Origin of the sequence: Pseudomonas sp. URMO17WK12:I6 (assembly GCF_003253625.1) — a bacterium.
GTDB lineage: Bacteria > Pseudomonadota > Gammaproteobacteria > Pseudomonadales > Pseudomonadaceae > Aquipseudomonas.
In genome coordinates this window covers 57,519-115,189 of sequence record NZ_QKYZ01000004.1, presented here as the reverse complement: position 1 = coordinate 115,189, position 57,671 = coordinate 57,519, and the positions used below count along the sequence as shown (strand labels likewise).

Genomic DNA, 57,671 nt, shown 5'->3' with positions numbered 1-57,671 from the left:
CACGCCGTTGATGGCTTGGAAGGTCAACGCGCATGCACCTTCGACGTAATGCGCCTGAGTGCCATCCAGTTTGGCGACGCCATCCAGGTCGCCAGAGTTGGCGCCGCTCGCGGCAGAAACTTCGAAGACGAGATGAGTCGAATCCCGACGCTTTGTCTTCAACTCAGCTCCCGTCGAAACGCCCCAGGGAATGCGCTGCCAAGTCGCGTCCCAGGTAAACGGAATGGCCGCGTGTTCGAGTTCAGTGATGCGCATCAAGTACTGTTGGCGCAGGCAATCGATTTGGTCTGCGCAGCGGTTACGTTGTTTCAACCACTGACGCTGGTCTGCTTTTAACGCTTTAGGGGCGGTGACTTTTTCCAGCGTCGAGCGCCAGACCGCTCCCAGTTTTTGGTCCAGCTTCGACGTGTAAGCGTCGGCGCAAATGGCTTTTTCACTGGAGCTGGCGGCGCTGGTGCAATCGAAGCTACTGGCATGGGCTGCGGCAGAGAATGCGAGAAACCCCAGCAGTAAAGCGCGGCGAGCGTTAGAGCAGAACAAGGTCGGGGGCATGGGCAGATTCCATTCTTTGAGCGCGCCAGTATGCCGAGACAAACGTGAAAAGGCGCTTGTTTTGGTATGGCTCGCTCGCCACAAATCCAGCAGGAAGCGTAAAGGAGCACGCGGATCCGGACTGGATTGCGTCGGAGCGTTTTCAGGCGGTGGTGCGGCGGCTACAGACGGATTGAACAAAAAACGGGCGCCATGATCGGCGCCCGTTTCATTTGAAGCGAGAGGGAAATACATCCAGGAACCACCGATGCTTTCAGATATTGATTTCGCTGGCCGGCACGACATCGATCCGCGCCACGGAACCGGTCAGGTGCGCCAGATCCTTGTTGTGTTCGGTGATGATGTCTTCGGCGCTCATCGTGCCATTGTCGATTGTGGAATGAGCATCGGACGCCAGCACCACGTCGTAGCCTCGCGATAATGCCTCACGGACCGTGGCGTTGACGCAGTAGTCGGTTTGCAGGCCGCAGATAATCAGGCGTTCGACGTCCAGCTCTTGTAGATGTTCATGCAGGTGGGTCTGGTAGAACGAGTCCGGAGTGGTTTTGCGCACGCGCAGGTCGTGGGGTGACGTCTTCAGGCCGTCGGCCAGTTGCCAGCCTTCGGCGCCGTATTGCAGCAGGTCGCCCTCTTCTTCGTGCTGGATCAGGATGACCGGAATATTGGCGACTCGGGCTTTGGTGCTGAGGCCGTTGATGGTGTCGATGACGCGCTGGATGTCGAAGCATTCATACTCGCCGGTGCACAGCGCGCGTTGGACATCGATGATCAGGAGTGCGGTGCTCATGGCTTCCTTCCTTAGACAGGTCGCTGGAACGATGGAATTCAACTCCCTTCTAGCCTGTAGCAACTTGCGAGGCTAAGTTTTGCGAGGATACGTTCAAGGGTCGGGGATCGAGGCCACCCAGGGAGTCGGGGTGGCCGATGATCGCCTGTTTCAGTAACCGAGTGACAACCCGGTATTACGCCGTGGGTCGTTCGCCCCATAGAACCGGTTCTTGCCCACAGGTTTGCCTTCCAGCGAAGGCGCACCTACCAGAATAGCCGCAATATGGTTGGGGTCCTGCGGGCCGGCAAACTTGTGCCCCCAACTTTCGAGCATCCTCTTGGTGTCCGGACTGGTGGCGAAGTTCTCCAGGTTGGTTTCTTCCGGCAGCCATTGCTGATGGAAACGCGGCGCATCCACCGCTTCCTGGATGTTCATGCCGTAGTCGATCACGTTGAGGATGGTCAGCAAGGTTGCGGTGATGATGCGACTGCCACCGGGGGTGCCGACGACCATGACGACTTTGCCATCCTTGGTGACGATGGTCGGGCTCATGGACGACAGCGGTGCCTTGCCAGGGGCGATGGCATTCGCTTCGCCCTGCACCAGGCCGTACATGTTCGGCACACCGATTTTCGAGGTGAAGTCATCCATTTCATCGTTGAGGATGACCCCGGTTTTGCTCGCCATCACGCCGGCGCCGAACCAGTCGTTGAGGGTGTAGGTCACCGACACCGCGTTGCCCCATTTGTCGACTATCGAGTAATGGGTGGTGTTGCTGCCTTCGTGGGGCGCTACACCGGGTTTGAGTTCGCGGGACACGCCGGCCTTTTGCGGATCGATGGCGGCGCGGATTTTGGTCGCGTAGTTTTTATCCAGCAAATGGGCGATGGGGTTTTTCACGAAGTCCGGGTCGCCGAGGTAGCTGTTGCGGTCCACATACGCGTGGCGCATCGCTTCGATCTGGTAGTGCATGGCCTGCGCCGAGCGGTAGCCGAGGTCTTTCATCGGGTAGCCGTCGAGGATGTTCATGATCTCGCAGATCACCACACCGCCGGAGCTTGGCGGCGGCGCCGAGACCACGTGGTAGCCGCGGTAGTCGCACTCGATGGGTGCCAGTTCGCGGGTCTGGTATTTGTCGAGGTCGGCCTGGGTGATGATGCCCTTGTTGGCCTGGCTGGAGGTGACAATGGCGTCGGCCACCCAGCCTTTATAGAAGCCGTCGGCGCCCTTCTCGGAAATTTCCCGCAGGGTTTTGCTCAAGTCTTTTTGCACGAGTTTCTGCCCGACCTGCATCGGCTCGCCATTGCTCAGGAAGATCGAGCCCGAGTCGCGCATGTCTTTCTTGAAGACGTCTGTGGCGTACTCCAGCAAATCGACATCGCCCTGCTCCAGCACAAAACCGTCTTCGGCAAGCTTGATCGCCGGGGCGATCACTTCCTTGCGGGGTTTGGTGCCGAATTTCTTCAGCGCCAGCTCCATGCCAGACACAGTGCCCGGCACGCCGACGGCCAAGTGGCCGCGGGTGCTGAGATCAGGGATGACGTTGCCCTGCTTGTCGAGGTACATGTCGGCCGTGGCGGCCAGCGGCGCTTTTTCACGGAAGTCGAGGAAGGTCTTGCGCCCGTCCGCCAATTGAATCGTCATGAAACCGCCGCCGCCCAGGTTGCCTGCAGCGGGGTACACCACCGCCAGCGCATAACCCACCGCAACCGCCGCATCGACGGCGTTGCCGCCATTCTTGAGGACATCGACGCCGACGTGGCTGGCCAGATGTTGGGCGGTGACGACCATGCCATTTTCGGCCGCGACCGGGGCAACGGAGGCCGCTTGAGCCGTCAGGCAGCTCAGCGCCAATGAGGTCGCCACGAGCGCTTTGGCAAAAGGTTCTAACTTCATGGGTCGGTCTCTTTTTTGTTTTTAGGCTCTGTGGAAAAACAGAGGGAACGGTTCAAAAGCAGTTGGCAAGTATGGCTGCTATTGCGTATTGCGCCTCCCCGGCGAGGCAGTATGCTGGGCCCCTGTTCAGCACGTGTGCGGAGTCCGCCGGCATGACCTACACATTTACCACCCTGGCGTCGCCGGTCGGCGAGTTGAAGCTGGTCGCGAAAGGCACGCGTCTGGCGGCCATCCTCTGGGAAAACGACAAACCCGGTCGGGTAAGACTGGGGCCGATGAGTGAAGCGGCGGACAACCCGATCCTGATACGCGCCGCACAGCAGTTGCGGGAATACTTTTCCGGCACGCGTAATCATTTCGAGCTGGAACTGGACTTTGCCGGGACGGACTTTCAGAAGCAGGTGTGGCAGGCATTGCTGACGATTCCGTTTGGCGAGACGCGCAGCTACAGCGAGATAGCCCGGCAGATCGGCAATCCCAGCGCGGTTCGGGCGGTGGGTGCGGCCAACGGCAAAAATCCGATATCGATCGTCGCGCCGTGTCATCGGGTGATTGGGGCGTCGGGGAAATTGACGGGGTTTGCCGGGGGGCTTGAGGCCAAAGAACGGTTGCTGACGCTGGAAGGCTGTGAATGGTCGGGGGCCGGCAGGATGGGTGATTTGTTTTGACTGAATGGGCACCGACACGAGCAGCCTGACTTATTCATTCTCCAGTGCAAACGCCTCGACAATCTGCTCAATCACCGCCCGCACCCGCGCGGTGTGGCGCAGGTCCGCATGGGTCACCAGCCACACTTCATACGGCAGCGGGCGCGTGCGTTCCGGCCAGAGCCTGACCAGCCCATCGCGCTCGCCCATGTACACCGGGATCTCCCCCACCCCGAGACCTGCGGCAATCGAACGACGCACCAGCAGGCTGGAACTCAGGCTGGCGACAATCCGCCCACGGCTCAGGGGTTCCGAGACCAGGGTCATGTTCTTGTTGCCCTGCAAGTACGGCTGATACACCACCAGATCATGCCCCTCGAAGGCCGAGCCCGGTTGCGGCATGCCGTTGGCCTCGACATAACTTCGCGAGGCGAACAGCCCCACCGGCCAGCGCGCGATGCGCCGGGCGATCAGGTCGGGGTTGTCCGGCCGGGTGTTGCGCACGGCGATGTCGGCTTCACGCTTGGCCAGGCTGAGGATTTGCGTGGAGGCGTCTAACTGCACCCGCACGTCGGGGTGCACCGCATGCAAACGAGCGATGGCCGGGATCAGAAAATCGATGGCCAGAGAATCGGTAGTGCTGACGCGCACATTGCCGATCAATCGTTCGTCGAGACCCTGAATCTGTCGCTCCAGCTCAAATGCCGAGAGCTCCATCCTTTCCACGGATTGCAACGCCGCTTCTCCGACCGCTGTCAGCGCATAGCCCTCGGAGGTGCGCAGAAACAGGGTCGCGCTCAACGATTTTTCCAGCGCGGCGATTCGCCGGCCGACGGTTGCCTGATCGACCTTCAGCACCCGCGCTGCACCGCGTAATGTCGATTCGCGACAAACCGCCAAAAACACTCGCGCATCATCCCAATTCATGGCGTTTCCTGTAGCGATGCATATACGCATCATCGTAGCGCGAAATCGCAGCAATATTGCATCAGCGTTCCTCGATATGCTTGAGGCCAAGCACAAATTCACAGGACCGCTCCCATGCACAGCACCTCCCTCGACACTGGGCGCAGCGCGATCTGGCTGCCGATCTTCGCCGGCCTCTGCGCCAGCCTGGTCAGTATTGGTCTGGCGCGTTTTGCCTACACGCCGTTGATACCGTCGTTGATTCAGGCCCAGTGGTTTTCCGCCAGCGACGTGGTGTACCTCGGCGCCGCCAATCTGGTGGGCTACTTGATCGGCGCACTGATCGGCCATCCGCTGGCCCGTCGCACATCCAACAAAGCCGCTTTGCGGCTGATGATGCTGGCGGTGACACTGGCATTTTTTGCCTGTGCCTTTCCGTTATCGGTGAGTTGGTTCTTCGGTTGGCGATTGCTGTCGGGGATTGCCGGTGGCGCGATCATGGTACTGGTGGCGGCGACCGTGTTGCCCCATGTGCCCGCCTCGCGCCGAGGCCTGGCCAGCGGTGCGATTTTCCTGGGCATCGGCTTGGGCATCGCCGGCTCAGGCACCCTCGTTCCGCCACTGCTGAGCCTTGGCTTACAGAACACTTGGCTTGGGCTCGGCGCCTTGGCCTTGATTCTGACCGCCGCCAGCTGGTTTGGCTGGCCGTCATCCGTTGCCAATGAAACGGCTGCACCGCACGCTCAGTACACCAAATCGCCGTTTGATCCCAACCTTTATCTGCTGTTTGCACAGTACGCGTTCATGGCTGCCGGGCTGGTGCCAGCCATGGTGTTTCTGGTGGATTACGTGGCACGCGGCCTCGGTGCCGGGCCCCATGTCGGTGCACTGATCTGGGTGATGTACGGCCTCGGCGCGATAGTCGGGCCGGTGAGTTATGGCTTTCTGGCCGATCAACTGGGGGCGAAGCTGAGCATCCGCGTGGTCCTGGTGGTGCAGGCGATTGCCGTCGGCCTGCTGGCGATATCGAGTTCGTTCACCGCCCTGGCCCTGCTGGCAGTCATCCTCGGTTCGTTCCCGCCGGGCATCGTGCCGCTGGCGCTGGCCCGGGTGCATGAGCTGGTGCCACAACACCATCAGCAGCAAGTGGCCTGGAGCCGCGCCACGGTTTCATTTGCAACCTTTCAGGCCATCGCCGGGTTTGCCTACTCGGCGCTGTTCAACGCCAGCGGCGGTCATCACGGGTTACTGTTCGTCATCGCGGCCGGTGCCATCGTCGTCGCACTCTTGCTGGAACAGGCCTTGCGCTTGCTGAACCTGCGCGACCGGATGATGCCGGTGGGTTGTTCATGATCGCGCAACCCAAGTTTGCGGCTATCGATAACCACGCGCCTGCACGTTGAACAACTGCGCATAGCGCCCACCCGCCGCGACCAGGCTGTCGTGATCGCCTCGCTCAAGGATCGACCCCTGGTCCAGCACGATGATGTGGTCGGCATTGCGCACGCTGGAGAAGCGGTGAGAAATCAGCAACGTCATGCGCCCTTCGGTGTGTTGGCTGAAATGCTCGAACACCGCCGCTTCCGCCGCCGGATCCAGGGCCGAGGTCGGTTCGTCCAGGATCAGGATATCGGCGTCGCGGCGCATGTAGGCGCGAGACAAGGCGATCTTCTGCCATTGCCCACCGGACAGTTCCTGCCCACCGGCAAACCACCGTCCCAATTGCGTGGCGTAACCACGATCCAGACGCTCGATGAAAGGCGCGGCCATGCCTTCGGCGGCCGCTTGCTGCCAACGGGTTTCATCGTTGAACGCCAGGGTGTCGCCCACACCAATGTTCTCGCCGACGGAGAACTGGTAGCGAATGTAGTCCTGGAAGATCACGCCGATGCGCCGTCTCAGCGCCTCTTCTTCCCAGGCCTGCAAATCACTGCCATCCAACAGAATGCGGCCCTGATCAGGGCGATACAACCGCGTCAGCAACTTGATCAGCGTGGTTTTACCCGAGCCGTTTTCCCCCACCAGCGCGACACTGTGTCCGGGCAACAGATGCAGATCGATGCCCTGCAAAGCAGCGCGGCTCGCCCCCGGATAACGGAAACCGACACTCTCGAAACGCAACCCATCGCCGGGCACCGCACCCACTGTAAGGCTTCCGGCATCGGCCACCACCGGTTCGGCCAGATACTCATAGAGGCTCGACAGGTAAAGACCATCCTCATAGAGACCGCTGATCGCGCTCAAGCTGCTGCTTACCGCCGTCTGCCCCTGCTTGAACAGCACCAGGTACATGGTCATTTGCCCGAGGCTGATGCTGCCGTGAACGGTATCGACCACAACCCACGCATAGGCCAGATAAAACGCCGCGGTGCCCAGCAGTCCCAGCACAAATCCCCAGCCATCGCGACGCAACGTCAGGCGCCGGTCTTCGGCGTAGAGACGAGCAAACGTGTCCCGATAACGCTGCAACAACAGCGGCGCGAAGCCGAACAGCTTCACCTCTTTGATGTAGCCCTCATGGGAGAGCAGTGTCTCGATGTAGTTTTGCTGCCGACTCTCCGGCGCCCGGCGCGTGAATAGCCGAAAGGCATCCCCGGAAAAGTGCGCTTCGGCAAAGAACACCGGCAACGCCCCGACCACCAGCAGTACCAGCGCCCAGGGCGAAAAATGCACCAGCAACACGCCAAAGCTGATCAACACGATCAGGTTCTGGATCAGCCCCAGCGACTTCATCACCAGCGCCAATGGCCGGGTCGATGCCTCGCGCCGCACCCGAACCAGCTTATCGTAGAACTCGGAGTTCTCGAACTGCACCAACGATAACGTCTGGGCCTTCTCCAGAATCATCGTGTTGACCTTCTGCCCCAACTGCACCCGCAACAGCGACTGCTGCACCGACAGTGCACGCTGCGTCCCGGACAGCAACGCAAGCACGCCCGCTTCAAACAGCACATAACGCACGACCGGCCACAACGGTGCGCTGCCCTGTTGCGCGTGCAACTGCATCGCGGTAACTACCGCGTCGACAATCCGCTGCCCCAACCAGGCTGCCAGTGCCGGCAGCACACCAGCGATCAGCGTCGCCAGCACCAACCCCAGAAACAGCCCGCGGGACGTACCCCAGACCAGCAACAAGGCACGCCTCGCCTGGTCGAGCAAAGAGGCGAAACGGGTAAGGACTGGCATGGGCGATGGACTCGGTGGCGGATGTAAAGGGGCGCTGCAGGTCATACTGTATGGGGAATGAGCGACGCCCGCTTTACGTGGATATGAGGCGATAAGCCTCGCCTCGCCCATAGGAAAAACATCTAAAAAAGTATCGTCGCTCACCACGTTTTAGCGCTTTGCTATGAGGAGTCAATGCCTATCGGGATTGGAAGACGAACCTGAACGTCCAACCGATGTGCCCCACTCCATCACCGGGAGCAGAACATGAAAATCACCCCCTACCTGATCTTCAACGGCGACTGCCAGGATGCCTTCAACTTCTACGCCAAAAGCCTGCCTGGCCAGATCGAAGTCATGATGACCTTCGGCGAAACTCCGGCTCGCGACCATGTGCCAGCGGACTGCCACAACCTGATCATTCATACGCGCCTGTTGGTCGGGGATCAGTCGATCATGGGGTCGGATACCACACCCGATCGCCCCAGCGCCGGCATGAGCGGTTGTTCGGTGTCATTGAATGTCGACCGTGTGGTTGAGGCAGAGCGAGTGTTTGCGGCATTGGCGCAAGGCGGGAGTATTCAAATGCCATTGGAGACAACGTTCTGGGCGGCACGCTTCGGGATGCTGGTCGATCGGTTTGGCGTGTCATGGATGATTAATTGCGAAAAGGACCTATGACCGGCTCTCCCCTTAGACTAATACTTAAGTATAATGGCCATTTGATATTATTCTTAGCTTTTTGTATTCAATAACTAGGTAGAATAACTACACTGTTCACAAATTCAGCTCTTGACATAAAATATTACAAATATAATGCAAAAGGAGTAAATTAATATACCCCCGCTCTCATTTGCCCTAAAAAGAGGCGACAGTTGAACTGGCGCCTTTCGAGCGCGCACCCAAACTGCCATAGAAGACCGTGGAATATCCTTATAAATCAACTCCAGAAATCAAAAATGCGGACTTCCGCACAGTTTATACGCAAGACTTCTCTGTGATGCCTCGTTCTGTAGCCCGATCCGCGGATCAGCCACGCTTCAGTGTTGATCATAGAAAAGTCAACCTAGAGGGCCTAGTCCGACGCAAAGGCGCTCACCAACTAAATCGGATATCAAAAAATCAAATTGGCTAAAGCCTCCACAGTTGGCTATGTCATTGATTCAACTGAAACTACTGGCAATGGAATGGCACCTGCTGACAAGCTCAAAATGTTATAAAAAGTCAGATAATTTCAGTATTATGTGTATTAAGATTGCAGCGCCAGCACATATGAGTAATTTGCACGATGAGTACTGAGAGCAAAATCGAAAATAGCCAGAGGGGTATTCTCGCTATTGGGCGCACTTGGCGCTCGGCAGAGAAACTTCGACAGTTATTTGCACCCAATCTCACGCATATATATACATTAGATTACACAAACCCATTAAACCCAGATAGCGAAGCTCAAGCCCACGATGCCGTACTAATCGACATTGAAAGCCCTTCCATTCTTAATGACTGCCTGGCGCTCATCAAGAAATTACGTACGAGCCCAACAGAACTGTCCATTATCGTTGCAATCAATTTTCGCGCTCCGCAAACCAAAATTGAATGTTACCTGGCCGGTGCAGATCATTGTATCAATGTACCTAACGACCAGGATGAAAAAGCCAGGTTAATTTCAGAGTTGCTCGAAACACCTGAATGGCAGCCTGCCATTAAGTTGACCTTGGACCAAACATGCCTGCACTTATACAACGATGAGCTCAAACTGGATCTGGCTTATCAGGAAATGAAAGCCCTGGATGCGCTTATCAATGCAGAAGGTAATATCCTGCACCATGACTCCATGGCCGAATCCATGGGTTTGAATATCAAACTCTATGACTCACGTGTTCTGGAGAAATCCATAAGCCGCCTTCGAAACAAAATCAAAAAGCACTTCGGCATTAACATCATTCATAGTGTTCGCGGTTATGGCTATCGATTGCTTCGAGGGGTCGTCTCAGTAAAGCAAGCAAACTTTCATTCTTAAAGGGACTAAACAATGGAGTCCAGCAGGCAATATACCGTGCAAGATAACTTCGCATTGGTTTTCTTCAGGCAATCAATCCTCAAGCGAAACGATGAATTGTTCGGCAGTGAGATTTATGCCAAGGCGACCAAACAACAGACACCTCTGAACAAGGGGTATCAGCCATTGCATCCCGATCACCCACTGGCGATTTATCGTGAAGTACTGATGCGGATCCAATTAAATGCCCTTTCACAGATCGAGGCCACGTCGTCCCCATCCGTACAGACACCCAATAAATTATTCGTGACCATGAACCAATCCGCGTTATTGGATAAAGCGTTCATCCGAGAACTGAACGACGCTCAAACGACACTCAAGAAGCATGAACAACAGCTAATCCCCAGCATTAATGGCAGTTCGCTCCTTTCGTTCAACCTCAAAGAAAAAAGAACCATTATCAATCACATTCATTTATTGAAGGACAACGGGATCGAGATCGCTTTCGATGGCTATGACTTAAGCGATGACAGCGCTGAAAAACTGATCAGCCCGAAGCTGTTCGATTACATAAAAGTGGACCTGACCCGGTCCAATTTCGACATCATGGTCGATAACAGTCAGGACTTTTTCAACAGGTCCTACGACTGCCTGAGCAGCATGATCCATGACAGCAAAATCAGATTCATTGCGGACCGGGTCGAGCACAAAGCACTGCACACACTGGCCCGCAGCATGCCTTTCGATTTTTTCCAGGGGCGGTACTACTCGCCTACCGAGGTTATTTAAGCTTAAAAAATTTCACCAAACTAGGAAGGAGCCTTATTGTGAATACGCCAAACAACAGCTTTCTAATTTTCACCCGAGATCAACTGGCACGACAAGCTATAGAATCGCTTCTCGCACAACGCCTGCATCTATCTTTTGAAATCGAATCTGGCAAACTCAGCAGCGAACGCATCCGAAAGAGTCGATTCACGCACATCCTGCTCGACCAGGCCGATATCTCGCTGAGCGATGTCAGTTTTATCCGCAAAAATCAAAAAGATGCGGAAATCATACTCATAACTCCCAACTCGGAGCATTCAGAACTTCATCACTTCTCGCACTTCGGGGTTGATGGATTTCTCAAGAAACCGGTGGCAGACGACGAGTTCATCTCTGCAGTCAGCCGGGTTAAAGAGTCGCAGGGTAACCCCGACATCTGGTGGTTTAATGCCGACGACAGAACATTAATCAAGGAAGATATAACCATCCCATTGACCGGCACCGAATCGTTAATGCTCACCCAACTGGTCATCAGTGATCGACGGGTACTCAGCAAGAACGATCTTATTCTACGCATCGATAAAGACCCGGAGAATTACAGCGGCCTTGAAATGTGCTTGAGCCGACTGCAGAAAAAATTCAAGACTGCCGCCAACGGGGAACGCCTGATTCGCTCGGTCAGAAACCGTGGTTATTGCCTGGCACAAAGGATCAGAATCGCATACTGATTGAAATCGCAAAAACAATAACAATAAATGCGATTTCCCGCTCAACCCGATACCGCTTGACTGCCTAACCACCTCACCTCGTACTTCCCGCCGCCTGTCCCTCGCACATATTTCTCTCCATAGTTCCTGCCGGATCCCTCCCCATGGCGGGCAAGCGCTTATCGGAATGCTGCAATTTTATAGACGATTTAGTGATGCCCTCCTAATAAAATAGCACGACCTTTTATAACATGAGCCCTGGAAGTGGTGTCCGTTATAATTCGTCAGACACCCACAAAGATTAAGGTACTAGTATAAAAACCGGACACTGAGACAACCGTATCAGCTGACTTGAAAACAACATTCGGATGGCCAGCCATAGCCCGCGTTATTCCCTTCCAATAATAAAAATAATCTCTGACCGAACTGCGCTCGCTCAGCCTTTGCGCGTGGCTGCCATTTATTAACCGTCGACTGATACACAACGTGGCGCACGCCCGAGGGACACCGCGATGGTACATAATCGTATTAATCGAAACAGCATATCCAAAGGACTGACCTTCTGGGGGCAATGGATAATTGCCATCACTTCGGTCAATGCGTTGTTATTTGCTCTGGCGTTGTACCAGACAGGAGAAATCGAAGCTCATTATCGTGTGCTTGCCGTGCTGACTTTCCTGGGCTCGGTCCCTTCTTACTCCCTGCTGCTGGTCTATCACAAGCAGCATGGATACCTCTCCGGCCTGGGTCGACTGCTGCTGGGGTGGCTGCTGACACTGACCGGCCTGACCAGCATCGGCTTTCTCAGCAAGACCAGCGAATTGTTCTCCCGGGAAATCATCATGGTCTGGGCTGTGGCTGGTTATTGCGTGCAGGCCTTGCTGTACCTGCCTCTGCATAGTTTTTCCAGACACTACCACCGGCAATTGCACAGCCAAAATAACACCCTGATCATCGGCACCGACCAACTGGCGGTGAATCTGGCGGACAAACTGGCCAAAACTGAGTATCCGCCGCTGGTCGGCCTGATCAGCTCAAAACCCAACGAGCTGTCGACCAACGTCAATACCCACCGGATCGTGGGCCAGTTGCAGGAGCTGCGCGAGCTGATCCGGGTGCACGATGTCCGGCGGTTGTACATCGCGCTGCCCTTGAGCGAAGCCAAACAGGTCGAAGCGCTGTACATCGACCTTCTCGACTCGAATGTGGATGTGGTCTGGGTTCCCGACCTGGGCAGCATGACGTTGCTCAATCATTCCGTCAGCGAGCTGGATGGCCTGCCCGCCATCCACCTCAATGAAAGCCCGCTGACCAGTTACCCGACAGCGGCACTCAGCAAGACCCTGCTGGACAGAGGTCTCGCCGCCCTGGCGCTGATCGCCTTCAGTCCACTGCTGCTGGTGATCGCCGTCGCAGTGAAGATCTCCTCCCCGGGGCCGATCATTTTCAAACAGGAACGGCACGGCTGGAACGGCAAAATCATCAAGGTCTGGAAGTTCCGCTCCATGCGCCTGCACGACGACCATCAAGTCCGCCAGGCCGGCCGTGAAGACCCACGCATTACCCCGGTTGGCCGTTTCATTCGACGCACGTCCATCGATGAACTGCCGCAGTTCTTCAACGTACTGCAAGGCCATATGGCGCTGGTCGGACCGCGGCCGCATGCGATTGCCCATAACGACTACTACACCGGCAAGATCCAGGCCTACATGGCCCGTCATCGAATCAAACCGGGCATCACCGGGCTGGCCCAGATCAGTGGCTGCCGTGGCGAAACCGAGACCCTCGACAAGATGCAAAAGCGCGTGGAGATCGACCTCAACTACATCAACAACTGGTCGTTGTGGCTCGACATCAAGATCCTGATCAAGACGCCCTTTACGCTTTTTTCAAAGGACATCTATTAACTGCTGCGATTCGCCCCCCCGCCTGTTCTTCAGCTTGTGGCTAACTGAGCCGCAGTCCGGGCAGTCAGATCTCTGACTGCCCGGAGCCCCTCTCCCCGCCTCACCCCATTTACCCTTTGTTTTGTAGCAACTGCCGACGGCTGCGTTCGCCCGTAGCAGCTGTCGAGTCTGCGAGGCTGCGTTCGGCTGCGTAGCAGTCGTCAAACCAGAACTTGCGGTGCATCAGGCAAACCACGTCAGCCGGATTCACGACTGCTGCGCAGTCGAACGCAGCCTCGCAAGTTCGGCAGCTGCTACAGATTGCATTACGGAACATATGCCGGATGGAGTGGCAAAAGAGGTGTTGCTGGAGAGGGGATATAGCGAGGGTCAAAGGTTACAAAATGCCGAGGGCCTAACGCCTTTTCAACGTACCCAGTACCTTGAAATCAATAACCCCATCAACACGCCGATACTATTTGCCAGCATGTCGTCGGGCGAGGCCGTGCGCAGCGGAATCAAACCATGCGCAAGCTCAATGAGTACACCGGTGAGCAAACACCCCAAGGCTGTCCAGACAAACTTCACATTGGGGAAGGCCAGACGGCAACTGCACGCAAACACCAGAAATCGTATCCAGTGCTGAGTTCGACTGAGCAGCAGTCGTCCAGCCAGAACTTGCGGTGCATTAGGTAGATCGCGTCAGCCGGATTCACGACTGCTGCGCAGCCGAACGCAGCCTCGCAGGCTCGGCAGCTACTACAGATTGCATTACGGAACATATGCCGGATGGAGTGGCAAGAGAGGTGTTACTGGAGGGGGATATAGCGAGGATCAACGGTTACAACATGCCGACAAATTGCCAGGCGCCTAACGCCTTCTCAACGCACCCAGTACCTTGAAATCAATAACCCCATCAACACGCCGATACTATTTGCCAGCATGTCGTAGGGCGAAGCCGTGCGTAACGGCATCAAACCTTGCGCGAGCTCAATGAGTACGCCGGTGAGCAAACACCCCAAGGCTGTCCAGACAAACTTCACATAGGGGAAAGCCAGACGGCAACTGCACGCAAACACCAGAAAGCCGATCCAGTGATGAAGCTTGTCCTCTTCGGCGAACAACTCCGGGATCGGCTGAGGACGCAAACCTGCGTACAGCAGAATCACCGTCACCGCGGCAAAGACCAGACCCCGGAGCCAGAATGGCAACTCGATCAAGCCTTTGAGCCATGTGATCATTCGGTAATTTTCTCGAAGTTGTTGTAGAACAAGCTGCTGTCACGTCCGTCGGTCATGGTCTGCAATGAGTAGGCACGGTTCAGGCGCGCACCACCATCGCGAGTCAGTGGCGTCCAAATGATATTGGCACGACGCATGGTCGAGGTACTCAACAGCTCGTCGAACGGGATGGAAATGTAAATGCCTTTGTCAAAGCTGCCCTCGCCATATTCCGCCTTCGACGCCGTGGTCAGGGTGACCCAGCCGCCAAACTTCACGCCGTTCTTGAACTCCCGTGACAAGTCGACAGTGGTGCCCCAGTCCCGTGCCAGGTAACGCCCGACGCTGACCGCTGCAAGCATGTCATTGGGCAATTCAGTATAGCTGGTGACATGACCCGTTATGGTCTGGTAATCGCGCAGGCCGAAGCCCTGATCAAAGTCCCGCTGGCGCACAAAGTTCAGATCGGCGCCCAATGACCAGCGTTTCCCCGTGGGTCGATACAGCACTTCGCTGCCGACCCCGGCATACATGGATTCCAGATAGCCGCCATAGACCATGCCATACCAGTCCCGATCCAGCTGCGCCGCGTGGTTGAACTGGAACGTTGGCATCGTCACATCGGAGGTGGTCAGGTATTGACGCAAATCGGTGCGCACTCGCGGCAACCCGCTCGGTGCGTCGTAGGTGAACTTGTCGTAGTTGTTCAGCAGGTTGACGCTGAGCAGGCCGCTCCACCAGGTGTTGCGGGTGAAACGGTACTCCGCATCGGCATCAGCGGTGAACTGATAGAGCAAGCCATTGGGGCCGCCAATATTCTGTTTGTAGCCCAGGCCCAAGCCATAGCTGAACGGTTCCAGCGCCTGGGTATAGAGCGTGGTTTCCCGGTGTGCAGTCGCCGGGTTAACCTCGGTCGTACGGTGCAGATCCTTCAGCGGCTGGTCGTTGTTCACCACCGCGCGGAAGGTTTCTCGCGGCACGCTGGTTTCTTCGATAGACATGTCATAACGCTGATTCACCAGGGTGAACCAGTCGATGTCCTGATTGACGCTGTTATCGAGAATCCGGCTGGCCCGCCCGACAGCCTTGGCCGAATAAAAATAGCGAGACTGCTCGCCATACACCATCAACTCCGAGCCGCGCTGGGTAATGCGTTTGACCTTGTAGCCGGCATTTTGCTGCAGCCGGTTGGAGACATCGGCCCAGTTGACTTGATCGGGCGGAGTCAACGGTGCCTGCGCGGGCAGCGGCTCGGCGGGAGGGTCATAGGTCTTCACCGGTGCCTTGCGGCTGACAAAGTTGGTGTGCAGGGTGATGCCGAACATCGCCGTATTGCCACGCTCCCAACCGGCGCTCAGGTCGACGCTGTCGGCCAGCTTGTAGACCACACCGACGTTGATCGGCAGGTCTTGCTTGAGCGGGTTGTCCAGTGGCTCGTTCTTGTAATCGTTGCCCTCGTACTCGATCTTCAGGCTCAGTGGTTCCCAGGGCGTTTGATAGGCAATCCCACCGAACAACGAAGGGCGGCCCCTGAAGTACGCGTTGGTGTTCACGTCCCCTGCCCTGGCCACAGCCGCCGTGCTCTGTGGCCGGTCGTTGAATTGGCTGCCCAATACCGACAGCGGGTTACTGAAATCCCCACGATTACCCAGATAACCCCAGGCAATGCCGAGGCTGAAATCCAGGTCGCCATAACGCTTGTTGGCGACGAAATACTCGCTGGAAAACAGCCCGGTACCACCGATATCCCGGGCGCCGATAGCGACCTGCGGCGCCCAGTGAGTTTCTTCCCAAAGCCGCGCTTTCAAGTCGATGGCCTTGTCTTTGAAGCTCTGGCCGTCGCTAAAGTCCTCGGGGCCGTAATTACGGTTGGTGATCGCGGTGTAACGAAACGAGCCCTCCAGCCAATCGAGTGGCTGCAAGGAAAAACTGTAGCGCGAATAAGGGTCGGTACGGCTGGCCGTGACGCTCAACTCTCCCGCCGGGGCCATGCGCGCGGTGGGGGTCTGTAACAGACCGACGCCACCAAAATCACTCTGGGTGTAGCGCGGTTCACCGTGAGCCAATCCGCAGGGCAGGAGCAATGCAGCAGCAAAACGTAACTTCAACGGGCACTTCAAGGGGCCACCTCAGCCAGCGGTTGCGTGGCGAGAAACTCGGCCAGTTGTTGATTGAGCTCTGGGGTCGGCGTCTCGAGATCGTCGCTCCTGATCGGCACCAGAATCTTGCTACCGGGCGCTACGATGATGCCGTCCTCACGATTCCATGCCGCCACGCCCACGCGCCGAACCTGGCCGTCGGGCTGGATCAGCCACAGATAGTCGCCCTCGGCGTCACCAAGAATGGCGCACTCACGGGCATAGGCACGCACTTCCTGCAGGGCTCGGTAAGGCACCTGACAAGGCTGCGCGACCGCCCCGAAAACCTCCACGGTGGACGGCCGCTGGGGGTAAATCAGATGGTCGCCATCATCCAGCAACGCGTTGCGGGCGAACCCCGTTTCCACAGCGATCGGATCGAGCACCGCGACCTGACGTCCGGTGACCGGCAGTTGCGCGACCTGCTCATATAGGCGCGCGCTCAACTCTGCTCGCGTGCCTTTGCCATCGAGCAAGGCCCCCCGTTGCAGCAGTTTCAGATCGAACAGGACACCCGCCTTCAAGCGCGTCTGCTTGTCCACTAATGAACGGTGCAGCCACGCCGCGCCCAGCCAGTAACTTTCGGCATTGGGTTGGGCGTTACGAATGACATCCAGCAAGCGCGCACCGGGCTTGATTTCGAATTGACCAGGGCTGCGCACGTCACCGCTGACCGTGACGGCCGCCTGGCCCACGCCCGGGCCGATCAACAGCAGACCAAGCAAGAAAAGGTTTGAACACTTCACCGGGCAGCTCCCCGATCACGGCGCACCTGCACGATTTTCAGAAACAGTTGCGGCGTCAAATGCTGCTCGCTGCGCAGGATGAAACCGTCCTGGGGGTCGACCCAGTAGCGGTTGGTGGCGCGGAAATTCAGGGTGGGTGCATCCACCTGCTCGTCAATGCGCAGCAAGGCGTAATCCTTGTCCAGAATGCTGATGGTCTCGATGCCATGGGGACTGAAACGGCTGTTGACCGCGATACCGATGCGGTTGCCGTTATAGATGTCGATCCAGCGCGTGCTGGTATAGCCGTCGGGCAAATGCTGAAGGCCGCGTTTGAAGGGCGACTCTTCATTGAAGCGAGTGCCATCCAGGGAAACGCCCAGCCCGACAGTGCGCACCACCAGGCCGTCGCGCATCAGCAGCACTTGCTTGCCGGAAGCGACCCAGAACTGCAGGTCGCCCCGCCGACGAGCCATGGCCATCACGCCCTCACTGGAGGGGGTGGTGACCAGGATCTGCGGATATGGCACAGCGTCGACCTGAGCACGGGTCAAATTGATAGAGGCAGGCCCCGCGACAGATGTCTCAAGGGTGTCCCAGGAGGCCTTCATCAACGGGTTACACCCGCACAGCAAGAGCGCCATCGTCAGACTGGCGCAGGTAGGCAAAGTTTTCACGGCGGGATTGAGCCTTATCTGCTGTTGGCTTCGCTGAGATCGTTAAGTGAGCTGGCACCGGTCCCCAGGACAGTGGCCGTAGGCAGAAGCTGGCTGATCAGACGGTTCCAGCGCGTCACGCCGGCCGGGCCGACATAGACGATGTCTTGCGGTTGCAAGTCGAAACGGGTGGCCAGTACCAGGGCCGAAGGGGATTCTGCGTCGAGCTGGAACACCTTGGCCGGTTCGGTTTCCAGGTGGTCGGCGCCGCGAATCACGTACACCGCATTGCCGTTGGAGGTGGTCTGGTTCAAGCCCCCCACTGTGCCCAGCGCATCGGTCAGGTTGATCGACTTGCCTTTGAAGCTCAGTGCGCGAGGCAAATTGACCTCACCCATGACATAGATCCGCTTTTGGTCGTTATAGGGCAGGTACAGCCGGTCGCCGCCCTTGAGGTAAACGCCTTGCAACTGTGAGTCCTGGCGATTGAGGGTGTCCAGATCGAGCTTGTATTCGCGCCCGTCCCGAGTCAGCGTCAGGCCTGACAGGTCTGCGTTCGAGGGGTCCACACCGGCCGCGCCAACGGCCTCCACCACGCTCAACGGTGTGGTAGTGATCGGCTGTTGGCCAGCTTTGAGCACTGCACCGGAAATCACCACGGTCTGGCTGGCGAAGCGCAATACGCTGACGTCGACCTGGGGGCTTTCGACAAATTGCGACAAGCGCTCGGCAATAAAGGCCCGCAACTCTTCGATGGTTTTACCGGCCGCCGGGATATTACCGATGTAGGGATAAAACAACGTGCCGTCCGGACGCACCAGACGCCCGTTGGCATCGAGTTGCTGTTGCGGTCCCGAAGGCGCCGTCAACTCGGGGTGATCCCAGACCGTGATAAACAACAGGTCGTTGGCACCCACGCGATAACCGCCTGGAACGTAGGACAACAACGCTGGGGGAACGGATTCGCGAACTTGCGTGGCCGCATCCATGGCAATCAATTTAGGCGTGATGGGAATAAGCTCCACCCGGCTACTTTCCGGAGAGCCGTCACTGACCATTTGACTGGTGTCCATGTGTTGACCAGGCGAAAACATACAGCCGTGCAAGCTGATACTTGCCAGCATAACAACAGATAATCTACGGATCATAATGGCACTACGCTAGTCGAGGGCAAATCTAAAACAAGATCACCCAGAAAGTTCTGAGTGATCTTGAACAACATACTTCGCGGGGTTTAGTTGGTACCCGTCGTACCACTAGTACCGGTTGTGCCACCCGTTCCAGAGGTACCGCCATTGGAACTGCCTCCAGAGTTTGAAGCGGCCGCCGCAGCGCCGACAATGGCCGCGCCGATCACCACGGTTTCTGCGACCGTCACTCCCCCAACCAGCGGGGTACTCAAGGACAATGGCTCGCTCACCTCTTCGCTCACTGCTTCGCTCGCCGTTTTGCTCGCCGGCTCATCCGCCGCCAACGCTGCAGTGCTCATGACAGCCAGCAAGCCGGCCGTAAGTAGTTTCTTCATATCAGACTCCTTCTCGACATCAACTCTGCATTAGATTTGAGACTAAGGGACCGGGAATGGAACAGCAGGTGAATGAACTGACACCCGTCAATTGAACGAGACAGTTCATGCACATTGCCTCCTTTGGAGAATGTCATTTATAGGGAGTGCATGCCATACGCCAAACCTCGTCACATCATGGACAAAAGCGCTTGCACCGAGCAGGACTTATTGACGGAAAAAGGCAATTTTCCAAGATGTTTGCTACATGAGAAGGCATTTTCGGCACAAACTCCCGAGAAAAAGTCACTCCCCCTTCACGCCTATTGTTATTATTAGTCAGGATTTTCCCGGCATCCTGTCCCGCTAGGTTCTATTGTGACTGAACATTCAAGGCTAAATAACATCAGGTCATAAATAGTTAATGTTAACTATAGACCAATATTAAGCCGTCATTCCCCGTTCAACACCGCGCGCAAGCGTGGGTTGCGCAAGTCTTTTTCCGAGAGTTGAGGCGATTCAACGGGCCAGGCAATGCCCAGCTCCGGATCATTCCAGAGCAGCCCACCCTCATCCTCGGGGAAATACAGATCGGTGCATTTGTATTGAAAATCGGCGGTATCGCTGAGCACGCAGAAGCCGTGGGCATAACCCGGCGGCACCCATAGCTGCAGATGGTTGTCGGCGGTCAACTTGACCCCTACATGTTCACCGCAAGTGGCCGATTCGGGATTGATGTCCACCACCACGTCGTACACCGCACCTTGGGTAACCCGCACCAACTTGCCCTGGGGCCGGGTCCGCTGGAAGTGCAAACCGCGCAATACGCCATACTGCGAGCGTGAGTGATTGTCCTGGACGAAAGGCAACTCGATGCCGGCGTCGCGATAACGCTGTTCGTGATAACTCTCGAGAAAGAACCCACGGGCATCGCCAAACACCTTGGGCTCGATAATCAGTACGCCGGGCAACCGGGTGTTGATGACATTCATTTCGAAGGCTCCGTCGTCAGTACGCGCGCCAGGTATTGTCCGTAACCGGTTTTGTGTAACGCGGTGGCTTGTTTATCCAGTTCCGCAGCCGACAACCAACCCTGGTGATAGGCCACCTCTTCAAGGCAGGCCACCTTCAAGCCCTGCCGCGCTTCGATGGTCTGGACGAAATGCCCGGCCTCCATCAACGAATCATGGGTGCCGGTGTCCAGCCAGGCAAAACCACGCCCCAGCACACTGACGTGCAGATCCCCGCGTTGTAGATAAGCATTGTTCACGTCGGTGATTTCAAGCTCGCCGCGTACCGAAGGCTTGACTTGCTTGGCGATGCTCACCACGTCTTTGTCGTAGAAATACAAACCGGTGACAGCATGGTCGGACTTCGGATGTGCAGGCTTCTCTTCGATCGAGATCGCCTTGCCGCTCTCGTCGAACTCGACCACGCCAAAACGATCCGGGTCGCTGACTCGATATCCAAAAACAGTGGCACCGGTCTGTCGTTGTGACGCTTCGCGCAACAAGGCGCTGAAGCCATAACCGTAGAAAATGTTGTCGCCCAGAATCAGCGCCACATTGCTGTCGCCGATGAACTCCTCGCCGATCAGAAAGGCTTGCGCCAGGCCATCAGGAGAAGGCTGTTCTGCATAACTGAGTTCAATGCCGAAAGAAGAACCATCACCCAGCAAGTTCTGGAAGTTGGGCAAGTCCTGGGGCGTGGAAATAATCAATATCTCGCGAATGCCCGCCAGCATTAATACCGACAGCGGATAATAAATCATCGGTTTGTCGTAGACCGGCAGCAGCTGTTTGGACACACCACGGGTAATGGGATGCAAGCGGGTGCCGGAGCCTCCCGCCAGAATGATACCTTTCATAGGGGATTCCCTTCGAAGTTAAATAGAGGCAGGTTTTGAATGTTTCAGCCGGTATGGCCAAGACGCACCGGCCGGTACTGACCGTTAAGGACCCGTTGCCACCAACCTTGATGCTCCAGATACCACTGGACCGTTTTGCGTATACCGCTCTCTAAGGTTTCCTGTGGCCGCCAAACGAGTTCACGCTCGATCTTGCCTGCATCGATGGCGTACCGAAGATCATGCCCGGGCCGATCCTTGACGAAGGTAATCAGCTCGCGATAACGCTCGACGCCCGTAGGCTTGTTGGGAGCCAACTCTTCAAGCAGATCGCACAGGGTTTCCACGACCTCAAGATTGGTTTTCTCGTTATGGCCACCGATGTTGTAAGTTTCACCGACCTTGCCCCGGCGCACGACCTCACATAACGCGCGCGCATGGTCCTCTACAAATAACCAATCGCGAATCTGCAAGCCGTCACCATAGACCGGCAGAGGCCGGCCGTGGATGGCATTCAGAATCACATGGGGAATCAACTTTTCGGGGAAGTGATAAGGGCCGTAGTTGTTCGAGCAATTGGTCACCAACACCGGCAGGCCATACGTACGTTGCCAGGCCCGAACCAAATGGTCCGAACTGGCCTTGGACGCCGAATAAGGTGAACTGGGCGCATAAGGCGTAGTTTCACTGAACAGACTATCGGTCCCTTCCAGATCGCCATATACCTCATCGGTGGAGATATGGTGAAAGCGAAAAGCCTGTTTGACCTGCTCCGACAGTCCGCTCCAATAACGTCGGGTCGCTTCGAGCAACGTATAGGTGCCAACAATATTGGTCTGGATAAAGTCCGCGGGGCCGTCGATGGAACGGTCGACATGGGACTCCGCGGCCAGGTGCATCACCGCATCCGGTTGAAATGCCGCGAATACCTGATCCAGCGCCTGAGCGTCACAGATATCGACCTGGAAAAAGTGATAACGCGGCGACTCGGCAATGCTGGACAGGGAGTCGGGATTACCTGCGTATGTCAACTTGTCAACGTTCGCGACCCTGCAAGTGGTTTCACTTATCAGGTGGCGCACCACGGCCGACCCAATGAAACCGGAACCACCGGTAACGAGGATTTTTTTTAACATGAGAGGAGATCCTGGCGGCGAAAAAAAGCTGAAATCGGTCATGCCCTGCCGTATTTATCTTCAAACCTTACGATGTCGTTCTCGCCGAGATAGGAGCCCGACTGGACTTCGATCAGTTCAAGGGGAATAACACCCGGGTTCTCAAGTGCATGCACTTGACCGATGGGGATGTAAGTAGACTGATTCTCGGAGACCAGATAAGTCTGCTCTCCGTTGGTCACTTTGGCCGTACCGCTGACGACGATCCAGTGCTCGGCTCGGTGGTGATGCATCTGCACCGACAACTTAGCACCCGGTTGCACCGTGATACGTTTCACCTGATACCGAGTGCCTTTATCTATCGAGTCATACATGCCCCACGGACGATAGACTTCTCTGTGGTTCGAGTATTCGTGACGATCGGCCTGCTTGAGGCGTTCCACTACTTTTTTAACGTCCTGCACTTGATCCTTACGCGCAACCAGAATGGCGTCGTTGGTTTCAACGATGACCAGCCCTTCGACGCCAATAGTCGCGATCAAACGGCTATTGGCGTGAACATAGGTATTGGACGTGTTCTCGGCGAAGACATCCCCCTTGAGCACGTTACCGTCAGCATCTTTTGCAAAGGCATCGGCAAGCGCGGACCAAGAGCCTATGTCACTCCATCCGGCATTCATCGGGACCATCACCGCATCGGCGGTTTTTTCCATTACTGCGTAATCGATAGAATCCTCGGGGCACGCAGAAAACAAAGCGCGGTCAACCCGAGTGAAATTCAAATCCTGCGAACCGTTACCCAAGGCCTCGATACACGCAGACAAAATGTCAGGCCGGAATTTTTGCAACTCTTCCAGATAACGGCTCGCACGGAACAGGAACATGCCGCTGTTCCAGAAAAATTTGTTTGTGAGCACGTACTCTTGAGCCGTTGCCAGATCAGGTTTCTCGACAAAACGGTTCACTCTATAACCGCCGCCGATATCGTCGCCCTTCTCGATATAGCCATACCCGGTTTCGGGGTAGGTAGGCACTATTGCGAAGGTCACTAACTTGCCTTCCATTGCCAGTCCAAGAGCGATCCTGATGCTCTCCTGGAAAGCCTCGACATCTTTAATCGTGTGATCTGCCGGCAAAATCAGCAGCATCGGGTCCTGACCTTCGACCGTGGCCTGCAGCGCGGCCAACGCTACCGCTGGCGCCGTATTACGACCTACGGGCTCAAGCAGGATATTGGCACCTTCCATACCCAGCTTTCGTAACTGTTCAGCAGCCAAGAACCGATGTTCTTCATTGCAAATGAGCCTGGGAGGTTGTATCTCCAAGCCATCAAGTCTATGAATAGTGGCCTGCAGCAAAGAAAGGTTGGTATCTATTAACGACAGGAATTGTTTAGGGTTCAGTTGTCGCGAAAGTGGCCATAGGCGCGAGCCAGAGCCTCCAGATAAAATAACCGGAATCATTTAGCACCTCATCGAAAAGTAACAGCCTGGATTAGATCGAAGTAATGGATGACTTATGAGGGGCGCCATTCAATGAAAAGCTGCTCATACGCACTCAACACTTTTTCCCATTTGAAACACTCGACAAATCTCGCGGCGCCGGCCTCTTTCATGTCCACAATTTTTTGCTCATCCGCCAGAGACTCATCCAGCAGACGCGAAAGAGATTGTTTGTCCGAGAAGTAAGCAGCCCCCTCGCCCACGACCCAACGGTTAAATGGGTTATCGTGAGCAATAATTGCGCACCCTGCGCCCAACGCCTCGACCAAAGAGGGGTTAGTTCCGCCGACGCGATGGCCATGGAGATAGAAGCGGCTGAAATACCTGAGTGCCTGAACGACGTTTGAATCGTAGATGGCCCCTGGAAATATCACCTCATTACTTGCCGCATCCATCACCTTCTTGTGATATTCGTTAGTGTTCGGCGTGAAGTTCCCAAGTACCACAAGCTTATGATTCCTGACCGAAGAACTGAACGCATCGACCATCTCGAAAAAAGAGTTTTCCGGTTCAGGCCTGGCAATAATGATCGAGAAATTCTTCGGCTCCAGGCCAAAACCCGCCAACACATCGACAGATGCCGATTTCACTTCATCACCACCGTAGGGAATCATTGTGATCTTATCGGCACTGACGCGAGTGGCGAGGTGGTCTTTAATCTTCGGATGGTCGGCAACCAAATGATTGCCAATCCAGCAACCCAAGCGCTCATTTATCCAGAACCAGGTTTTGGCAATCGGCCCCCACTTTTCTCTACGCCACTCGATACCGTCCATATTGATTATATTGGTCTGACCTTTTGCGCGTTGCAGCAGGTTAAAAATGGCTGTGTTGTACCCTAACGTCAAAAACAAACCTTTTTCACTCAACGCATGGCGCACAGCCTTGAAATCAAAAATGACGGTACCCAGTGCGCCTTCCCTAGAGACAGGTATGTGAACACGACGAATACCCCGCCATTCGGTTTCCGTTATTGCACCACTGCCGCCTTCCTGGCAATAAACGGTGATTCTCCAGCCCCTTTCCTTCAAGTAGATCGCTAACTTTTCGGCAAATGTCTCGAAGCCGCCATGTTGTGCTGGAATGCCTCTTATCCCAAGAACCAACAAGTGTCTATTCATAAGTTTCAAATACCTTAATATGCTGACGCGCTACGCACTTCCAATCATGTTTTTCTATCATTGCGGCTCGAGCTTTCTGCGAAATGTCCTCGGTAGCATCTGAGCCCAAGGCGACGAGTATTTGCCGAGCCAAATCTTGCGGGTTGTCCGTTTCAAACAAAAATCCATTTCGGCTGTCGTCGACCACTTCAACCATGGCTGGCAAACGTGAAGACACGGTAATGCAGCCGTACGACATCGCCATTAGCAGCACACCGCTTTGGTAAATTTTTTTATAAGGCAGGACCACAACATCGGCAGAAGAATAATAAAAGTCGACATCCTCATCATTAATATAGCGAATGTGTGGAATCACCACGTTGGATATATTTTTTGACTTTATTATTTCCTCATAATGCTGGAACGAGTCTTTCCACACCTTACCAGCGATTAGCAGCACGGCATCAGGCTCACGCTTTGAGACGATCTCCATCGCACTCAACAAAACATCCAGCCCCTTGACCTTTTTTATCTGGCCAAAGAAAAGTATGAGTTTTTTATCAACCGGCAACGACAAATGCTGTCGAGACAAAACCGTCTCCCGCCTTTTCACGAACGGAAGGTAGTTACCATGAGGAATAATCGCTATTTTCTTATCGATTCCCTGTGCCGAAATCACCGAGCGCAACTCTTGCCGGGAGAACTCGTTATGAACAATGAATTCCTCCGGCGCCCTCAATATCGAGGTGTGGGTTCGTGTCAGAGAACTCCCCGAAAACGATTCAACATCATGCACCGTCGCGACTATCTTTATTCCGCTAAGCCTCAACAGGTTGCACGTTATCAATTCGAGCAGTGAATATTGAAAAAAATGCAGATGACAAATCTTGCCGCCCTTTTTCTTTATATCAATGATCGATCTCGTCAAGGCCATAACAAACCTGGCCAGCCTGACAATTTTATTAGATTTACCGTAGACCCCTTTGAAAAATTTATTTATCGTGAAATTATTTGAACTTTGCTCCTGCGACTCAGGGCAAGTGTAGAGATGTACACAGGCATTATTCAGAACCAACCCTTGTCCAAGGCCGGTATTGTAATAATTCATTCCACCGTGCCCGCCTACTGGTTCAATTATGAAATAATCCAAATGAGCCATGAAGAAAACCCTTATTCAGTTCAATTTAACAACTGATATATTTCGTGAACGGCCGACTGCGCCAACTGTCTATGCGTGCTTTTTTCACCTGCAGCACCGACCTGGTATTGAGGCACAAACCGGCTTATCGCCCCCCTGTGAATCAAACACTCATCAGTGTGAGTCTCAGCGGTGAATTTTTTATTCTTGTCTGAATAATTGTATAAAGAGAATGGCGTACCTACCGCATAGGCAACCACCGCAGGATGCAATCGGGCACTAATCACATGCCTGGCATTTTTTATACACTCAATGGATTGATCAATATCACTGCCCGGAATTTTAAAAACCGAGAATCCGCAATCTTCCAACTCTCTCTCGGCATACAGCGATACTCCGGTATCGACCTCTGCATCCGCATTTAGCACGCCTATCTTATTAACACCCAATGCTCTGCATACCTTGATCGAAACGCCGAGCAACTGCCTGTATATATTGGCACTGGATTGTTCGCCATAACCTTCAAGATCACGTAAGCACACGATAATGTAATCATCTGCCCCATCCCGATTACTTATCCCTTGCGTATCGCCTATATCGAGCGCATATGCCAAGTCCACAGATTGCTTTATCTTTCCGGAGCGCACCCAAGGATTTATTTTTTCAACGGCCCGCAACGAATCCGAGTCTCTAATGTAAAGCGCTTTAGCTATTAACGTTGCAAGAAACAATATCAGGCGGGTCTTCAGTTTCTTATGATTGTCGACCCCAACACCCGCGTAGATAACATGCGCACCAAACAGGCGACCCAGCGCCATGTACTTGATCCCACCAGTCCCGCCCTCATCCATAAAGCAAGTGCCACCTCCCCAGATGATCGCAGAACTGTTCATTACTTTTTTGTAGGCGGCCAACGCGTTAGCCTTATTAAGCTCCACCACCCCCACATCATTATCGCTGATAAAGCTTTGTTTCTTGAGTGACTCTGCATCCCCATAAGTTAACACGGTAAACACCAAACCTGGCTTCTTCAGGGACAGGAGCGACTTTAGCATCAGGAGATCGCCGAAGTTATCTCCGTAATACCCAATAATAGAAACATTCATACGCTCACGCTCTTTCTATAAAGAAGATAGTACGAAACAGCTATGAAGAACTCGCTAACCACAATACTGGCACCAATGCCCTTTGCTTGAAAATTCATTAACAAGACGAACAACCCGACCTGTAGCACCATACCGATACTGGCGACCAGTATCTTTTTGCTCACCCACTCCTCGCTCAATAATGCAGCGCCAAAAGGGGTTGCGAAAAACCTGAACGGAATAGACAGTGCGGCTATTTGCAACACCTGCGCCGCGTAATCATATTCACCGCCAAACAGCAAATGAATAAGCTCTCGAGAATAGAAACTCAAGCCCGTCGCAAAAACAGCTCCTACTGCAAATGAATACAATGAATGCTTGATGGGCATGGATTTTTCCGCACTCGAAAGCGCATGGTATTTTTTTATTAAATAAGTATTGAACACCGTATTAGGCGCAATATAGAGCGCCGTGAGCAAGGTATTACAAATCGCCAGGTATCCAGAATAGGTAGAGCCATAGATCACCCCTAACAAAGAGATCGGGATCTGCAACTGAGCTATATTGAGAGCGCCATTCAACGAATATTTAATGGAGTCCTTCAAAAAATCTCGAATCTTTAACCCTGCTGCTTTTCCGTGCCGGGTTATTAAGGCAACACACAACACCAAGCAAAGAATATTAGCGGCCCCTAGGGCTGCCGCAGCGGTGGTAAAACTCGGGACCAGCGAATAAAAAATCGCCGCAACCAGCAATATCCTTGAAAGCGGCACGACCACTTGGCCAAACGAAATCCGCAGGGGACTGCTCTTAAGCTGACCTTGAGTGATCACAATCGCCTGAGAAGACAGTGCAACCACTCCTGTCGCCAGCAACACCGACTGCAAAAGATCTATGCCTGCTCCATACAACAGCACCATGCTGGTAGCATAGGCGCCCAGCGTATTGATCAACAGGCAAACGTAGGCAATTTGCATGTACCCGGTATATTCAGACGGTGACCGGCTGACACGCCTTAACAACAAACTATTGATGCCACTGAATGCCAGCGCCCCCAGTGTTATAGTAATTGCGTTGGAAAATGATATAAGGCCAAAACTGGCTGCGTCCAAGGTTCGACTGAGTATGACTTGAAGTAAAAAAGTCGCACCCGCAGCCCCAAACGACGAGATCAACAATTGAATTGCTTTCAAGGAAAATATCCTGCACGCGATTAGTCAGCGGCTTGAAATCGATCGTTCAATTTAAAATGCGTTTTCAACAGCAAGTATTTTTTGGATGCGGCGTCCGGAGCCAAGCCTCTTTTTGTTAATGACAGTTCGGGATTCCAGATATCAGCCTCTTTATAAGAGTGATAGAACCAGCTCCAGCCCTTTCGCTCGAACAGATCCAGTAATGTATTCATGTATAGTTCAGAGTCATCCACCGGACTATAGTTCGACACGCTGAACTCACCCACAACGACCGGTCCCGAGTGAACTAAAACCTGAGACAGCGTTTTCCTGAAATACAATTTCAAACTCTTTTCACTTCTTAGTAAAAATGGCAGGCGCTGATTGACGGGAAACTCATGCACGCCCTGATGCGTAAAATCGCCAGGATCGTAATAATGCAGGCTGCCTATAATTTTCTTGTCATCAATCAGGTTGGTGATCTCATTCCAATTGGAACGCTGCCCGTTAGGAATACCATTCGGTTGAAGGGTGATGCGAGGCTGAATCAATACAACTTTGCTTGGGGAAATCTTCAGGATTGTTTCTGATACCAGTTTTAAAAAATCAAGGTAGTTCGCAAGCTCAGCCTGCGCCGGCTCATTCAAAACGTCATAACCGATGACTATGCTTTCGTCCTTGTATTTCTCTGCCAGTTGCGCATAGCTCTTGATCAGCGCGCTCTTCAAATCGGCATTATGCCAATATTCGTCGCCCTTCGAACCCGAGTATTTTTTAATATTACCAGGAAAGGTATGAACATCGATCAGAACCAGGATATTGTACTTTTTTGCATACCGAATATAGCGATCAAGTACAACGACTGCCGTACTGTCCAACCCACCCTTTTCATCGAACAATGGATGTGATGCAAACGCTACGCGCACGGCATTAACATTCAATTCATCCAGATTCTTAAAATCCTGTTCACTTAAATTCAAATCAACATTAAAGCCTCGTAACGGCATGCCCACCTTATAATCCTGAGTACTTCGAGTCATTGCTTGGGTGCTAAACGCAAGCAGCAAAAGCATGACACACAAAAAAGCACTTCTAAACATATCGTTTCGCTCTGTCATTAAGGGCGCAGATTATTCCAAAATTTATCCAGATAATTGCCTGTATGCTATCTGCTCGGAATGACCAACCTTGGATGCCGGTTATTAATATTGCAATGATAGAGACCAGCGCCGCGGCCGAGGCATTGTTAACAGAAACATCCCCTGCCCTTTTGATCGTATTTTTATGAATTCTGTAGATGCCGTATATAAGAGCCAAATAGCTGATGATCCCTATCAGCCCCGTTTCGGCCATGACCAACAAATACATATTGTGCGCCGGGTACCTAAAGCTTTTAGACGCGCCAAACTCATCATACTGCTCCATGACATCGACAAAATTATTCCACCCCACGCCGATGATCGGATGTTCTACAAACATGTTGAGAGCAATTTTGGCCAAAATCAGCCTTGAGGTCGTACTCGACTCGGGCGCATCAAAAAATCGTGCGTAGAGGTTTTCCAGGTTGTAAATCGCACCCGCCATAATTACCAAGGAAAATATTACGGAGGTGTAGATGATTTTTTTGTTTCTTAGAATCGAACTACCATTCGGTCGCTTAAAGTAAAAAAGGCAAAGTCCTACTACAAAAAAATACAACACAATTTGAGTTCTTGAGTAGGTTAAGCAAATGACCACAAAACCTGCTGCGATCGCTCCGATGTACAACAGCCTGCCCTTTCCGTTTACCGCGCCATAGACACAGAACGGTAATAACAGCACCGTAAACAAAGAAAGTAACGCCGGGTGTCTTAACGTACCCGTGACCCGGGTGATTCCATTTTCTACAAAAAGCTCTTTAACTTGCTGAGCGTCTTCCGTGACATCTCCGGTTGCCAGTTGATACGCCGCATACAACGTTTCGAAGAGTATCAATAACGCTGCAACCTTTGTAAATTTCTCCATGGACTTGCCGTCATGAAAAACCGATCTCACCACAAGAAACAGGATGATAATCTTCCAGTGCCGGAAAATTTCATACACGGTAAAGCTTACCGCTTCCGAATTAATGATCGACACAGAGGACAACACGACGAAAAATATTGCCATCGCCGTTATACGGTCAATTTTTATCTTTTCCAGGTTGATTTGCTTACTGAAAAAAATGATCGACACCAGTATCAGAAAGAGAAATATATCGTAGGGCGCAATGGAAAGTTCCGCGCCCCCAAGGTGTATATCCGCCCCGGTCAATCGATACCTGAGATTGAAAGCCGTTGCCACTAGGAGCAACGGAAACAGCATATAGTTGACAAGGACCCTTACTGGCATTTTAGCTCTCGAGAATAGACGGACGTGGCTATTCTTTTACCGATATCAATAAATGGCGTCTCGATGTAACGATGAATCACCGCCGACGCCGTGTAAGTAATAACTATCGAGAGCGCGATAAACAGCGCAACCAGGTCACCGCTCAGATAACCGAGCGCTCTCGCAGTAATCATCACGGTGTCGATAATCAGAATATGAATCAAATACGTGGAGTACGACAGCACACCCAGTTTGACCAGCACCTTGTTCCTGAGGGGGGCTTTCGACAACTCCAATACTCTGGTGATCAAAGGCTGTCTGAATCGGCCGTTCAGTTTGAACACGATGGCCAGCACCGCCCATAAGGTGACCGAGGCAAAACTGGCAAAGGATCGGCTAATGAGGCCTATCCCCAAGACGATGACCCCGATCAAAAAACCGTTCTTTAACTCACCCTCACTATGGCGAATCAAATCGTGGGTCAACATGCCAATGATAAACACAGGGAGTTTTATAAGGATGAAGCTGCCGTAAGAGAATGTCAGGCCAGAGCGAGTTAGGAGCAGCAGCGCAAGCAAACTTGCCACCACGAGCAGTTCTTTCCCGCGTTTCAGCAGAAAGCCACCGACTAACAATGGAGCGATCAGATAAAATTGCCATTCCAGTGTCAGGCTCCACGCTGGAGCTAAAAAGGCATCCCCTGCATGGGGCAGTACCTGGTCCGGAATCACCCCCTGAAGCAGCACTAAACAAGGCATCAAATAAGCAGTTACATTGTTAGTAATACTCGTCCAGTAGCTCTCAACCGCGGCCATTTGCCCAGGTGTGTTCCATGGCATGTCCATGCGAACACTCATTCTTTCGTTAAACAACAAAGCAGCCATGAATATCGCGAGCAGATAGATTGGAATGATCCTGAAAGCGCGTCGGATAATATAGGACTTATAGTCGCCACTTTTTCCGCTTAAGGCTTTGGCTATAAAAAAGCCACTGAGACAGATGAAAATATCTACTGGAATAGCCGTGGCCAACAAGACCTCATTGATGACATGAGGGACGTTGCCTATTGCCTGACGGAAGCAGGAATACAGGTGGCCAAAAACGACCCACCACGCCATCAGTCCTCGAATAGACTCCAGCTCTATGTAGAATTCCTGTTTATTTGCCATGGCCATCTTTTTCTCAACTATCTATCAAGCGTAGTCACTTGGACAACAAATCCATTACTTGCCAATCGGCCAGATCCGGAAAATAGGCTTCTCATCAGACATTTTTGAAAAAACCACGCTACCGCCCCAGGATTTATAGTCAATTCCCTGAGAACACGATGCATTTTTTGTCGGGCAACACGGGTATCAGCACTTGCAGTTGCTGATACCGACCATCAAAACACTCAATACAACACAACAGACTGGGAAGGCTTACGCCCACCCGGCCGCACCCTGATCAACTGTTATCCGATTGATACTCGTAGTTGTAATAACCATAAGCACCATACCCATATTTAGCCGAAGCGCGTTTTTCTACCCCGTTGAAAATGGCGCCTTTCAACTCGATCCCGTTTTGAGCGAACCGGCGAATGGTCAGTTCTACTTCTCTGGAAGGATTAAAACCGAAGCGCGCCACAATCAAGTTTGTGCCTGACTGCCTGCCGACAATCGCTGCATCGGTCACCGCCAACAATGGGGGGGTATCCAGAATGACCAAGTCATACAGCTCACTGACCTGCGATAGCAGCTCAGTAAAGTTTCGATGCATTAACAGTTCTGAAGGGTTAGGCGGTATCTGCCCACGGCTGATGAAATCGAAATTATCGATCTCTGTTTTGTGGATAGCGGTTTTCAGATCACAGCGTTTGGCCAAGACGTCGGAGAGCCCGTTGGTGCTGGAAGTGTTCATGACTTTGTGTAGATAGCCCTTACGCATATCGACGTCGATCAGCAATACTCGCTGCCCTGTTTGGGCAATGACCGCTGCCAGATTGACCGATACAAAGGTTTTACCGACCTGCGGGCTGGGACCGGAAATCATCAGGCGATTGTTGCCAGCTTCATGCATCGCAAAATGCAGGCTGGTGCGCAAACTGCGAAGTGCTTCAATCGCCAGGTCGGTGGGGTGATTGACGGCCAGCACCGAGATACCCTTGCCAGAACGCTTTGCACGCGTGCTTTTTTCTTCCTCATTCTTTTGCAGCACGCTGTAGGGAATGGACGCGTACACCGGGAGCCCGAGTTGCTCAATGGCCTCCGGGCTTTCCAGTCCGCGATTCAATGCCTTGCGCAGCAGCACTAGCAGCACTGCCAGGAATCCGCCCAGAAAGGTGGCAATCAGAACAATCAGGACCTTTTTAGGCTTGATCGGCTTGATCAAATTCACATCCGCCGTATCGATCAAACGCACATTGCCCACCGTCCCGGCGCGCATCACATCGAGTTCCTGGGATTTATTCAGCAGCTGGGTATAAATCGCCGTACCCACTTCGACGTCGCGAGTCAGGCTGAGCAGTTCTTGCTGGGTCGAGGGAAGGTCCTGGACCTTCCCTGCCAGACGTTGTTGTTTGCTACTCAATTCTGCAATCTGAGCAAGTAGGGCCCGGTAGGCCGGGTGTTGACGGGTGAACTTTCTGTCCATCTCCGCTTGCTGGAGTTTTAGCTGAGAGATAGCGGTGTCCAGCGAAACGATCTGGTCCAAGATCGCCTTGGTTTCCAGGCTGATGTCCACGGACTTGGTGCGCGTCTGGTACGAATTGAGCGCATTGCCAGCCTTCTCCAGATCACTTTTGACCTGAGGTAGCTGTTCTTTCAGAAACTCCAGACTTTGCGCGGCTTCGGCAGACGTCCGTTGTACGTTTTGCTCGACATAGAGTTCGGAAATCTTATTGAGGATTTTTACCGCCAATTCCGGCTCGGTACTTTCCAGTGCCAACCCGATGATACCCGACTCTTTCCCACGCTCGATCACATCCAGCGCCTCCTGATAATCCAGGATGCTGGTCAACCGTGGTTTGCGGATAACCCGAAACCGTGTTCCAGGATTGGCACGCAACTCTTCGACAAACAGTTTAACACCGCGTTGATCTACAGGCTCTCCAACCCGCCCTTCAACTAACAGTTCGTCAGTTTCATCGAACAGTTGGAAACTGCCGTTTTCACCAGCAATGAAAGTCAGTTTTTTGGCTAACTTATCTTGTGGCAGCTCGAGGCGAGCTATTTTTAACGATTCGCCACCCCAAGCGTAGCTCGTCATACCCAACAAAGGGTTGGCTATTTCATCAGGGTTAGCATTATTAAATCGACGTGCAATGAACTCGCCAAAAATGGGGAAGTAGCTGGGCTCTACGATAATGGCCAGTTTCAGCTCATCGACTGTTTTGCCAATCACCGCACGAGACTTGATCAGCTCGATCTCAGTCGCCGAAGGCGACTCTTTTCCCAGCATGCTGCTGACATCCGAAAAACCCAGCAAGTCGTTCTTCTTCGCTTCGACCTGTAACAGCGCATTCGCCTGGTATACCGGGGTCGCCAGCACCGCATACGCGGCCCCGGCCACCATGAAGGCACCGGTAATCGCACCTATCAGCCATTTATGGTCGATGAGTGTTCCAAACAGGCCGAGAAGATCAATCTCGTCATTGTCGTCGTCCCGCACGTTGACTACCGGTGCTTGCTGCATAAGTCGGATTCTTTGCCTTGATTACGATTCAAAAAGGAAGTGGCCATCAGCGTGCCAGACGCTGTGCCCATGCGTGTACGGCTTCTTCGATCAACGCATAAGCGTGCACAAAAGCAGGTTTGCCTTGACGGTAGGGGTCGCTGATCTCTCGATCGTCCTGCCATTTGCCCAACAACAACACTTTGCCCCGCGCTTCAGGGGCAATGTTGAGCACGCCACTGACATGCCGCCGCTCCATCACCAGAATCAAGTCCGCCTCACTGACGGCTTGAGAAGTGAGCTGAACGGCCTGGTGCTCATGGGGCAGATGACCATGCTCTGTGAGTACGGCGTGTGCTGTCGGCTCGATGGGCTTGCCCGTCAGGGCGGCAAGGCCGGCTGAACTGACCTGAATATCGGAATGGACGAGTGCCCCACGCAGCAAATGCTCCGCGGTGGGACTGCGGCATATATTGCCAACACAGACAATCAAAACCCTTTTAAGCAAGATGACCTTCCCCGTCTTGTCAACATTGGCGGTGACCTAGCACTTGCCGAACATAAGAGCTTTAAATTACGAATGAGCCCGGGCATTTATAACGACCAGGAACTGCGACTGAAACTTTCAAACAATCAATGCGTATTTATTACCATGACGCTTGAACAGCCCTCAACTTTTTATCCAGACAAAAAATAACATCGCACTCTCCAGAGTACGAAAATAACAGTTAGTGAATTTATTCAGACAATTTCTAACGGTTGTCGTTTTCTGGCGACTGTTCAATCTAAATTATACTGAAATAGCGAATGACTAATGTATAGCCGTTCCGCTACTGCATTGCCAGGGTGTCGAACATTTGGTTAGTAGTTGGGTAAGGGACGCCTTGGGCAATAACTCTATTTACAGCGGGTTACGTCACGAGCATGCCGTGGAACAACCGGGCATGCTCGCCGGCCAATCGGCTGCTCGATGTCTCCCCTGCCCGCGCCTGGCGAGAAGCATGGCGTGCAGACCATTCGCAGCCCCTGGCGCGTTGCGAACATTGTTCTTGAGTGACCGGGCCGCTTCGAGCCCGCACTCCCCAGCGTGACCGGTTCGGCCAGCCTGGATCGAACCTTTCCTACTGCCATCAGCTATTCCATCAGTCTACTTTCAAGGACGCTTCCATGATTCGTAAATGCCTGTTCCCCGCCGCCGGTTATGGGACCCGCTTTTTACCCGCCACCAAGGCCATGCCGAAGGAGATGCTGCCGATCGTCAGTAAGCCGCTGATCCAGTATGCCGTCGAGGAAGCGCGTGACGCCGGCCTGCAACACATGGCCATCGTCACCGGTCGCGGGAAGCGCGCGCTGGAGGATCATTTCGATACCAGCTACGAGCTGGAGCACCAGATTCGTGGCACCGATAAGGAAAAGTTCCTGCACGGCACTCGCGAGCTGATCGATACCTGCAGCTTTTCCTACACTCGTCAGGTGGAAATGAAAGGCCTGGGGCACGCCATTCTCAGCGGCCGCTCGTTGATCGGTGATGAGCCATTCGCCGTGGTGCTGGCCGACGACCTGTGCCTGAACCTGGAGGGGGATGGAGTTCTGGCGCAAATGCTCAAGCTTTATGAGCAGTTCCGCTGTTCGATCGTGGCGATCCAGGAAGTACCCCGCGAGCAGACTCAGAAGTACGGCGTGATTGCCGGCGAGTTGATTCGCGAGGGGATTTACCGGGTCAACAGCATGGTCGAAAAGCCCCGTCCGGAAGACGCTCCGTCCAACCTGGCGATCATCGGTCGATACATTCTGACCCCCGACATCTTCGACCTGATCGCTGACACCGAACCTGGCAAGGGCGGTGAAATCCAGATCACCGATGCGCTGATGAAGCAGGCCCAGAACGGCTGCGTACTGGCTTACAAGTTCGAGGGGCGACGCTTCGACTGTGGCGGTGCCGAAGGTTATATCGAAGCCACCAACTTCTGCTTCGAGCATCTGCATCAAAACGCCCTGTGATGTTGCTGTCCCCCGATATGGTCTTTATCACCTTATGGACGAAGCCTCTATGAATACGTTGAGCGGTTTCAAGGCAGATGACAGTCGCCACCCGTATAGCGCTGACCTTAAGCACAACCTCGCGTACCGCATCGTGCGCGCCTATGCGTCGGAACTGATTTTCCCCCGCGTGCGAAAACCACCGGTACTGCTGGTGGAACGCATCGGCGCGTTCCCCTCCTCCGGGGAGATCCGCCGCCAAGTCAAGGATGGTCCGGCGCTGCTGGCGAGCATCAAGCAGCGTTATGCCCGCGACGCCCTTGACCTCAACGAGAGCAGCGGGCTGAACCTGGTCTTTGCCGACTGGCGCTTCAGCTTGCGCCTCTCGGGCGAGGGTTGCGTAGCTTGCCTGACCGTGGAAAGTCGGGGCGACAGCTCGCTCCTGCAGCGCAAAACCGCCGAGCTGCTGGGGCAGATCGATGCAGGGAGGGCATTTGAATGAACGCGATTGCCGAACACGCCACCAAAGCCTGGTACCTGGTCCAGTGCAAGCCCAAACAAGATGAGCGCGCCGAAGAACATTTGCAGCGCCAAGGCTATGCATGTTTTCGCAAGACCTACAGACGTGAGCGCATGTTGCGCGGGCAACGTCGAGTGATCAGCGAGTCGCTGTTTCCGGGCTACCTGTTTATTCAACTGAGCCTTCAGGACAGCTGGGGTCCACTGCGCTCGACCCGCGGCGTTTCGCGGGTCGTCGGGTTTGGCGGTCAGCCATTGCCGATCCGCGATGCGCTGATCGACGAACTCCAGGAACCAGACAGCCAGGCGATCGTGACCACGCTGTTGAAACACGGAGATGCGGTGCGCATCACTGAAGGTCCGTTCTGCGATCTCGAAGCGGTGTTCCTGGCCATGGACGGTGAAGAACGGGTACTGCTGATGATGAATTTGCTGCAGCGTGAACAGCAAATCAGCCTGCCACTGGCGCGGGTCAACAAGCTTTAGATGCTTTTAGCTGCTTACACAAAAACGCCGCTCAACAACAAGCGGCGTTTTTTATCAACACAGGAAAACCTACGCCCCTTCCGAGAGGTGATTCCAGTCGACCCAACCCAAAAACCACGTCGCCAGAATCAGTAAACCGAAGGCGATCCGGTACCAGGCAAACACCGCATAACTATGGTTGGCGATGAACTTGAGCAACCCGCGCACGGCAATCATCGCAAAGACGAAAGCGGCGACAAATCCCAGGGCAAACACCGGCAAATCTGCGGCCTGGAACAGGTCGCGATATTTATAGCCCGAGTACACCGCGGCCCCCACCATTGTCGGCATCGCCAGGAAGAACGAAAACTCGGTGGCCGTCTTGCGTGACAGGCCAAACAGCAACCCGCCGATAATCGTCGATCCCGAACGCGAAGTGCCGGGAATCATCGCCAGGCATTGTGCACATCCGACTTTCAAGGCATCGGTCCAGCGCATCTCGTCCACGTGATCGACCACTACCACGTGCTCGCGCTGTTCAGCCCACAACATGATGATCCCGCCGATCACCAGCGCCACAGCCACGGTGATCGGGTTGAACAGATATTGATGGATTTTGTCGGCAAACATCACCCCCAGCACCACCGCCGGCAAGAAACCGATCAGCAAATTCAGAGTAAAACGTTGCGCATTACGCTGGGTCGGCAAACCCGTGGTGATGTCCAGAATCTTGCGACGGAACTCCCAGACGACCGCCAGAATAGCGCCCAACTGAATAATGATATTGAACGCCATGGCTCGCTCACCGCCAAAGTCGAGCAGGTCCGCGGCAATAATCTGATGGCCTGTACTGGAGATCGGCAAAAACTCTGTGAGTCCTTCAACCAGCCCTAGAATCGATACTTGCGTGGTGGTCCAGAAGTCCATTAATCCCCCGTTAACCCCTTTCGGCTGAAAGGTCTGTTGTTGGTTCCGAGCAGCTGTCGGGTCAACGGAGAATTAAAACGCATTACCTGCCGGCTTGAGGCAAACGTTATAAAACGTCCATGACCAGGGCTATGACCACCTCGACAGCCCTACCCGCCTGCTACGCTTTGCGTTCATGACTGGAGGAATAACCATGCCGGACGATCCTCCCCCCGCCCTGCTCGACGCTTGATGGGCGCCTGAAGATGAAATTGACCTGGAAGACTGACACTTGTGTATCGCAAATCCATGGCTGCCACTCATCGTCAGCTCGTTGACGTTTTGAGTTTGGGCGCGCGCAATGTCTACCCCCAAAATGATCGCCCAAGAGAACATTCCACATGGCAAAGATCATAGTGCTCGCTGGTGACTTCCCGCAGTGCGACGGGGAATATCACTCGGGTACCATCACGCTCAAAACGGCCCTTAAGCCACGATTGGGGAAAAGCTTCCCGGTCTCGGAATTTAAAGATCTAACGATCCAGAACACGGACTCCAACAAGAATATAAAGAGCGCCATCGGCCTGGGCATTGCGGGCGCGATGTTGTTGGGGCCGGTCGGTGCCATCGCTGGCTATCTGCTCGCGGGCAACAACACGGAAGTGACCTTCATGGCCACCCTGAAGGACGGTGGCAAGCTCCTGGCGGCAACCGATAGCGAGACCTTCGAGGACATCTCGGCACGTGCCCACAAAAAAAACCGCCCCGGTCGCCGAGGCGTCCCTCGCGAATCATTTAACAACGACTCCATTCACTGATCCGCTGCCCCCGTGACCGCGAAGATGTTGCAGGGCACTCTATACAGAACATGCTCCGTCGTACTGCCCACCCACTTGCCCAACCCCTTGCGATGCGCATTGCCCATGACGATCACATCGGCCCGGTGATGCGCTGCAAAGTCAGCCAGCGCTTTGCCGGGCGGGCCCGCAACGAAGTGTTGTCGCTCGGTGGGCACGCCAAAGTGGTCGGCCAATGCGATGAATGACTGATGCAGAGACTTGCGCAGGTCACTGTTGAAGCCTGGCATCGTCACTGCCCCCGCGCCTGCGTCGGCTATATGCGTCAGCGATAGATCATAGGCATGCAGCAAATGCAGTTCTGCGTTGCATTGCATGGCCAGTCCGTTCGCTGCCTGGATGATGCGGTCGTTGATGCCGGTGATCTGCGTATCGGGTTGCGACGGATCGACCGCCGCCACGATCACCCGCGGCAGCGGACACCTGACTTCGCTGACCAGATGCACAGGCACCGGACATTCGCGCAACAGGTGCCAATCCAGAGGCGTAACGAAAACACGCTTGAGTGCAGACTCGTGCTGCACGTCCTTGATCACCAGATCCGGCTGCATTTCTGCCACGTGCCGAAGGATTTCTTGCAACGCGCTGCGGGTTATAAGCACTTCGGTGCTTACCGTGACCCCGCGCCCGCGTATCAGATCTGCTTCATCCTTCAGCCACTTTTCGTTCTCTTGCTGACAGGCCTCACGAAACCGCGCACCGGCGCTCATCAACCCCAAAAGGTGAGAGTCTTCGATAAACACCGTGATGTGCAGCGCTGCGCCAGTGGCTTCGGCGATGGCGACAGCTCGTTCCAACGCCGGGGTGTGACGCATGGCTGGGCCGGCTATCAGAAAGAGTCGTTGATATTGGCTCATGTAACACCTCCAAACGTTCCGGGATATCTGACTCCCCCCAGCGCTCTCGCCTGTCAAACCACCGACGATTGGCTATCGCCTCAACTAACGGGATCGACACTATCAATATACGCCTTGATTGAATAAGCGAGTGATAGACGCGCCACGTCACACCGAATCCGATGTTCCGGATTCGGTGATGACCCAACACTACTTCTGCGCGTATTTCGTGCCGTGCGAATCGTTAAGCTGTGCCTGCATCAGCCCCCACTCACGTTGAATGATCGAGTAAGGAATAAAGATACTGATCCGCTCAGCGCCCTTTACCCCAGGGTGAAAACTCACATCGTGAAGTGTGGTGGAGAAGAATCCGACATTAATACCGACAATGCTGCCGTCATTGGCGATAACCGGCCCACCCGACATCCCCTTGATCATCGGGGCATCATGGATGGCATAGCGTTCGCCGCTGCCTTCATCACTGTTGATGAAAGGCGCCGGATACACCTTGCCTTGCCCGCTGACCGTTGTCATATACGGGCTCGTTCCCACGGCAGTGATGTGCTCACCCACGCGCGGTGCGCGCCATGACGGATAATGGCCGTCAGCCTTGTGCTTGATGAAGACCAGGTCGCAACCGGTGCTGCAGCTGTATATCACATTGCGAATGAGTGGGGTGTGGCGGGTGGTGACGGCGTAATCCTCGTTCCATTGCACGGCCGAGGCGGTGTACAGATAGGGCAAGGGAAAGCCTGAGAAGACTGAGAAATATGAATCGTTGGCAGGTCCCGACAAGTCGGGTTTTACCATACCGTTGCATCCTGCAATACCAGCTCCTATTAAAAAGTAGGCCATGATTTTAATCATGATGTTCACCGACTTATAAGGAGATTTTAGTTTTTGTTGTGTCAGGTTTTTAGTGATCAGATTGTTGTAGTTGTTCCTCGCTGCCTGTTCTGGTGGGTAATGTATGGCTTAGGTTGTAAGCGTGTGTATGAATTAATTGCGCTAAGAACAATCGCTTTTCGTTACATATAAAAAACTTCAAATATTTGGCGCCTGAAAAATGTCACATGCACCAAAATAAATATAAATGGAAGTTGCACTTAATAAGTGTAAAACGCGTGAAACAGTACTTTTAGAGCGATTTAGAGCACGTTGGAATGCCGCGGCAACCTAACAGAAATCAGTGCCGCGAAAATAACAAATGCGCTGGATATCCATAAACACGCTTCCAGCCCGAAGACCTGAAAAACCCAACCGGAGAGCACGGTGCCGATCAGCCGTCCCATGGCGTTGGACATGTAGTAGAAGCCCACATCCAGCGATACGCCGTCTTCCTTGGCGTAGGACACGATCAGGTAGCTGTGCAGCGAGGAATTCACCGCGAACAACGCACCAAAGATCATCAGACCGCCCAACAGCACCCACTGTGGCGACAACCCGGTGTTCAGCCCCAGCGCGATTGCCGCCGGCAGGCCTGCCAAGGCAACCGCCCAAAGAAACGCGGCGCGGCCATCCGGGACATGCCCTCGTTGCTTGCCGGTGATCCGCGGCGCGAGCGATTGCACGATGCCGTAGCCAATCACCCAGGCCGCCAGGAATCCACCGACCTTCCAGAAGTCCCAGCCAAAAACGCTGCTCAAGTACACCGGTAAAGCCACGACGAACCAGACATCGCGGGCACCGAACAGGAACATCCGTGCCGCCGACAAGATGTTGATGGCCCGGCTCTTGGAGAGAATGTCGCGGAACCTGGGCTTGGCTTTCGCCTTGCCCAGGTCCTTTTTCAACAGGATCAGGCTGCCGAGCCAGATCAGCGAAAGAACGCCTGCCATGGCCAGCAGCGCCCCTCTGAAACCGATCAGGGCGAGCAATGCCCCGCCGAGAAAGAAACCGACGCCCTTGAGGGCATTCTTCGAGCCGGTGAGGATGGCTATCCATTGATAAAGCGTGCCCCGTTGCCCGTCGGGCACCAGAAGCTTGATCGAGCTTTTGGCGCTCATCTTGTTCAGGTCTTTGGCGATCCCCGACAGTGCCTGCGCCCCCATCACCCAAGGAATCGTCAGCCAGGCCACCGGCACCGTCAGCATCAACAGCGCCACCACCTGCATCCCCAGCCCGATGTTCATGGTCCGGTTCAGCCCCAGTCGCGCGCCGAGATAACCGCCCAGCAGGTTGGTGATCACGCCAAAGAGTTCGTAGAACAGAAACAACGCCGCGATTTGCAACGGGCTGTAGCCCAACCCGTGAAAGTGCAGCACCACCAACATGCGCAAGGCACCGTCGGTGAGGGTAAAAGCCCAGTAATTGCCCGTAACAAGCAGGTATTGCCGCACTGACGGCGCGAGGGCTGACAAGGCTTTCATCAACGCTCCTTAAACGGCCAGACCGACCATCCTGGCCAATTCGACGGTGCGGTTCGCGTACCCCCATTCGTTGTCGTACCAGGCATAGATTTTGACCTGGGTGCCGTTGATGACCATGGTCGACAGCGCATCGATGATCGATGAGCGCGGATCGGTGCGGTAGTCGATGGACACCAGCGGACGCTCCTCGAAACCGAGAATACCTTTGAGTTCGTTCTCGGATGCGACCTTGAGAAACCGATTCACTTCGTCAACCGTGGTGACGCGCTCGACCTCGAACACACAATCAGTCAGCGAAGCATTGGCCAACGGTACGCGCACTGCGTGGCCATTCAGACGCCCGCGCAGCTCCGGGAAAATTTCCGCGATGGCGGTGGCCGAACCGGTGCTGGTCGGGATCAGGCTCATGCCCGAAGCCCGCGCACGGCGCAGATCCTTGTGGGGTTGGTCGAGAATGCTTTGGGTGTTGGTCAAGTCGTGAATGGTGGTGATCGAGCCGTGGCGAATGCCTAGCGCTTCATGGATCACCTTGACCACTGGCGCGAGGCAATTGGTGGTGCACGACGCCGCGGTAACGATGCGATGCTCCGCCGGATTGAACAGTTGATGGTTGACGCCCATGACGATGTTCAGCGCGCCCTCTTCTTTCACCGGAGCGCTGACCACCACGCGCTTGACGCCCTGGTCGAGGTACGCCTGAAGCACCGCGACAGTCTTCATCTTGCCGCTGGCTTCAATCACCAGATCGCAGCCCGACCAATCGGTATCGGCAATCGCCTTGTTGGCGGAAACCTTGATGCGCTTGCCGTCGATGACAATGCAGTTACCTTCGGCGCTGGCTTGATCATTCCAGCGACCATGCACCGAATCGAAGTTCAGCAGGTGCGCATGCGTCGCCGCGTCGCCTGCCGGGTCGTTGATCTGCACGAACTCAAACTCCGGCCAGTGCCAGGCGGCGCGCATGGCGAGACGACCGATGCGGCCAAAACCATTGATGCCCACTTTGATAGTCATGTTGGTGTGCTCTGTATCTGTTGTCAGGGATAGGCTTTTGAAATTATCGAACCGGACAGCAGGCGGCTGCCCGTTCAGGGCGCTCACCCATGTCTTCAAGACGTTTGGCATCCGCGCTTAGCCAATGCTGGTTGGTTTCAAGCACGACAGTCAGCATTTGAAGCACCCAGTCAGGAAGACTCGGGTGCAACCGGTAGTAAACCCATTGGCCTTGTCGACGGTCCGACAGCAATCCGCTGGTGCGCAACTGCGCCAGGTGCCTGGAGACTTTCGGCTGGCTCTCATCCAACGCACAGGTCAGCTCGCAGACACACAACTCTCCCTCGCGGGCGATGAGCAGCATCATGCGGACCCGGTTGTCGTCAGCCAGGCATTTGAAAACAGTGGTCGGCGTCAGAGAGTCAGCCATTTCGGGTCTCGGCGTTTGGGTTTCATACAGCAACACGGGCTTCGCGACACAGGCAAGCCTCATCAATATGCGTTTTGCCGAATATATGTTTTTCCGTATATGCGGTAAAGCAGCAAATCTTCGACCAACACAACCAGCGTCCTGACGTTCGTGCGGTCCCGGGAAGATCAGCGAAAGGATTTCGTATACCCTATCGCTATCTCACTCCAAACGATCGCCGCCGTGAACCTACCCAAACTCAACGCTCCCGACCTTGGCAATACGCCTTCGACCTCGGAAATCATCACCCGTCATTTGCGCGACGCGATCGTCGCCGGGCATTTCGCCGAAGATGAGCCGATTCGCCAGGACGACATTGCCCGCCAGTTCAACGTCAGCAAGATTCCAGTGCGCGAGGCCCTCAAGCGGCTGGAAGCCGAAGGGTTGGTGATGTTCCAGCGCAATCGCGGGGCGATGGTCACGCGGGTTTCCGATGCCGAGCTGGCGCAGATGTTCGAAGTGCGCATGTTGCTGGAAGACAAAATACTGCGCCTGGCCATCCCCAACATGACCGAAGAAACCTTCGCCCGTGCCGAGCGTATCTGTCAGGAATTCATCGGCGAGGACGACGTGGGCCGCTGGGCCGAGCTCAACTGGGAGCTGCACGCCTGCCTCTACGAACCGGCACAACGGCCGTTTCTGGTCAGCCTGATTCGTTCGGTCAACGACAAGCTGGAGCGCTACCTGCGCATGCAAATGAGTCTGTCCGCCGGCAAGGAACGGGCCGATCACGAACACCGTGAAATCCTCGCGGCTTGCCGTGCCGGCGATGTGGAGCTGGCGGTGAAGCTGCTGGACGAACACATTGCCGGGGTCTGCAAGACCCTGTTCGAACACCTGCCCCACGCCCACTGACGGTTCAGGATGCTGTGCCGATTTCGTCATCGGCACAGGATAAATCCATCAAGCCGGCACCTCGCCGCACAGGCCACTCTTGCGTTCACTCATCTGAACGGACGTGGCCCTTCCATGAAACGCATCACCGTGATCGACTCCCACACCGGCGGCGAACCGACCCGTCTGGTGACCGCCGGTTTTCCTGACCTGGGCACCGGCAGCATGGCTGAACGGCGCAAGCGGCTGGCCGACCATCATGATCAATGGCGCGCGGCCTGTGTGCTGGAACCACGAGGCAGCGACGTGCTGGTGGGTGCCCTGCTCTGCACACCGGTAGACCCGAGCGCCTGTGCCGGGGTGATTTTCTTCAACAACACCGGTTACCTGGGCATGTGCGGCCACGGCACCATCGGCCTGGTGGCGTCGTTGGCGCATCTGGGCAAAATCGGCCCCGGCGTGCACCGCATCGAGACGCCAGTGGGGACGGTGCAGGCGACCCTGCACGAAGACCATTCGGTGAGCGTGCGCAATGTGCCGGCCTACCGTTACCGCAAGGCGTTGGTGTTGCAGGTGCCGGGCATCGGCCAAGTTGTCGGCGATATCGCCTGGGGCGGCAACTGGTTTTTCCTGATCGCCGAGCATGGCCTGCGGGTGGCCGGCGACAACCTTGACGCGCTGACCGCTTATACCTACGCCGTGCAACAAGCGCTGGAAGCCCAGGGCATTCGTGGCGAAGACGGCGGGTTGATCGACCATATCGAACTGTTCGCCGATGACGATCAAGCCGACAGCCGCAACTTCGTACTCTGCCCCGGCAAGGCCTATGACCGCTCACCGTGCGGCACCGGCACCAGTGCCAAACTGGCCTGCCTGGCCGCCGACGACAAGTTGCAACCGGGGCAGATCTGGCGTCAGGCCAGTGTCATCGGCAGCGAGTTCGAAGGTTCTTATGAATGGCAAGGCGAGCGCATCGTGCCGACCATTCGTGGCCGTGCCTTTATCAGCGCTGAAGCCAGTTTGATCATCGAACAAGATGACCCGTTCGCCTGGGGCATTCGCCCATGAGCGAGGGCCTGGTGGCCGATGTAATCGTGATCGGCGCCGGCATCATCGGCGCCGCCTGCGCCCAGGCACTGGCCCGTCGTGGCTTGCAGGTGTTGGTGCTGGACGCCGGCCTGCACGGTGCGACGGCGGCAGGCATGGGCCACCTGCTGGTGCTCGATGACAACCCGGCCGAATTGGCCCTGAGCCAATATTCCCTGCAACGCTGGCGTGAACTGGCGCCGGACCTGCCCGACGGCTGCGCCTACCGCAACAACGGCACACTGTGGCTGGCGGCCAACGCCGAGGAAATGGCGGTCGCCCACAGCAAATACCTGAACCTGAAAGCCCAAGGCGTGGCGTGCGAATTGATCAGCGCCCGCGCTTTGCGTCAGCGTGAACCGGAACTGCGCGAGGATCTGGAAGGCGGCTTGCTCATCAATGGCGACGGCATTCTGTATGCGCCGGCGACGGCCCGCTGGATGCTCGACACACCGAACATCCGTCAGCATCGGGCGCGGGTCAGCGCGGTCGATGGTAATCGCGTCTGCCTCGATGACGGCCATTGGTTGCGGGCCGAAGCCGTGGTGTTGGCCAACGGCATTCAGGCCAGCGAACTGTGCCCGGAGTTGCCCATCGAGCCGAAAAAGGGCCACCTGCTGATTACCGACCGCTACCCCGGCACCGTCACCCACACCTTGGTGGAGCTGGGATACGTCACCAGCGCCCACAACGCCACCGGGCCATCCACCGCCTGCAATATTCAGCCGCGCCCGACCGGGCAATTGTTCATCGGTGCCTCACGGCAATTCGGCACCACCGACCCACAGGTCGAAGGCTGGATGCTGGCGAAAATGCTCAAGCGTGCCGCCGAGTACATGCCAGGCCTGGCCCGGCTCAACGGCATCCGCGCCTGGACCGGTTTTCGCGCCGCCAGCCCCGACGGCCTGCCGCTGGTGGGCCAGCACCCACAGCAGCAGGGCTTGTGGCTGGCGGTCGGGCACGAAGGGTTGGGCGTCACCACGGCCCCCGGCACGGCCGACTTGCTGGTGGCGCAGCTGTTCAACGAAACCCCGCCACTGACCGCCCAACCCTACCTGCCCCAGCGTTTCCTCGGAGAACCCGCCTATGCCTGAATTACTGCTGGACGGCCGCGCCTTGAAGGTGGCCGAGGGCACCAGCGTCGCCGCAGCCTTGGCGCTGGGCAGCGACGGATGCACGCGCACTTCGGTCAGTGGCCAACGCCGCGCACCGCTGTGCGGCATGGGCATTTGCCAGGAATGCCGGGTGACCATCGACGGCCGGCGACGCCTGGCCTGCCAGACACTGTGCCGCGACGGCATGCAGGTGCAGACATGCCCATGAACGAATACGCCGATCTGCTGATCATCGGAGCCGGCCCCGCCGGCATGGCCGCTGCTCTTGCCGCTGCCCCCAGTGGCGCACGCATCGTCATGCTCGACGACAATCCGCTGCCGGGTGGGCAAATCTGGCGTGACGGTCCGCAAGCCAATGTGCCCGATCAGGCCCGTCGCCTGCGTGAACGTTTGCAGGCGTGCAGCAACATCCACCGTCACACCGGCACCCGGGTGATCGCCAGTCCCGGTCCGAAACAACTGTTGGTCGAAAATGACGATGCCGGTTGGCTGATCAGTTATCACCGATTGATTCTGTGCACCGGCGCCCGCGAGTTGCTGCTGCCCTTCCCCGGCTGGACGTTGCCCGGCGTGACCGGCGCCGGTGGTTTGCAGGCGCTGATCAAGTCGGGCCTGCCGGTGCAGGGTGAGCGCGTGGTGATCGCCGGCAGCGGCCCGCTGTTGCTGGCCAGTGCCGCCACGGCGAAAAAACACGGCGCGCAGATCCAGCGCATCGCCGAGCAAGCCTCGCGCACCGCCGTCGCCGGTTTCGCCGCGCAACTGCCCCGTTGGCCTGGCAAATGGCTGCAATCGTTCAGCCTGTTCGACCGCCATTACCGCACCGCGACGCATGTGCTGGCCGCCCTTGGCACTGATCGGCTGGAAGGTGTGCGCCTGCAACAGCAGGGCAAAATCGTCGAACTGGCCTGTGATCGGTTGGCCTGTGGTTTCGGCTTGATCCCGAACATTCAATTGGGCCAGGCACTGGGTTACGCCATCGAGGGTCAGGCGTTGGCCGTGGATGCCTGGCAGGCCAGTCGCGTCGATCATTATGCGGCGGGAGAATGCACCGGGTTTGGTGGCAGTGAACTGGCGTTGGTCGAAGGTGCCATTGCTGGGCACGCGGCGGTCGGTGACCTTGAAGCGGCACGCCAGTTGTGGCCACGTCGAGCGCGCTGGCAGGGTTTTGCCAAGGCACTGAATCAGGCCTTCGCCCTCGACCCACAACTCAAATCCCTGGCCCGCCCCGACACCCTGGTCTGCCGCTGCGAAGACGTGCCCTACGGCGCATTGACCGGGCACACCGACTGGCGCGAAGCCAAGCTGGCCAGTCGCTGTGGCATGGGCGCCTGTCAGGGCCGGGTGTGTGGCGGCGCGGTGCAGCACCTGTTTGGCTGGCAACCCTCGGCGCCCCGTCCGCCCTTCAGCCCGGCCCGAATCGAGACCTTGATGTGCCTGGACGACACCCCGCCAGCCTGAAACCCCCTCGGGGGTTTCAGCCGCGCTGTCGAGCCTCTATGATCCCGGGGTCGCCCTCAGACCCCAGCGCCATGTACCCCTCGCTCAGCACCTTCAAACCCTGCGACCTGCCCACGCTGTTGAACAGCCTGCAGCCGATTGCGCCGCTGCTCGACACCCTGGCGGACGTGGTGTTTTTCATCAAGGACCGCGAAGCCCGCTACGCCTTCGTCAACCAGACCCTGGCCCGGCGTTGCGGTTTCAAACATCGCGAGGATCTGCTGGGGCTCACCGCCGAGATGGTCTTCCCGGAACGCTTCGGCCCGCTGTACACCGAACAGGATCGGCGGGTGCTGTCCAGCGGTCGCGAGATGGCCGACCAACTGGAACTGCACCTGTATTACGGCAACCAGCCGATCTGGTGCCTGACCCACAAACTCGCCTTGAAGGATGAACAGGGTCACATCGTGGGCCTGGCCGGGATCTCCCGCGACCTGCAATCGCCGCAGTCCAATCACCCCGCGTTCCAGAAACTCGCCGCCGTGGACGCGCACATCCGCAGCCACTTCGCCCGCCCCATCAGCCTCGCCGAACTGACCGCCATCGCCGGTTACTCCGTGGCGCAACTGGAGCGTCACTGCAAGCGGGTGTTCCAGCTCACGCCACGGCAGATGATCAACAAGGCGCGCCTGGATGAAGGTTCTCGGCTGTTGCTGCACAGCGACCTGCCGATCACCGAGATCGCCCTGCGCTGCGGTTACACCGACCACAGTGCGTTCAGCCGGCAGTTTCGTGCGTTGACCGGTTTGTCGCCGAGTCAGTATCGCGATACTCAGCGCTAAGGATCGTTCCCACGCGGAGCATGGGAATGATCAACCCACAGTAAGACCAATAAACAGGCGATGTTTAATAGACATCTCCAGACACTCACCCAGGCTACACATCCTTGCGCCTCTGCCTACGACTACGCCAGAATCCGCCGGCTAGTGCGCCTGTGGCCCGGGCTATATCGTTTCCCTGTCGCTGAAAAAAACAGCGATCGGGTTTGGTAGCCCGCCGTTCACATGTCGCATAGCTTCACCTTATGCAGGTGCTTCTTCAGCATTTGTATTTATGGTGGCCATGCGTAGGGTGCCCTCGGGCACGCCGGTTTTTCCATGTGGGCCGGTCTACCAACCTTCGTATGGCCACCACCTCTTCGTTTGGTAGCGAGGGTGATGGCTCCTCTAATCACATATGGAGTTCCATCTATGTTCAAACCAACACCCAATCCACCGGCACCCGACGACGTTTCCCCCTACGAATCCCTCGATTCCAAAAAACTCCACGAAGCCGCCGACCGCGCCCTCGATCACTACCTCAAACCACCCATCCCCAAAGACACCCAGCGCAAACCCAGCACCATTTACCACGTCGGCCCCAAGGTCGATAACGAAACCCTGCTGGTCAACGCCTGCGAATCCCTGGCGTCAGCCAGCATGATGCTCAGTGAGTTCGCCGGGTTGATGGACATGCTCCATCGCAACGTGATGTTGGGGATTCAATCGGTGGTCATGCTCGGGGAGCTGGCCGTCAACCGGGTGCTGGATAATTTCGATCCACAAGACTGACACTGGATCTGAAGTGATTGGGCATCTGTGGCGAGGGAGCTTGCTCCCGCTCGGCTGCGCAGCAGTCGCAAAACCGGCATATGCGGTGTGCCAGAAAAATGCGGTTGCTGGATTTGGGGTCGCTTCGCAACCCAGCGGGAGCAAGCTCCCTCGCCACATGGGTGTGTCAGAGCACGGGGTGATCGCAGGGCGCCGATGTTCCCTAAAGGGGCGCCCCGCACAACCATTGCTCCCATCTGTAACACCCACCATCGCGGCCCCCGCCCCTCACGGCGTCACTCTGACGCACCGCAACACCTCTACTCCAAGGTCTGCCAACAAATTCACGCCTCGGCCTGGAAACGGGCACGTTGATTGCTATATTTAATATCGTATACGAAATCCCCAATACGATATCCAACAGCACTTCACATCAACGAGGCCTCTATGAAAAACCCCGCATTTGCCGTAGCCCTCAGCGCTGTTCTCAGTACCTCCTTCATTGCCACCGCCCAGGCCGACAAACTCGACGACATCATCGGTTCGGGCAAGCTGCGCTGCGCCGTGACCCTGGACTTCCCGCCCATGGGTTTCCGCGATGCCGGTAACAACCCGGCCGGTTTCGACGTGGACTACTGCCGTGACCTGGCGAAAATCCTCGGGGTCGAGGCCGAAGTGGTCGAGACGCCGTTCCCGGACCGTATTCCGGCGCTGGTCTCCGGGCGGGCCGATGTGATCGTCGCCTCCACTTCCGACACCCTCGAACGGGCCAAGACCGTCGGCCTCACCGTGCCCTACTTCGCCTTCCAGATGGTGGTGCTGACCCGCGACGACACCGGCATCAACAGCTTCGATGACCTCAAGGGCAAACCCGTGGGTAACACCAGCGGCACCTATGAGGCCATCGCGCTAGAGAAAGACGTGAAGAACTGGGGCACCGGCACCTTCCGCGCCTATCAGTCGCAGAACGACACCCTGCTGGCCGTCGCCCAAGGCCATATCGACGCCACCGTGGTCACCAACACCGTGGCCGCCGCCACCCTCAAATCGGGCAAATACAAAAACCTGAAAGTCGCCGGTAACGCGCCGTACGTGATCGACTACGTCTCCCTCGGCGCCAAGCGTAACGAGTATGGCCTGCTCAACTACCTCAACCTGTTCGTCAACCAACAGGTGCGCACCGGTCGTTACAAAGAGCTGTTCGTCAAATGGGTCGGCACTGAAATCCCGCCGACCAACCTGACCGTGCCACAGGTCTACTACTGAGGTGTCCGGCATGCCTAGGCCCACTTCTCTGACCGGTCGCAGCCTGGTCGCGGGCGCCGCCGAGGGCGCCCTGCTGTTCGCCGATATCGGCTTGAGTTTCTGGGGCGGGGTCGATCCGTTTAGCGGCGAGATCATTGACCGTCACCATCCGCTCAGCGGCGAATACCTGGCCGGCCGCGTGCTGGCCATTCCCAGCGGTCGCGGCTCGTGCACCGGCAGTAGCGTGTTGATGGAACTGATCAGCAACGGTCACGCACCGGCTGCATTGGTGCTGGCCGAACCCGATGAGATCCTGACCTTGGGCGTGCTCGTCGCGCAGACCATTTTCGAGCGTTCCCTGCCGGTGCTGTGCATCGGCCGGGAGGCCTTCGCCACGTTGCGCGGCAAGGCCTTCGCTCGGGTCGACGGCGCCTCGGTAACCGTGTTCGAACACCTGCCGGGCGATGCCTGGCAGGCACTCGACAGCCCGTTGCAAACGCAAGACCCAAGCGCCCCGCTCGAACTCACCGAACACGACCGGGCGCTGCTCGACGGCCAGCATGGCAAGGCTGCGCAAGTGGCCATGCAGATTGTTCTGCGCATGGCCGAACTGCAAGGTGCCCGCCGCCTGGTGGATGTCACCCAGGCGCACATCGACGGCTGCATCTACACCGGACCTGCGAGCCTGCGCTTTGCCGAACAACTGGTGCAATGGGGCGCCAACGTGCGGGTGCCCACCACCCTCAATTCAATTTCCGTGGACCAGCGCCGCTGGCGCGAATTGGGCATCGACCCCGCGCTCGGCGAACCGGCCAGTGCCTTGGGCGACGCCTATATGGCGATGGGTGCGCAACTCAGTTTCACCTGTGCGCCCTACCTGCTCGACAGCGCGCCGAAGGCGGGCGAGCAGATCGTCTGGGCCGAATCCAACGCGGTGGTCTACGCCAACAGCGTGCTGGGGGCACGCACCCTGAAGTACCCGGACTACCTGGACATCTGCATCGCCCTGACCGGCCGCGCCCCGTTGATCGGCTGCCACCTGGACGCACAACGCAAGGCCCGATTGCAGGTCGAAGTGCCCACCCTGGGTGAACTGGACGATGCCTTCTACCCGCTGCTCGGTTACCACATCGGCGCGCTGGCGGGCAGCCGGATTCCACTGGTGCGCGGGTTGGAAAACCGCAAGCCGAGCCTGGACGACCTCAAGGCGTTCGGCGCGGCGTTTGCCACCACCTCCGCCGCCCCGTTATTCCATATCGCCGGGATCACCCCGGAAGCTATCGACCCGGCGCAGGTGCTGGAGGGAGATGTAGCCCTACCCGTGGAAACAATCCGCCTGAAGGATCTATTGGTCAGTTGGCGCGAACTCAACAGTGCCCGCGACAGCCGGGTGGATGTGGTCTCGCTGGGTAACCCGCATTTCTCCCTCAGCGAGTTCGCTCACCTGGCGCGACTGTGCCTCGGTCGGCACAAACACCCCGACGTGGTCCTCGCCATTACTTGCGGCCGCGCCGTGCTGGAGCAGGCTCGCGAAGCCGGGCATATCGCCGTGATCGAAGCCTTCGGCGCGACCCTGGTCACCGATACTTGCTGGTGCATGCTCGGCGAACCGGTGATCCCGCCGGGTGCAAAAACCTTGATGACCAACTCGGGCAAATACGCCCATTACGCACCCGGCCTGGTGGGCCGCAAGGTGCATTTCGCCAGCCTGGCTGAATGTGTCGATACCGCTTGCAGTGCCACGGCCAGCGGTCGTCTGCCGGCCTGGCTGCAAACCGCCGCCCCTCTGGAGACTCTCGCGCATGTTTGATTACACCTTCCAATGGCGCGCCACCCTGCGCGCCCTGCCGGACATGCTCGCCGGCGCCTGGGTCACCTTCGAGACCGCCGCGCTGTCGATGATCTTCGGCGTGCTGATCGCCCTGGCCCTGACGGTGATGCGCGAAAGCAAAACCCCGCTGCTGCGCGGTATCGGCAACGGCTGGGTATCGATCGCGCGCAACACCCCATCGCTGTTCCAGATCTACGTCCTCTACTTCGGCCTCGGCTCGCTGGGCTTGCATGTCAGCTCATGGTTCGCCCTGCTCGCCGGGATCACCTTCAACAATGCCGGGTATCTGGCGGAGAACTTTCGCGGCGGCCTCAAGGCCGTACCCGACACGCAAGTGCGCGCCGCGCGTTCGCTGGGCATGAGTGCCTTCCAGGCCTACCGCATGATCATCGTCCCGCAGCTGTTGCGGATCGTCTTCTACCCGTTGACCAATCAGATGGTCTGGGCGGTGCTGATGACGTCGCTGGGGGTGATCGTCGGGCTGAACAATGACCTGACCGGGGTGACCCAGGACTACAACGTCAAAACGTTCCGCACCTTCGAATACTTCGCCATCGCCGCCGCGCTGTATTACCTGATTGCCAAGGCGATCGTCGCGTCAGCCCGGCTGATGGCCTGGCGGTTGTTCCGTTACTGAGGGCTTGACCATGTTTTCCACCAGTTTTTCCTGGAATGACCTGCTGTTCCTGCTCGACGGCGCCTGGGTCACCCTGCAACTGACGTTCTGGTCGATCATCCTCGGCTCCTTCGCCGGGCTGTTGTTTGGCCTGCTGCGAGCGCTGTTGCCACGCGCCAGCCTGCCCCTGGCCTGGGTGCTGGACGTGTTTCGCAGCGTGCCGCTGTTGATCCAGTTCGTGCTGTTCAACTCGCTCAAAAGCATCGTCGGCTTGAACATCAGTGCCTTCAGCGTCGGCTGCATTGTGCTGGGGGTCTACACCGCCGCGTACTTCACCGAGATCGTGCGCAGCGGCGTGCTGTCGGTGCCGTTCACCCTGCGGCGGGCCAGTCGTTCGCTGGGCCTGAGCTTTTTGCAGGACCTGCGCTGGATCGTCCTGCCAATGGCCACCCGCGTGGCCTTCCCCGGCTGGCTGAACCTGGTGCTCGGTGTGATGAAAGACACCGCGCTGGTGATGTGGATCGGCATCGTCGAACTGCTGCGCGCCTCGCAAACCATCGTCACCCGCATTCAGGAACCGTTGCTGGTGCTGTGCGTCGCGGGCCTTATCTATTACGTCATGAGCCTGGTGGTTGCACGCCTGGGCGCTCGTCTGGAAAGAAGGTGGCAAGAAAATGATTGAGATCGACAACGTACATAAATCCTTCGGCGATCTGGCCGTGGTCAAGGGTGTCAGCCTGACGGTGGACAAGGGCGAAGTGGTGTCGATCATCGGCGGCTCGGGCTCCGGCAAATCGACCCTGCTGATGTGCATCAACGGCCTGGAGCCGATCCAGAAAGGCAACATCCGCGTCGATGGCGTCGAGGTTCATCACAGCGCCACCGACCTCAACCGCCTGCGGCAGAAAATCGGCATCGTGTTCCAACAATGGAATGCCTTCCCGCACCTGACCGTGCTGGAAAACGTGATGCTGGCACCGCGCAAGGTCTTGGGCAAAAGCAAGGCCGACGCCGAGGCGCTGGCGGTGCAGCAACTGACCCACGTGGGCCTTGGCGACAAGCTCAAGACCTTCCCCGGCAAGTTGTCCGGAGGCCAGCAGCAACGCATGGCCATCGCCCGCGCCCTGGCCATGTCACCGGACTACATGCTGTTCGACGAAGCCACCTCGGCCCTCGACCCGCAACTGGTCGGCGAGGTGCTGGACACCATGCGCATGCTCGCCGAAGACGGCATGACCATGGTGCTGGTGACCCACGAAATCCGCTTTGCCCGCGATGTGTCCGACCGTGTGGCGTTCTTTCGCAATGGCCTGGTGCACGAGATCGGCTCGCCGGATCAGGTGATTGGCAATCCGATACATGCGGAAACGGCGGCGTTTCTCAAATCAGTGAAATAACGACCGGCGATAAAAGGAGTCAGCCATGCGTTCATCGAAAGTCATTCATGTGGTCAGTTGCCACGCCGAAGGCGAAGTCGGCGATGTGATCGTCGGCGGTGTCGCCCCACCGCCCGGCGCCACCGTGTGGGAGCAATCGCGCTGGATCGCCAAGGATGAAACCCTGCGCAATTTCGTCCTCAACGAACCCCGTGGTGGCGTGTTCCGCCACGTCAACCTGCTGGTGCCGGCCAAGGACCCTCGGGCGCAAATGGCCTGGATCATCATGGAACCGGCCGACACGCCACCGATGTCCGGCTCCAATTCGCTGTGCGTCGCCACGGTGCTGCTCGACAGCGGCATCCTGCCGATGACCGAACCGCAAACCCGGCTGGTGCTCGAAGCGCCCGGTGGCTTGATCGAGGCCGTGGCCGACTGCCGTGACGGCAAGGTCGAACGGGTGGAAATCAAGAACGTGCCCTCCTTCGCTGATCGCCTCGACGCCTGGATCGAAGTCGAAGGCCTCGGCTCATTGCAGGTCGACACTGCGTACGGTGGCGACAGTTTTGTCATCGCCGACGCCAAAAGCCTGGGCTTTTCCATCCGCCCTGACGAGGCGGCCGAGCTGGTCGAGGTCGGGTTGAAAATCACCCGCGCGGCCAATGAACAACTAGGCTTCGTCCATCCGCTGAACCCCGAGTGGTCGCATATTTCCTTCTGCCAGATTGCCGCGCCCATCGTGGTTGAAAATGGCATCGCCACCGGGGCTAACGCCGTGGTGATTCAACCCGGCAAGATCGACCGCTCGCCCACCGGCACTGGTTGTTCGGCACGTATGGCAGTGTTGCAGGCCAAGGGATTGATGCAGGTTGGCGAGCGCTTTATCGGCCGTTCGATCCTCGGTTCCGAATTCCATTGCCGCATCGATTCGATGACCGAAGTGGCCGGTCGCCCGGCGATCTACCCGTGCATTTCCGGCCGGGCCTGGATCACCGGCACCCACCAATTGCTGCTCGACCCCAGCGATCCCTGGCCACAGGGCTATCGCCTGTCAGACACCTGGCCCGGCGCCTGAAACTCCCCCAGACCAACGGCTATAAAAAACCCTGATTGATTGAAAAAACCACTGGCCGAGTATCGGCATTTAAAATATCGTATACGAAATACAAAAACGAACCGGAGGCAACAATGAGCAAGCGCATTAACTGGAGTGGCGTCTTCCCCGCGGTGACCACTCAATTCAACGATGACTTCTCCATCAACCTGGAAAAAACCCACCAGGTGATTTCCAACGTGATCCGTGACGGCGTATCGGGCCTGGTGGTGTGTGGTTCGGTGGGGGAAAACACCTCATTGACCGCCGAAGAAAAAATCGCCGTGACCGAAGTTGCGGTCGACGCTTCCCGCGGCCGCGTGCCGGTGATTTGCGGTGTGGCCGAGTTCACCAGTGTGCAAGCGGCCAAGGTGGCCAACGCGGTGCGCAGGGTCGGTGTCGACGGCGTGATGCTGATGCCGGCGCTGGTCTACGGTTCCAAGCCGTTCGAGACCGCCGAGCATTACCGCTACGTGGCGAAGAACGCCGACGTACCGTTGATGGTTTACAACAACCCGCCGATCTACAAAAACGACGTCACCCCGGACATCCTGATTTCCCTGGCCGACTGCGACAACGTGGTGTGCTTCAAGGATTCCTCTGGCGATACCCGCCGTTTCATCGACGTGCGCAATGAAGTCGGCGACCGTTTCGTGCTGTTCGCAGGTCTCGATGACGTGGTGCTGGAAAGCATCGCGGTGGGTGCCGAAGGCTGGGTCTCGGGCATGTCGAACGTATTCCCGAAAGAAGGCGAGACCATCTTCCGCCTGGCCAAGGCCGGTCGCTTCGCCGAAGCCATGCCGATCTACGAATGGCTGATGCCGATCCTGCACCTCGATGCCCGTGCCGACCTGGTGCAGTGCATCAAACTCTGCGAAGCCATCGCCGGTCGCGGCAGCGCCCTGACCCGTCCGCCACGCCTGGCACTGCCGCAAGCTGATCGGGAGTTCGTCGAACAGATCATGGCCAAGGCCATGGCCAACCGTCCGGAGTTGCCGGACGTCGGTCTCTGAGTGATTGCCGGGCGGATCCTTGCGGGTCCGGCCCGGCTACCTGTTTTCGCGCCTCTACAGGAAACGTCAGCATGTCCAATCCTCACAGCACCTCCAGCGCAACCACACCCTCGGGACTCAAACGCGTAGTGGCCGCCGCCATGGCCGGCACTGTCGCCGAGTGGTATGAATTCTTTCTCTACGGCACCGCTTCGGCATTGGTCTTCGGCCAGCTGTTCTTCCGTCAGACCGACAGTCCGATCGACGGCATCATCGCCGCCTTCGCCCTGTACGCCGTCGGCTTCCTCGCCCGTCCGTTGGGCGGTCTGGTGTTCGGTCACTACGGTGACAAATTCGGCCGCAAGCGCCTGCTGCAACTGAGCCTGGTGGTGGTTGGCATCACCACGTTCCTGATGGGTTGCCTGCCCGGCTTCGACAGCATCGGCTATGCCGCGCCAGTGTTATTGGTGCTGCTGCGGCTGATTCAGGGCTTTGCCTTTGGGGGCGAATGGGGTGGCGCGATTCTGCTGGTGTCCGAACACTGCCCGGACAATCGCCGGGGCTTCTGGG

At 56.3% G+C, this 57,671-nt stretch carries 56 protein-coding genes and 1 pseudogene (2 of these 57 cut by a window edge); 26 read left to right on the top strand and 31 right to left on the bottom strand.

Features of this window, described 5'->3' with window-relative positions; all coding sequences use genetic code 11:
• The 3 genes from F475_RS08710 to ggt all read right to left on the bottom strand — a co-directional run.
• Positions 1–552 carry the 5' portion of a lysozyme inhibitor LprI family protein gene (locus tag F475_RS08710; RefSeq protein WP_018928251.1) on the bottom strand. 480 nt of this gene lie to the left of the window's left edge, so only the first 552 of its 1,032 coding nucleotides appear in the window; the start codon lies at positions 550–552; its stop codon lies off the left edge, out of view.
• Positions 553–805: 253 nt separating this feature from the next.
• A complete protein-coding gene (locus tag F475_RS08700; RefSeq protein ID WP_111453712.1) occupies positions 806–1,339 on the bottom strand; it encodes a cysteine hydrolase family protein in 534 nt (177 codons plus the stop codon).
• Positions 1,340–1,489: 150 nt separating this feature from the next.
• Positions 1,490–3,217, bottom strand: coding sequence for a gamma-glutamyltransferase (ggt, locus tag F475_RS08695; protein WP_111453711.1), 1,728 nt, complete (start codon positions 3,215–3,217; stop codon positions 1,490–1,492).
• Positions 3,218–3,369: 152 nt separating this feature from the next.
• Here ggt and F475_RS08690 point away from each other — a divergent pair, with 152 nt between their 5' ends.
• A complete protein-coding gene (locus F475_RS08690) occupies positions 3,370–3,885 on the top strand; it encodes a methylated-DNA--[protein]-cysteine S-methyltransferase (protein WP_111453710.1) in 516 nt (171 codons plus the stop codon).
• Positions 3,886–3,915: 30 nt separating this feature from the next.
• Here F475_RS08690 and F475_RS08685 read toward each other — a convergent pair whose 3' ends face one another.
• Positions 3,916–4,791 (bottom strand): LysR family transcriptional regulator, encoded by an 876-nt coding sequence (locus F475_RS08685; protein WP_111453709.1) that lies wholly within the window; start codon positions 4,789–4,791, stop codon positions 3,916–3,918.
• A gap of 114 nt (positions 4,792–4,905) precedes the next feature.
• On the opposite strand from F475_RS08685, the gene F475_RS08680 reads away from it, so the two are divergent.
• Complete coding sequence (locus tag F475_RS08680; protein ID WP_111453708.1) at positions 4,906–6,123, top strand: YbfB/YjiJ family MFS transporter; 1,218 nt, start codon at positions 4,906–4,908, stop codon at positions 6,121–6,123.
• A 21-nt stretch (positions 6,124–6,144) separates the two neighbouring features.
• Here F475_RS08680 and F475_RS08675 read toward each other — a convergent pair whose 3' ends face one another.
• Positions 6,145–7,956 (bottom strand): ABC transporter ATP-binding protein, encoded by a 1,812-nt coding sequence (locus F475_RS08675; RefSeq protein ID WP_018928257.1) that lies wholly within the window; start codon positions 7,954–7,956, stop codon positions 6,145–6,147.
• Positions 7,957–8,202: 246 nt separating this feature from the next.
• On the opposite strand from F475_RS08675, the gene F475_RS08670 reads away from it, so the two are divergent.
• The 5 genes from F475_RS08670 (at position 8,203) to F475_RS08650 (ending at position 13,313) form a co-directional block, all read left to right on the top strand.
• A complete protein-coding gene (locus F475_RS08670; RefSeq protein WP_111453707.1) occupies positions 8,203–8,616 on the top strand; it encodes a VOC family protein in 414 nt (137 codons plus the stop codon).
• A 607-nt stretch (positions 8,617–9,223) separates the two neighbouring features.
• Positions 9,224–9,952: a winged helix-turn-helix domain-containing protein gene (locus F475_RS08665; RefSeq protein ID WP_018928259.1), complete on the top strand. Its 729-nt coding sequence runs from the start codon at positions 9,224–9,226 to the stop codon at positions 9,950–9,952.
• 12 nt (positions 9,953–9,964) lie between these two features.
• On the top strand, positions 9,965–10,720 hold the full coding sequence (locus F475_RS08660; protein ID WP_018928260.1) for an EAL domain-containing protein: 756 nt from the start codon (positions 9,965–9,967) through the stop codon (positions 10,718–10,720).
• A 38-nt stretch (positions 10,721–10,758) separates the two neighbouring features.
• A complete protein-coding gene (locus F475_RS30675; RefSeq protein ID WP_111453706.1) occupies positions 10,759–11,427 on the top strand; it encodes a winged helix-turn-helix domain-containing protein in 669 nt (222 codons plus the stop codon).
• A gap of 491 nt (positions 11,428–11,918) precedes the next feature.
• Positions 11,919–13,313 (top strand): undecaprenyl-phosphate glucose phosphotransferase, encoded by a 1,395-nt coding sequence (locus tag F475_RS08650; protein WP_018928262.1) that lies wholly within the window; start codon positions 11,919–11,921, stop codon positions 13,311–13,313.
• 405 nt (positions 13,314–13,718) lie between these two features.
• Here the strand turns inward: F475_RS08650 and F475_RS08640 are convergent.
• From F475_RS08640 to F475_RS08540, 20 genes and pseudogenes are all read right to left on the bottom strand, one after another.
• Positions 13,719–13,943, bottom strand: a pseudogene (locus F475_RS08640) (VanZ family protein); the annotation flags it as partial.
• Between the two features lie 230 nt (positions 13,944–14,173).
• Entirely contained in the window at positions 14,174–14,533 is a 360-nt protein-coding gene (locus F475_RS08630) for a VanZ family protein (protein ID WP_111453704.1), read from the bottom strand.
• Positions 14,530–16,620, bottom strand: a complete 2,091-nt coding sequence (locus F475_RS08625; RefSeq protein WP_111453703.1) for a YjbH domain-containing protein — start codon at positions 16,618–16,620, stop codon at positions 14,530–14,532. Before F475_RS08625 ends, F475_RS08630 begins: the two co-directional genes overlap by 4 nt.
• A gap of 8 nt (positions 16,621–16,628) precedes the next feature.
• Entirely contained in the window at positions 16,629–17,396 is a 768-nt protein-coding gene (locus F475_RS08620; RefSeq protein ID WP_111453702.1) for a capsule biosynthesis GfcC family protein, read from the bottom strand.
• Positions 17,393–18,052 carry a YjbF family lipoprotein gene (locus F475_RS08615; protein ID WP_064616874.1) on the bottom strand — a complete coding sequence of 220 codons (660 nt, stop codon included), beginning with the start codon at positions 18,050–18,052 and terminating at the stop codon, positions 17,393–17,395. The genes F475_RS08620 and F475_RS08615 overlap by 4 nt, the downstream gene beginning before the upstream one ends.
• Positions 18,053–18,066: 14 nt before the next feature.
• Positions 18,067–19,179 carry a polysaccharide biosynthesis/export family protein gene (locus tag F475_RS08610; RefSeq protein WP_173861152.1) on the bottom strand — a complete coding sequence of 371 codons (1,113 nt, stop codon included), beginning with the start codon at positions 19,177–19,179 and terminating at the stop codon, positions 18,067–18,069.
• Between the two features lie 86 nt (positions 19,180–19,265).
• Positions 19,266–19,556, bottom strand: a complete 291-nt coding sequence (locus F475_RS08605) for a hypothetical protein (RefSeq protein ID WP_064616872.1) — start codon at positions 19,554–19,556, stop codon at positions 19,266–19,268.
• Positions 19,557–19,987: 431 nt separating this feature from the next.
• The gene (rfbC, locus tag F475_RS08600; RefSeq protein WP_111453701.1) at positions 19,988–20,527 is read right to left on the bottom strand and encodes a dTDP-4-dehydrorhamnose 3,5-epimerase; all 540 of its coding nucleotides are present in this window, start codon (positions 20,525–20,527) and stop codon (positions 19,988–19,990) included.
• Positions 20,524–21,402 (bottom strand): glucose-1-phosphate thymidylyltransferase RfbA, encoded by an 879-nt coding sequence (gene rfbA / locus F475_RS08595; RefSeq protein WP_064616870.1) that lies wholly within the window; start codon positions 21,400–21,402, stop codon positions 20,524–20,526. The genes rfbC and rfbA overlap by 4 nt, the downstream gene beginning before the upstream one ends.
• 44 nt (positions 21,403–21,446) lie before the next feature.
• On the bottom strand, positions 21,447–22,517 hold the full coding sequence (gene rfbB / locus F475_RS08590; protein ID WP_111453700.1) for a dTDP-glucose 4,6-dehydratase: 1,071 nt from the start codon (positions 22,515–22,517) through the stop codon (positions 21,447–21,449).
• A 38-nt stretch (positions 22,518–22,555) separates the two neighbouring features.
• Positions 22,556–23,959: a mannose-1-phosphate guanylyltransferase/mannose-6-phosphate isomerase gene (locus tag F475_RS08585; protein WP_111453699.1), complete on the bottom strand. Its 1,404-nt coding sequence runs from the start codon at positions 23,957–23,959 to the stop codon at positions 22,556–22,558.
• Between the two features lie 53 nt (positions 23,960–24,012).
• Positions 24,013–25,119, bottom strand: a complete 1,107-nt coding sequence (locus tag F475_RS08580) for a DUF1972 domain-containing protein (RefSeq protein WP_111453698.1) — start codon at positions 25,117–25,119, stop codon at positions 24,013–24,015.
• Positions 25,112–26,257, bottom strand: a complete 1,146-nt coding sequence (locus F475_RS08575) for a glycosyltransferase family 4 protein (RefSeq protein ID WP_111453697.1) — start codon at positions 26,255–26,257, stop codon at positions 25,112–25,114. The genes F475_RS08580 and F475_RS08575 overlap by 8 nt, the downstream gene beginning before the upstream one ends.
• A 20-nt stretch (positions 26,258–26,277) precedes the next feature.
• Positions 26,278–27,342 (bottom strand): polysaccharide pyruvyl transferase family protein, encoded by a 1,065-nt coding sequence (locus tag F475_RS08570; protein ID WP_111453696.1) that lies wholly within the window; start codon positions 27,340–27,342, stop codon positions 26,278–26,280.
• Positions 27,339–28,514 (bottom strand): oligosaccharide flippase family protein, encoded by a 1,176-nt coding sequence (locus F475_RS08565; RefSeq protein WP_111453695.1) that lies wholly within the window; start codon positions 28,512–28,514, stop codon positions 27,339–27,341. Before F475_RS08565 ends, F475_RS08570 begins: the two co-directional genes overlap by 4 nt.
• Before the next feature lie 20 nt (positions 28,515–28,534).
• Complete coding sequence (locus F475_RS08560) at positions 28,535–29,500, bottom strand: glycoside hydrolase family 5 protein (protein ID WP_256597094.1); 966 nt, start codon at positions 29,498–29,500, stop codon at positions 28,535–28,537.
• Between the two features lie 85 nt (positions 29,501–29,585).
• Positions 29,586–30,863 carry an O-antigen ligase gene (locus F475_RS08555; protein WP_111453693.1) on the bottom strand — a complete coding sequence of 426 codons (1,278 nt, stop codon included), beginning with the start codon at positions 30,861–30,863 and terminating at the stop codon, positions 29,586–29,588.
• Complete coding sequence (locus tag F475_RS08550; protein WP_111453692.1) at positions 30,854–32,017, bottom strand: acyltransferase; 1,164 nt, start codon at positions 32,015–32,017, stop codon at positions 30,854–30,856. Before F475_RS08550 ends, F475_RS08555 begins: the two co-directional genes overlap by 10 nt.
• A gap of 271 nt (positions 32,018–32,288) precedes the next feature.
• Positions 32,289–34,514, bottom strand: coding sequence for a polysaccharide biosynthesis tyrosine autokinase (locus F475_RS08545; RefSeq protein WP_111453691.1), 2,226 nt, complete (start codon positions 34,512–34,514; stop codon positions 32,289–32,291).
• Positions 34,515–34,560: 46 nt separating this feature from the next.
• The gene (locus tag F475_RS08540) at positions 34,561–35,001 is read right to left on the bottom strand and encodes a low molecular weight protein-tyrosine-phosphatase (protein WP_172901207.1); all 441 of its coding nucleotides are present in this window, start codon (positions 34,999–35,001) and stop codon (positions 34,561–34,563) included.
• Positions 35,002–35,660: 659 nt separating this feature from the next.
• Here F475_RS08540 and galU point away from each other — a divergent pair.
• The 3 genes from galU to rfaH are packed head-to-tail and all read left to right on the top strand — an operon-like array spanning position 35,661 to position 37,478.
• Entirely contained in the window at positions 35,661–36,494 is an 834-nt protein-coding gene (gene galU, locus F475_RS08530; RefSeq protein ID WP_018928284.1) for a UTP--glucose-1-phosphate uridylyltransferase GalU, read from the top strand.
• Between the two features lie 49 nt (positions 36,495–36,543).
• Entirely contained in the window at positions 36,544–36,975 is a 432-nt protein-coding gene (locus F475_RS08525; protein WP_018928285.1) for a hypothetical protein, read from the top strand.
• Positions 36,972–37,478 carry a transcription/translation regulatory transformer protein RfaH gene (gene rfaH / locus F475_RS08520; protein WP_019581966.1) on the top strand — a complete coding sequence of 169 codons (507 nt, stop codon included), beginning with the start codon at positions 36,972–36,974 and terminating at the stop codon, positions 37,476–37,478. Before F475_RS08525 ends, rfaH begins: the two co-directional genes overlap by 4 nt.
• 69 nt (positions 37,479–37,547) lie before the next feature.
• On the opposite strand, the gene F475_RS08515 is transcribed toward rfaH, so the two are convergent.
• Entirely contained in the window at positions 37,548–38,384 is an 837-nt protein-coding gene (locus F475_RS08515) for an undecaprenyl-diphosphate phosphatase (protein WP_019581965.1), read from the bottom strand.
• A gap of 380 nt (positions 38,385–38,764) precedes the next feature.
• Here F475_RS08515 and F475_RS08510 point away from each other — a divergent pair, with 380 nt between their 5' ends.
• Positions 38,765–39,181 carry a hypothetical protein gene (locus F475_RS08510; RefSeq protein ID WP_111453690.1) on the top strand — a complete coding sequence of 139 codons (417 nt, stop codon included), beginning with the start codon at positions 38,765–38,767 and terminating at the stop codon, positions 39,179–39,181.
• On the opposite strand, the gene F475_RS08505 is transcribed toward F475_RS08510, so the two are convergent.
• From F475_RS08505 to F475_RS08485, 5 genes are all read right to left on the bottom strand, one after another.
• Complete coding sequence (locus F475_RS08505; RefSeq protein ID WP_111453689.1) at positions 39,175–40,077, bottom strand: universal stress protein; 903 nt, start codon at positions 40,075–40,077, stop codon at positions 39,175–39,177. The genes F475_RS08510 and F475_RS08505 overlap by 7 nt on opposite strands.
• A 189-nt stretch (positions 40,078–40,266) precedes the next feature.
• Entirely contained in the window at positions 40,267–40,866 is a 600-nt protein-coding gene (locus tag F475_RS08500) for a trypsin-like peptidase domain-containing protein (protein ID WP_018928290.1), read from the bottom strand.
• Between the two features lie 338 nt (positions 40,867–41,204).
• Positions 41,205–42,425 (bottom strand): organoarsenical effux MFS transporter ArsJ, encoded by a 1,221-nt coding sequence (gene arsJ / locus F475_RS08495; protein ID WP_111453688.1) that lies wholly within the window; start codon positions 42,423–42,425, stop codon positions 41,205–41,207.
• A gap of 9 nt (positions 42,426–42,434) precedes the next feature.
• Positions 42,435–43,439 carry an ArsJ-associated glyceraldehyde-3-phosphate dehydrogenase gene (locus F475_RS08490; protein ID WP_111453687.1) on the bottom strand — a complete coding sequence of 335 codons (1,005 nt, stop codon included), beginning with the start codon at positions 43,437–43,439 and terminating at the stop codon, positions 42,435–42,437.
• 43 nt (positions 43,440–43,482) lie between these two features.
• Positions 43,483–43,848 (bottom strand): metalloregulator ArsR/SmtB family transcription factor, encoded by a 366-nt coding sequence (locus tag F475_RS08485; protein WP_086945530.1) that lies wholly within the window; start codon positions 43,846–43,848, stop codon positions 43,483–43,485.
• A 222-nt stretch (positions 43,849–44,070) separates the two neighbouring features.
• Between F475_RS08485 and F475_RS08480 the strand changes: the two genes are divergently transcribed.
• From F475_RS08480 to abaF, 15 genes are all read left to right on the top strand, one after another.
• On the top strand, positions 44,071–44,742 hold the full coding sequence (locus F475_RS08480; RefSeq protein ID WP_007935506.1) for a GntR family transcriptional regulator: 672 nt from the start codon (positions 44,071–44,073) through the stop codon (positions 44,740–44,742).
• Positions 44,743–44,856: 114 nt separating this feature from the next.
• Entirely contained in the window at positions 44,857–45,789 is a 933-nt protein-coding gene (locus F475_RS08475; protein WP_111453686.1) for a 4-hydroxyproline epimerase, read from the top strand.
• Positions 45,786–46,901, top strand: a complete 1,116-nt coding sequence (locus tag F475_RS08470; RefSeq protein WP_111453685.1) for an FAD-binding oxidoreductase — start codon at positions 45,786–45,788, stop codon at positions 46,899–46,901. Before F475_RS08475 ends, F475_RS08470 begins: the two co-directional genes overlap by 4 nt.
• Positions 46,894–47,130 (top strand): (2Fe-2S)-binding protein, encoded by a 237-nt coding sequence (locus F475_RS08465; RefSeq protein WP_008074690.1) that lies wholly within the window; start codon positions 46,894–46,896, stop codon positions 47,128–47,130. The genes F475_RS08470 and F475_RS08465 overlap by 8 nt, the downstream gene beginning before the upstream one ends.
• The gene (locus tag F475_RS08460; protein ID WP_111453684.1) at positions 47,127–48,380 is read left to right on the top strand and encodes an FAD/NAD(P)-binding oxidoreductase; all 1,254 of its coding nucleotides are present in this window, start codon (positions 47,127–47,129) and stop codon (positions 48,378–48,380) included. Before F475_RS08465 ends, F475_RS08460 begins: the two co-directional genes overlap by 4 nt.
• A 71-nt stretch (positions 48,381–48,451) precedes the next feature.
• Complete coding sequence (locus F475_RS08455; protein WP_019581955.1) at positions 48,452–49,201, top strand: AraC family transcriptional regulator; 750 nt, start codon at positions 48,452–48,454, stop codon at positions 49,199–49,201.
• A gap of 408 nt (positions 49,202–49,609) precedes the next feature.
• Complete coding sequence (locus F475_RS08450; protein ID WP_111453683.1) at positions 49,610–49,969, top strand: DUF6124 family protein; 360 nt, start codon at positions 49,610–49,612, stop codon at positions 49,967–49,969.
• 426 nt (positions 49,970–50,395) lie between these two features.
• Positions 50,396–51,214: a transporter substrate-binding domain-containing protein gene (locus tag F475_RS08440; protein ID WP_019581953.1), complete on the top strand. Its 819-nt coding sequence runs from the start codon at positions 50,396–50,398 to the stop codon at positions 51,212–51,214.
• Between the two features lie 10 nt (positions 51,215–51,224).
• Complete coding sequence (locus tag F475_RS08435; protein ID WP_111453682.1) at positions 51,225–53,003, top strand: aconitase X; 1,779 nt, start codon at positions 51,225–51,227, stop codon at positions 53,001–53,003.
• Entirely contained in the window at positions 52,996–53,661 is a 666-nt protein-coding gene (locus F475_RS08430) for an amino acid ABC transporter permease (protein WP_018928302.1), read from the top strand. The genes F475_RS08435 and F475_RS08430 overlap by 8 nt, the downstream gene beginning before the upstream one ends.
• Before the next feature lie 10 nt (positions 53,662–53,671).
• The gene (locus F475_RS08425; RefSeq protein ID WP_064616855.1) at positions 53,672–54,322 is read left to right on the top strand and encodes an amino acid ABC transporter permease; all 651 of its coding nucleotides are present in this window, start codon (positions 53,672–53,674) and stop codon (positions 54,320–54,322) included.
• Positions 54,315–55,037, top strand: a complete 723-nt coding sequence (locus F475_RS08420; RefSeq protein ID WP_018928304.1) for an amino acid ABC transporter ATP-binding protein — start codon at positions 54,315–54,317, stop codon at positions 55,035–55,037. The genes F475_RS08425 and F475_RS08420 overlap by 8 nt, the downstream gene beginning before the upstream one ends.
• Before the next feature lie 25 nt (positions 55,038–55,062).
• Positions 55,063–56,091 (top strand): proline racemase family protein, encoded by a 1,029-nt coding sequence (locus F475_RS08415; RefSeq protein ID WP_064616853.1) that lies wholly within the window; start codon positions 55,063–55,065, stop codon positions 56,089–56,091.
• A 113-nt stretch (positions 56,092–56,204) separates the two neighbouring features.
• Positions 56,205–57,122: a dihydrodipicolinate synthase family protein gene (locus tag F475_RS08410; protein WP_018928306.1), complete on the top strand. Its 918-nt coding sequence runs from the start codon at positions 56,205–56,207 to the stop codon at positions 57,120–57,122.
• Between the two features lie 71 nt (positions 57,123–57,193).
• On the top strand, positions 57,194–57,671 hold the 5' end (the start) of the coding sequence (gene abaF, locus F475_RS08405; protein ID WP_064616852.1) for a fosfomycin efflux MFS transporter AbaF. The gene runs 911 nt beyond the window's last position; the window shows 478 of its 1,389 coding nt (coding positions 1–478); the start codon lies at positions 57,194–57,196; its stop codon lies beyond the right edge, outside the window.

Bases quoted from the DNA above. Each gene is read 5' to 3' on its own strand.
- F475_RS08585 (WP_111453699.1), bottom strand. From the start codon at position 23,959: ATGATTCCGGTTATTTTATCTGGAGGCTCTGGCTCGCGCCTATGGCCA.
- F475_RS08510 (WP_111453690.1), top strand. From the start codon at position 38,765: ATGGCAAAGATCATAGTGCTCGCTGGTGACTTCCCGCAGTGCGACGGG.
- F475_RS08605 (WP_064616872.1), bottom strand. From the start codon at position 19,556: ATGAAGAAACTACTTACGGCCGGCTTGCTGGCTGTCATGAGCACTGCA.
- F475_RS08415 (WP_064616853.1), top strand. From the start codon at position 55,063: ATGCGTTCATCGAAAGTCATTCATGTGGTCAGTTGCCACGCCGAAGGC.
- F475_RS08690 (WP_111453710.1), top strand. From the start codon at position 3,370: ATGACCTACACATTTACCACCCTGGCGTCGCCGGTCGGCGAGTTGAAG.
- F475_RS08420 (WP_018928304.1), top strand. From the start codon at position 54,315: ATGATTGAGATCGACAACGTACATAAATCCTTCGGCGATCTGGCCGTG.
- F475_RS08450 (WP_111453683.1), top strand. From the start codon at position 49,610: ATGTTCAAACCAACACCCAATCCACCGGCACCCGACGACGTTTCCCCC.
- F475_RS08515 (WP_019581965.1), bottom strand. From the start codon at position 38,384: ATGGACTTCTGGACCACCACGCAAGTATCGATTCTAGGGCTGGTTGAA.
- rfaH (WP_019581966.1), top strand. From the start codon at position 36,972: ATGAACGCGATTGCCGAACACGCCACCAAAGCCTGGTACCTGGTCCAG.
- ggt (WP_111453711.1), bottom strand. From the start codon at position 3,217: ATGAAGTTAGAACCTTTTGCCAAAGCGCTCGTGGCGACCTCATTGGCG.
- F475_RS08425 (WP_064616855.1), top strand. From the start codon at position 53,672: ATGTTTTCCACCAGTTTTTCCTGGAATGACCTGCTGTTCCTGCTCGAC.
- F475_RS08465 (WP_008074690.1), top strand. From the start codon at position 46,894: ATGCCTGAATTACTGCTGGACGGCCGCGCCTTGAAGGTGGCCGAGGGC.
- arsJ (WP_111453688.1), bottom strand. From the start codon at position 42,425: ATGAAAGCCTTGTCAGCCCTCGCGCCGTCAGTGCGGCAATACCTGCTT.
- F475_RS08455 (WP_019581955.1), top strand. From the start codon at position 48,452: ATGTACCCCTCGCTCAGCACCTTCAAACCCTGCGACCTGCCCACGCTG.
- F475_RS08700 (WP_111453712.1), bottom strand. From the start codon at position 1,339: ATGAGCACCGCACTCCTGATCATCGATGTCCAACGCGCGCTGTGCACC.
- F475_RS08545 (WP_111453691.1), bottom strand. From the start codon at position 34,514: ATGCAGCAAGCACCGGTAGTCAACGTGCGGGACGACGACAATGACGAG.
- F475_RS08575 (WP_111453697.1), bottom strand. From the start codon at position 26,257: ATGGCTCATTTGGATTATTTCATAATTGAACCAGTAGGCGGGCACGGT.
- rfbA (WP_064616870.1), bottom strand. From the start codon at position 21,402: ATGAAAGGTATCATTCTGGCGGGAGGCTCCGGCACCCGCTTGCATCCC.
- rfbC (WP_111453701.1), bottom strand. From the start codon at position 20,527: ATGAATGTCATCAACACCCGGTTGCCCGGCGTACTGATTATCGAGCCC.
- F475_RS08670 (WP_111453707.1), top strand. From the start codon at position 8,203: ATGAAAATCACCCCCTACCTGATCTTCAACGGCGACTGCCAGGATGCC.
- F475_RS08490 (WP_111453687.1), bottom strand. From the start codon at position 43,439: ATGACTATCAAAGTGGGCATCAATGGTTTTGGCCGCATCGGTCGTCTC.
- F475_RS08685 (WP_111453709.1), bottom strand. From the start codon at position 4,791: ATGAATTGGGATGATGCGCGAGTGTTTTTGGCGGTTTGTCGCGAATCG.
- F475_RS08650 (WP_018928262.1), top strand. From the start codon at position 11,919: ATGGTACATAATCGTATTAATCGAAACAGCATATCCAAAGGACTGACC.
- F475_RS08570 (WP_111453696.1), bottom strand. From the start codon at position 27,342: ATGAATGTTTCTATTATTGGGTATTACGGAGATAACTTCGGCGATCTC.
- F475_RS08410 (WP_018928306.1), top strand. From the start codon at position 56,205: ATGAGCAAGCGCATTAACTGGAGTGGCGTCTTCCCCGCGGTGACCACT.
- F475_RS08485 (WP_086945530.1), bottom strand. From the start codon at position 43,848: ATGGCTGACTCTCTGACGCCGACCACTGTTTTCAAATGCCTGGCTGAC.
- F475_RS08665 (WP_018928259.1), top strand. From the start codon at position 9,224: ATGAGTACTGAGAGCAAAATCGAAAATAGCCAGAGGGGTATTCTCGCT.
- F475_RS08630 (WP_111453704.1), bottom strand. From the start codon at position 14,533: ATGATCACATGGCTCAAAGGCTTGATCGAGTTGCCATTCTGGCTCCGG.
- F475_RS08660 (WP_018928260.1), top strand. From the start codon at position 9,965: ATGGAGTCCAGCAGGCAATATACCGTGCAAGATAACTTCGCATTGGTT.
- rfbB (WP_111453700.1), bottom strand. From the start codon at position 22,517: ATGTTAAAAAAAATCCTCGTTACCGGTGGTTCCGGTTTCATTGGGTCG.
- F475_RS08470 (WP_111453685.1), top strand. From the start codon at position 45,786: ATGAGCGAGGGCCTGGTGGCCGATGTAATCGTGATCGGCGCCGGCATC.
- F475_RS08435 (WP_111453682.1), top strand. From the start codon at position 51,225: ATGCCTAGGCCCACTTCTCTGACCGGTCGCAGCCTGGTCGCGGGCGCC.
- F475_RS08580 (WP_111453698.1), bottom strand. From the start codon at position 25,119: ATGAATAGACACTTGTTGGTTCTTGGGATAAGAGGCATTCCAGCACAA.
- galU (WP_018928284.1), top strand. From the start codon at position 35,661: ATGATTCGTAAATGCCTGTTCCCCGCCGCCGGTTATGGGACCCGCTTT.
- F475_RS08525 (WP_018928285.1), top strand. From the start codon at position 36,544: ATGAATACGTTGAGCGGTTTCAAGGCAGATGACAGTCGCCACCCGTAT.
- F475_RS08610 (WP_173861152.1), bottom strand. From the start codon at position 19,179: ATGATCCGTAGATTATCTGTTGTTATGCTGGCAAGTATCAGCTTGCAC.
- F475_RS08440 (WP_019581953.1), top strand. From the start codon at position 50,396: ATGAAAAACCCCGCATTTGCCGTAGCCCTCAGCGCTGTTCTCAGTACC.
- F475_RS08560 (WP_256597094.1), bottom strand. From the start codon at position 29,500: ATGCCGTTACGAGGCTTTAATGTTGATTTGAATTTAAGTGAACAGGAT.
- F475_RS08505 (WP_111453689.1), bottom strand. From the start codon at position 40,077: ATGAGCCAATATCAACGACTCTTTCTGATAGCCGGCCCAGCCATGCGT.
- F475_RS08500 (WP_018928290.1), bottom strand. From the start codon at position 40,866: ATGGTAAAACCCGACTTGTCGGGACCTGCCAACGATTCATATTTCTCA.
- F475_RS08430 (WP_018928302.1), top strand. From the start codon at position 52,996: ATGTTTGATTACACCTTCCAATGGCGCGCCACCCTGCGCGCCCTGCCG.
- F475_RS08475 (WP_111453686.1), top strand. From the start codon at position 44,857: ATGAAACGCATCACCGTGATCGACTCCCACACCGGCGGCGAACCGACC.
- F475_RS08555 (WP_111453693.1), bottom strand. From the start codon at position 30,863: ATGCCAGTAAGGGTCCTTGTCAACTATATGCTGTTTCCGTTGCTCCTA.
- F475_RS08460 (WP_111453684.1), top strand. From the start codon at position 47,127: ATGAACGAATACGCCGATCTGCTGATCATCGGAGCCGGCCCCGCCGGC.
- F475_RS08550 (WP_111453692.1), bottom strand. From the start codon at position 32,017: ATGGCCATGGCAAATAAACAGGAATTCTACATAGAGCTGGAGTCTATT.
- F475_RS08675 (WP_018928257.1), bottom strand. From the start codon at position 7,956: ATGCCAGTCCTTACCCGTTTCGCCTCTTTGCTCGACCAGGCGAGGCGT.
- F475_RS08680 (WP_111453708.1), top strand. From the start codon at position 4,906: ATGCACAGCACCTCCCTCGACACTGGGCGCAGCGCGATCTGGCTGCCG.